Origin of the sequence: Pseudomonas sp. NFACC04-2, assembly GCF_900119265.1 — a bacterium.
Taxonomy (GTDB): Bacteria; Pseudomonadota; Gammaproteobacteria; order Pseudomonadales; family Pseudomonadaceae; genus Aquipseudomonas; species Aquipseudomonas fluorescens_AA.
Map to the genome: position 1 here is coordinate 113710 of NZ_FPJC01000010.1, position 56249 is coordinate 169958.

Annotated in this window: 53 protein-coding genes (1 of these 53 running past the window's edge); 28 read left to right on the forward strand and 25 right to left on the reverse strand. The window is 62.6% G+C overall.

Annotation, left to right across the window (positions count from 1 at the left end; translation table 11 throughout):
- The 7 genes from BT125_RS15365 to BT125_RS15395 form a co-directional block, all read right to left on the reverse strand.
- Positions 1–918 carry the 5' portion of a gamma-aminobutyraldehyde dehydrogenase gene (locus BT125_RS15365; protein WP_072408182.1) on the reverse strand. Its footprint begins 507 nt before the window's first position, so 918 of the gene's 1425 nt are visible here — the first part of the coding sequence; its start codon is at positions 916–918; its stop codon lies off the left edge, out of view.
- 147 nt (positions 919–1065) lie between these two features.
- Positions 1066–1884: an ABC transporter permease gene (locus BT125_RS15370; protein WP_072408184.1), complete on the reverse strand. Its 819-nt coding sequence runs from the start codon at positions 1882–1884 to the stop codon at positions 1066–1068.
- The gene (locus BT125_RS15375) at positions 1874–2821 is read right to left on the reverse strand and encodes an ABC transporter permease (protein ID WP_072408186.1); all 948 of its coding nucleotides are present in this window, start codon (positions 2819–2821) and stop codon (positions 1874–1876) included. Before BT125_RS15375 ends, BT125_RS15370 begins: the two co-directional genes overlap by 11 nt.
- Before the next feature lies 1 nt (position 2822).
- Complete coding sequence (locus BT125_RS15380) at positions 2823–3860, reverse strand: ABC transporter ATP-binding protein (RefSeq protein ID WP_072408188.1); 1038 nt, start codon at positions 3858–3860, stop codon at positions 2823–2825.
- Positions 3861–4086: 226 nt separating this feature from the next.
- On the reverse strand, positions 4087–5238 hold the full coding sequence (gene ydcS / locus BT125_RS15385) for a putative ABC transporter substrate-binding protein YdcS (protein ID WP_072408190.1): 1152 nt from the start codon (positions 5236–5238) through the stop codon (positions 4087–4089).
- 90 nt (positions 5239–5328) lie between these two features.
- On the reverse strand, positions 5329–6786 hold the full coding sequence (locus BT125_RS15390; protein ID WP_072408192.1) for a gamma-aminobutyraldehyde dehydrogenase: 1458 nt from the start codon (positions 6784–6786) through the stop codon (positions 5329–5331).
- A gap of 205 nt (positions 6787–6991) precedes the next feature.
- Positions 6992–7906: a LysR family transcriptional regulator gene (locus BT125_RS15395; RefSeq protein WP_072408194.1), complete on the reverse strand. Its 915-nt coding sequence runs from the start codon at positions 7904–7906 to the stop codon at positions 6992–6994.
- A gap of 183 nt (positions 7907–8089) precedes the next feature.
- On the opposite strand from BT125_RS15395, the gene BT125_RS15400 reads away from it, so the two are divergent.
- From BT125_RS15400 to BT125_RS15470, 15 genes are all read left to right on the forward strand, one after another.
- Positions 8090–8800, forward strand: a complete 711-nt coding sequence (locus BT125_RS15400; protein ID WP_072408196.1) for a tellurite resistance TerB family protein — start codon at positions 8090–8092, stop codon at positions 8798–8800.
- 223 nt (positions 8801–9023) lie between these two features.
- Positions 9024–10646 carry a methyl-accepting chemotaxis protein gene (locus BT125_RS15405; protein ID WP_072408198.1) on the forward strand — a complete coding sequence of 541 codons (1623 nt, stop codon included), beginning with the start codon at positions 9024–9026 and terminating at the stop codon, positions 10644–10646.
- Positions 10646–11182 (forward strand): chemotaxis protein CheW, encoded by a 537-nt coding sequence (locus tag BT125_RS15410; protein ID WP_072408200.1) that lies wholly within the window; start codon positions 10646–10648, stop codon positions 11180–11182. Before BT125_RS15405 ends, BT125_RS15410 begins: the two co-directional genes overlap by 1 nt.
- Entirely contained in the window at positions 11179–12444 is a 1266-nt protein-coding gene (locus BT125_RS15415; protein WP_072408202.1) for a CheR family methyltransferase, read from the forward strand. Before BT125_RS15410 ends, BT125_RS15415 begins: the two co-directional genes overlap by 4 nt.
- Complete coding sequence (locus tag BT125_RS15420; protein ID WP_072408204.1) at positions 12441–13109, forward strand: chemotaxis protein CheW; 669 nt, start codon at positions 12441–12443, stop codon at positions 13107–13109. Before BT125_RS15415 ends, BT125_RS15420 begins: the two co-directional genes overlap by 4 nt.
- Entirely contained in the window at positions 13106–15370 is a 2265-nt protein-coding gene (locus BT125_RS15425; RefSeq protein WP_072408206.1) for a hybrid sensor histidine kinase/response regulator, read from the forward strand. Before BT125_RS15420 ends, BT125_RS15425 begins: the two co-directional genes overlap by 4 nt.
- Positions 15367–16377 (forward strand): chemotaxis response regulator protein-glutamate methylesterase, encoded by a 1011-nt coding sequence (locus tag BT125_RS15430; RefSeq protein WP_072408208.1) that lies wholly within the window; start codon positions 15367–15369, stop codon positions 16375–16377. The genes BT125_RS15425 and BT125_RS15430 overlap by 4 nt, the downstream gene beginning before the upstream one ends.
- A 45-nt stretch (positions 16378–16422) precedes the next feature.
- Positions 16423–17424, forward strand: coding sequence for a response regulator (locus BT125_RS15435; protein WP_072408210.1), 1002 nt, complete (start codon positions 16423–16425; stop codon positions 17422–17424).
- A 275-nt stretch (positions 17425–17699) separates the two neighbouring features.
- Positions 17700–18795, forward strand: a protein-coding gene (prfB, locus tag BT125_RS15440; protein ID WP_106273574.1) for a peptide chain release factor 2 whose coding sequence is annotated in 2 segments (ribosomal slippage) — positions 17700–17771 and positions 17773–18795 — 1095 coding nt in all. Because the reading frame shifts where the segments join, the coding sequence is not laid out codon by codon here.
- Between the two features lie 108 nt (positions 18796–18903).
- Positions 18904–20406 (forward strand): lysine--tRNA ligase, encoded by a 1503-nt coding sequence (gene lysS, locus BT125_RS15445; protein WP_072408212.1) that lies wholly within the window; start codon positions 18904–18906, stop codon positions 20404–20406.
- 101 nt (positions 20407–20507) lie between these two features.
- Positions 20508–21224 carry a TetR/AcrR family transcriptional regulator gene (locus BT125_RS15450; protein WP_072408214.1) on the forward strand — a complete coding sequence of 239 codons (717 nt, stop codon included), beginning with the start codon at positions 20508–20510 and terminating at the stop codon, positions 21222–21224.
- Positions 21225–21298: 74 nt separating this feature from the next.
- Complete coding sequence (locus tag BT125_RS15455; protein ID WP_072408216.1) at positions 21299–21853, forward strand: hypothetical protein; 555 nt, start codon at positions 21299–21301, stop codon at positions 21851–21853.
- Between the two features lie 36 nt (positions 21854–21889).
- Positions 21890–23167 carry a flavohemoglobin expression-modulating QEGLA motif protein gene (locus tag BT125_RS15460; protein WP_072408218.1) on the forward strand — a complete coding sequence of 426 codons (1278 nt, stop codon included), beginning with the start codon at positions 21890–21892 and terminating at the stop codon, positions 23165–23167.
- A gap of 149 nt (positions 23168–23316) precedes the next feature.
- Positions 23317–24222 carry an alpha/beta hydrolase gene (locus BT125_RS15465; protein ID WP_072408220.1) on the forward strand — a complete coding sequence of 302 codons (906 nt, stop codon included), beginning with the start codon at positions 23317–23319 and terminating at the stop codon, positions 24220–24222.
- Positions 24219–24548: a PA3694 family proteiin gene (locus tag BT125_RS15470; protein WP_003184997.1), complete on the forward strand. Its 330-nt coding sequence runs from the start codon at positions 24219–24221 to the stop codon at positions 24546–24548. The genes BT125_RS15465 and BT125_RS15470 overlap by 4 nt, the downstream gene beginning before the upstream one ends.
- A gap of 182 nt (positions 24549–24730) precedes the next feature.
- On the opposite strand, the gene BT125_RS15475 is transcribed toward BT125_RS15470, so the two are convergent.
- The 3 genes from BT125_RS15475 to BT125_RS15485 form a co-directional block, all read right to left on the reverse strand.
- Entirely contained in the window at positions 24731–25519 is a 789-nt protein-coding gene (locus BT125_RS15475; protein ID WP_072408327.1) for a lipotoxin F family OmpA-related lipoprotein LptF, read from the reverse strand.
- A gap of 51 nt (positions 25520–25570) precedes the next feature.
- A complete protein-coding gene (locus tag BT125_RS15480; RefSeq protein ID WP_003198164.1) occupies positions 25571–25984 on the reverse strand; it encodes a DUF4398 domain-containing protein in 414 nt (137 codons plus the stop codon).
- Positions 25985–26371: 387 nt separating this feature from the next.
- Positions 26372–26716 (reverse strand): pilin assembly protein, encoded by a 345-nt coding sequence (locus BT125_RS15485; RefSeq protein ID WP_072408222.1) that lies wholly within the window; start codon positions 26714–26716, stop codon positions 26372–26374.
- Between the two features lie 180 nt (positions 26717–26896).
- On the opposite strand from BT125_RS15485, the gene ppc reads away from it, so the two are divergent.
- The 7 genes from ppc to BT125_RS15525 all read left to right on the forward strand — a co-directional run bounded on the left by ppc (position 26897) and on the right by BT125_RS15525 (position 34324).
- Complete coding sequence (gene ppc, locus BT125_RS15490; protein ID WP_072408224.1) at positions 26897–29527, forward strand: phosphoenolpyruvate carboxylase; 2631 nt, start codon at positions 26897–26899, stop codon at positions 29525–29527.
- A 291-nt stretch (positions 29528–29818) separates the two neighbouring features.
- Positions 29819–30466, forward strand: a complete 648-nt coding sequence (gene adk / locus BT125_RS15495; protein WP_072408226.1) for an adenylate kinase — start codon at positions 29819–29821, stop codon at positions 30464–30466.
- A 95-nt stretch (positions 30467–30561) separates the two neighbouring features.
- The gene (gene tsaB, locus BT125_RS15500) at positions 30562–31239 is read left to right on the forward strand and encodes a tRNA (adenosine(37)-N6)-threonylcarbamoyltransferase complex dimerization subunit type 1 TsaB (protein ID WP_072408228.1); all 678 of its coding nucleotides are present in this window, start codon (positions 30562–30564) and stop codon (positions 31237–31239) included.
- A 346-nt stretch (positions 31240–31585) separates the two neighbouring features.
- Positions 31586–31894, forward strand: a complete 309-nt coding sequence (locus BT125_RS15510) for a hypothetical protein (protein ID WP_072343505.1) — start codon at positions 31586–31588, stop codon at positions 31892–31894.
- Positions 31894–32754: a DUF72 domain-containing protein gene (locus BT125_RS15515; protein ID WP_072408232.1), complete on the forward strand. Its 861-nt coding sequence runs from the start codon at positions 31894–31896 to the stop codon at positions 32752–32754. Before BT125_RS15510 ends, BT125_RS15515 begins: the two co-directional genes overlap by 1 nt.
- A 33-nt stretch (positions 32755–32787) precedes the next feature.
- Entirely contained in the window at positions 32788–33609 is an 822-nt protein-coding gene (locus BT125_RS15520; RefSeq protein WP_072408234.1) for an isocitrate lyase/PEP mutase family protein, read from the forward strand.
- 16 nt (positions 33610–33625) lie between these two features.
- Entirely contained in the window at positions 33626–34324 is a 699-nt protein-coding gene (locus BT125_RS15525) for an extensin-like domain-containing protein (protein WP_072408236.1), read from the forward strand.
- A 1-nt stretch (position 34325) separates the two neighbouring features.
- Here the strand turns inward: BT125_RS15525 and BT125_RS15530 are convergent, their stop codons facing one another.
- The gene (locus BT125_RS15530) at positions 34326–34946 is read right to left on the reverse strand and encodes an energy transducer TonB (RefSeq protein ID WP_072408238.1); all 621 of its coding nucleotides are present in this window, start codon (positions 34944–34946) and stop codon (positions 34326–34328) included.
- Positions 34947–35037: 91 nt separating this feature from the next.
- Between BT125_RS15530 and BT125_RS15535 the strand changes: the two genes are divergently transcribed.
- Positions 35038–35820 carry a class I SAM-dependent methyltransferase gene (locus tag BT125_RS15535; RefSeq protein WP_072408240.1) on the forward strand — a complete coding sequence of 261 codons (783 nt, stop codon included), beginning with the start codon at positions 35038–35040 and terminating at the stop codon, positions 35818–35820.
- A 125-nt stretch (positions 35821–35945) separates the two neighbouring features.
- Here BT125_RS15535 and BT125_RS15540 read toward each other — a convergent pair whose 3' ends face one another.
- On the reverse strand, positions 35946–36581 hold the full coding sequence (locus tag BT125_RS15540; protein WP_072408242.1) for a TetR/AcrR family transcriptional regulator: 636 nt from the start codon (positions 36579–36581) through the stop codon (positions 35946–35948).
- A 94-nt stretch (positions 36582–36675) separates the two neighbouring features.
- On the opposite strand from BT125_RS15540, the gene BT125_RS15545 reads away from it, so the two are divergent.
- Positions 36676–37776 (forward strand): efflux RND transporter periplasmic adaptor subunit, encoded by a 1101-nt coding sequence (locus tag BT125_RS15545; protein ID WP_072408244.1) that lies wholly within the window; start codon positions 36676–36678, stop codon positions 37774–37776.
- Positions 37777–37782: 6 nt separating this feature from the next.
- A complete protein-coding gene (locus BT125_RS15550; RefSeq protein WP_072408246.1) occupies positions 37783–40848 on the forward strand; it encodes an efflux RND transporter permease subunit in 3066 nt (1021 codons plus the stop codon).
- A gap of 189 nt (positions 40849–41037) precedes the next feature.
- On the opposite strand, the gene BT125_RS15555 is transcribed toward BT125_RS15550, so the two are convergent.
- The 4 genes from BT125_RS15555 to plsB all read right to left on the reverse strand — a co-directional run bounded on the left by BT125_RS15555 (position 41038) and on the right by plsB (position 45309).
- Complete coding sequence (locus BT125_RS15555; RefSeq protein ID WP_072408248.1) at positions 41038–41727, reverse strand: DUF4197 domain-containing protein; 690 nt, start codon at positions 41725–41727, stop codon at positions 41038–41040.
- 33 nt (positions 41728–41760) lie between these two features.
- Positions 41761–42156: a YbaY family lipoprotein gene (locus BT125_RS15560; protein ID WP_060739014.1), complete on the reverse strand. Its 396-nt coding sequence runs from the start codon at positions 42154–42156 to the stop codon at positions 41761–41763.
- 95 nt (positions 42157–42251) lie between these two features.
- Positions 42252–42623, reverse strand: coding sequence for a hypothetical protein (locus BT125_RS15565; RefSeq protein WP_072408250.1), 372 nt, complete (start codon positions 42621–42623; stop codon positions 42252–42254).
- A 187-nt stretch (positions 42624–42810) separates the two neighbouring features.
- Positions 42811–45309, reverse strand: a complete 2499-nt coding sequence (gene plsB / locus BT125_RS15570) for a glycerol-3-phosphate 1-O-acyltransferase PlsB (protein WP_072408252.1) — start codon at positions 45307–45309, stop codon at positions 42811–42813.
- 234 nt (positions 45310–45543) lie between these two features.
- Between plsB and BT125_RS15575 the strand changes: the two genes are divergently transcribed.
- Positions 45544–45753 (forward strand): cold-shock protein, encoded by a 210-nt coding sequence (locus BT125_RS15575; RefSeq protein WP_072408254.1) that lies wholly within the window; start codon positions 45544–45546, stop codon positions 45751–45753.
- Positions 45754–45933: 180 nt separating this feature from the next.
- Here the strand turns inward: BT125_RS15575 and BT125_RS15580 are convergent, their stop codons facing one another.
- The 3 genes from BT125_RS15580 to dapE form a co-directional block, all read right to left on the reverse strand.
- Positions 45934–46311, reverse strand: coding sequence for a hypothetical protein (locus BT125_RS15580; RefSeq protein WP_053182357.1), 378 nt, complete (start codon positions 46309–46311; stop codon positions 45934–45936).
- 84 nt (positions 46312–46395) lie between these two features.
- Positions 46396–47205, reverse strand: coding sequence for a putative RNA methyltransferase (locus BT125_RS15585; RefSeq protein ID WP_072408256.1), 810 nt, complete (start codon positions 47203–47205; stop codon positions 46396–46398).
- Positions 47205–48356 (reverse strand): succinyl-diaminopimelate desuccinylase, encoded by a 1152-nt coding sequence (dapE, locus tag BT125_RS15590; RefSeq protein ID WP_072408258.1) that lies wholly within the window; start codon positions 48354–48356, stop codon positions 47205–47207. The genes BT125_RS15585 and dapE overlap by 1 nt, the downstream gene beginning before the upstream one ends.
- A gap of 378 nt (positions 48357–48734) precedes the next feature.
- On the opposite strand from dapE, the gene tcdA reads away from it, so the two are divergent.
- On the forward strand, positions 48735–49547 hold the full coding sequence (gene tcdA / locus BT125_RS15595; protein WP_003198205.1) for a tRNA cyclic N6-threonylcarbamoyladenosine(37) synthase TcdA: 813 nt from the start codon (positions 48735–48737) through the stop codon (positions 49545–49547).
- A 111-nt stretch (positions 49548–49658) separates the two neighbouring features.
- On the opposite strand, the gene BT125_RS15600 is transcribed toward tcdA, so the two are convergent.
- The 4 genes from BT125_RS15600 to BT125_RS15615 form a co-directional block, all read right to left on the reverse strand.
- Complete coding sequence (locus BT125_RS15600) at positions 49659–50063, reverse strand: SufE family protein (RefSeq protein WP_072408260.1); 405 nt, start codon at positions 50061–50063, stop codon at positions 49659–49661.
- On the reverse strand, positions 50060–51265 hold the full coding sequence (locus BT125_RS15605) for an aminotransferase class V-fold PLP-dependent enzyme (protein ID WP_072408262.1): 1206 nt from the start codon (positions 51263–51265) through the stop codon (positions 50060–50062). The genes BT125_RS15600 and BT125_RS15605 overlap by 4 nt, the downstream gene beginning before the upstream one ends.
- A gap of 174 nt (positions 51266–51439) precedes the next feature.
- Positions 51440–52474: a 2,3,4,5-tetrahydropyridine-2,6-dicarboxylate N-succinyltransferase gene (dapD, locus tag BT125_RS15610; RefSeq protein WP_072408264.1), complete on the reverse strand. Its 1035-nt coding sequence runs from the start codon at positions 52472–52474 to the stop codon at positions 51440–51442.
- 32 nt (positions 52475–52506) lie between these two features.
- Entirely contained in the window at positions 52507–52869 is a 363-nt protein-coding gene (locus tag BT125_RS15615; protein ID WP_123342552.1) for an ArsC family reductase, read from the reverse strand.
- A gap of 299 nt (positions 52870–53168) precedes the next feature.
- Between BT125_RS15615 and BT125_RS15620 the strand changes: the two genes are divergently transcribed.
- Positions 53169–54815 carry a Na+/H+ antiporter gene (locus tag BT125_RS15620; protein ID WP_072408266.1) on the forward strand — a complete coding sequence of 549 codons (1647 nt, stop codon included), beginning with the start codon at positions 53169–53171 and terminating at the stop codon, positions 54813–54815.
- A 250-nt stretch (positions 54816–55065) separates the two neighbouring features.
- Here BT125_RS15620 and BT125_RS15625 read toward each other — a convergent pair whose 3' ends face one another.
- Both BT125_RS15625 and BT125_RS29685 read right to left on the reverse strand, forming a co-directional pair.
- Positions 55066–55437, reverse strand: coding sequence for a helix-turn-helix domain-containing protein (locus BT125_RS15625; RefSeq protein ID WP_072408268.1), 372 nt, complete (start codon positions 55435–55437; stop codon positions 55066–55068).
- A gap of 5 nt (positions 55438–55442) precedes the next feature.
- Positions 55443–55781 (reverse strand): type II toxin-antitoxin system HigB family toxin, encoded by a 339-nt coding sequence (locus BT125_RS29685; RefSeq protein ID WP_256573778.1) that lies wholly within the window; start codon positions 55779–55781, stop codon positions 55443–55445.
- Positions 55782–56249 lie beyond the last annotated feature (468 nt).

Sequence of the window (56249 nt, forward strand, 5' to 3'; positions counted from 1 at the left end):
GCTGCCCACCGCGGCGCCGAGTTTCTCGACGAACTGCTCGTAGATGCCTTGCTGGGCATAGATGCGGCAGGCGGCGGTGCAGTCCTGGCCGGCGTTGTAGAAACCGAAGGTGCGGATGCCCTCCACGGCCGCGTCGATGTCGGCATCGTCGAAGATGATCACCGGAGCTTTGCCGCCCAGTTCCATGTGCATGCGCTTGACGCTGTCGGACGTGCTGGAAATGATGTTCGAACCGGTGGCGATGGAGCCGGTCAGCGACACCATGCGCACTTTCGGGTGGGTGACCAGCGGGTTGCCGACGGTCTGCCCACGGCCGAAGATCACGTTGAGCACGCCGGCCGGGAAAATCTCCGACGCCAGTTCCGCCAGGCGCAGCGCCGTCAGCGGGGTTTGCTCCGATGGCTTGAGCACCACGGTATTGCCGGCGGCCAGGGCCGGGGCGATTTTCCAGGCGACCATCATCAGCGGGTAGTTCCATGGCGCGATGGAGGCGATGACGCCCACCGGGTCGCGACGGATCATCGAAGTGTGCCCCGGCAGGTACTCGCCGCCCGCCGAACCGCTCATGCAGCGGCTGGCACCGGCAAAGAAGCGGAACACGTCGGCAATCGCCGGGATCTCGTCGTTCAGCGCGGCGCTCAAGGGTTTGCCGCAGTTGTCCGACTCCAGCTTCGCCAGTTCTTCGCCGTGGGCTTCGATGGCGTCGGCCAGCTTGAGCAGCAACAGGGAACGGTCCTTGGGCGCAACCTGCGACCAGCTGTCGAAGGCGCTGTCGGCCGCACGCACGGCGGCATCGACCTGGGCTTCGCTGGCCTCGTTGATTTCCACCAGCACTCGCCCCAGCGAGGGGTTAAACACGGCCTGGCCGGGGCCTTCGCCGTCTACCAGGTGGCCGTTGATCAGCAGTTTGGTTTGCATGTCCAAGTCCTCTTGAGTTTTGTTTGTTGTCTGGGTGGGAGCGGGCTTGCTCGCGAATGCGGTATGTCATCCAATATTTGCACCGCCTGACACGCCGCTTTCGCGAGCAAGCCCGCTCCCACAGGAGATCCGGTTCCACCGTGACATTTATTTCCCGCCGCTACCGGCCACGCTCTCACCCCCGCGGGTCAGGTAATACGCGCCCAATATCGGCAACATCGTGACCATCATCACCAGCATCGCCACCACGTTGGTCACCGGCACGTCACGCGGGCGGCTGAGCTGGTTGAGCAGCCACAGTGGCAGGGTGCGTTCGTGGCCAGCGGTGAAGGTAGTGACGATGATTTCGTCGAACGACAGCGCGAAGGCCAGCATCCCACCGGCCAGCAGTGCCGACCCCAGGTTGGGCAGGATGATGTAGCGAAAGGTCTGCCAGCCGTCGGCGCCCAGGTCCATCGACGCTTCGATCAGGTTGTGGGAGGTGCGGCGCAGGCGGGCGATCACGTTGTTGTAGACAATCACCACGCAGAAGGTGGCGTGACCGACGACGATGGTGAACATCCCCGGTTCGATGCCCAGGGTCTTGAAGGTCGCCAGCAGGGCAATGCCGGTGATGATCCCCGGCAAGGCAATCGGCAGGATCAGCATCAGCGAAATGCCCTGTTTGCCGAAGAAGTCGCGGCGGTACAGTGCCGCCGAAGCCAGGGTGCCGAGCACCATGGCGATCAGCGTGGCGATGGCCGCGACCTGCAACGACAGCTTGATCGCCTCCAGCACATCCGGGCGCGAGAAGGCGACGCTGAACCACTTCAGGGTCAGGCCCTTGGGGGGGAAGCTGAAGGCGGCGTCCTCGGTGTTGAAGGCGTAGAGGAAGATGATCAGGATCGGGAAATGCAGGAACACCAGCCCGCCCCACGCCGCGATCCGCAAGCCCCACGAGGCTCGGTCTTGAGAGTCAGAGCGCATCGAAAGCTCCCAGTCGCTTGACGATGGATAGATAGACCGCGATCAGCACGATAGGCACCAGCGTGAACGCCGCGGCCATGGGCATGTTGCCGATGGCGCCTTGCTGGGCGTAGACCATGCTGCCGACGAAGTAACCCGGCGGGCCCACCAACTGGGGCACGATGAAATCCCCCAGGGTCAGCGAGAAGGTGAAGATCGAGCCGGCGGCAATGCCCGGGATCGACAGCGGCAGGATCACCTGCGTGAACGTCTGGCGTGGCCTGGCGCCCAGGTCCGCCGAGGCTTGCAGCAGCGATGGCGGCAGGCGCTCCAGGGACGCCTGGATCGGCAGGATCATGAACGGCAGCCAGATGTAGACGAACACCAGGAAACGCCCCAGATGTGAGGTGGACAAGGTGCTGCCACCCACGCCCGGGATCCCCAGCACGAACTGCAACACCGGCCCCAGGCCCAGGTGCTGGACGAACCACTGCGCCACGCCGCCCTTGGCCAGCAGCAGCGTCCAGGCATAGGCCTTGACGATGTAGCTGGCCCACATCGGCAGCATCACCGCGATGTAGAAAAACGCCTTGGTCTTGCCGCGGGTGTAGCGCGCCATGTAGTAGGCGATCGGGAAGGCGACGATGGCGCTGGCGATGGACACCGCAATCGCCATGCTCAGGGTGCGCAAAATGATGTCGAAGTTCGAGGGCTGGAACAGCGCCGCGAAGTTCGCCAGCGTCAGGTCCGGCGTGACCGCCATGGTGAAGTCATCGAACGTGTAGAAACCTTGCCACAGCAACGTCAACAGCGAGCCGAGGTAGATCGCGCCGAACCAGAGCAGCGGCGGCACCAGCAACATCGACAGGTACAGGTTGGGCCGTCGGTACAGCAGGTTGGCAAAGCGCCGCAGCGGCGAACCGGGCGCAGGCGCTTGGGTGATGGCCAGGGTGTTCATCTCACACCTCGCCACTGACGGTGTCGTGCAGCGCGACCATCGCCTCACGGGCCCAGCGAACGCTGAGGGGCTGGCCGGTCTGGTGCTGGGCTGCGTTGTCGAGCCATTGGGTGTTGGCCTGGCTGAGGTTCAGGGTCTGGCCGTTGGCAAGTTTCAACTCGTAGCGTGTGGCGTTGCCCTGGTACTGGATGTCGTGCAGCAGGCCGTGGACCTCGATCTCACCGCTGGCCAACGGGCCCTCGGCGAAACGCACGTGTTCCGGGCGGATCGAGAACGGCTGTGGATAACCGCTGAGTTCCCGGGCCAGTTCGCCACGAATCACGTTGGAGGTGCCGACGAATTCGGCGACGAAGGTGGTCGCCGGTTTCATGTACAGGTTGCGTGGGGTGTCGACCTGTTCGATGCGCCCTTTGTTGAACACCGCCACGCGGTCGGACATCGACAGCGCTTCGGTCTGGTCGTGGGTGACGAAAATGAAGGTGATGCCCAACTGGCGTTGCAGCTTCTTCAACTCGCCCTGCATCTGTTCACGCAGCTTCAGGTCCAGGGCGCCCAAGGGTTCATCGAGCAACAACACCCGCGGACGGTTGACCAGCGCCCGGGCCAGGGCCACGCGTTGGCGCTGGCCGCCGGAGAGCTGCACCGGCTTGCGTTCGCCATAGCCACCCAAGGCCACCATCTCCAGGGCTTCGTTGGCGCGCTGGATGCGCTCGGCCTTGGCGACGCCTTTTACTTTCAAGCCGTAGGCCACGTTGTCGCGCACGTTCATGTGGGGGAAGAGGGCGTAATCCTGGAAAACGGTGTTCACGTCCCGCTGGTACGGCGCGAGCCCGGTGGCTTCTTCGCCGTGGATACGAATCGAGCCGGCACTGGGTTGCTCGAACCCGGCGATCAGCCGCAGGCAGGTGGTCTTGCCTGAGCCGGACGGGCCTAGCATGGAAAAGAACTCGCCGTCCTGGATATCAATGGAGACCCGGTCAACGGCTTTCACATCGCCGAACTGACGGGATACCTGGGTGAATTGGACTGCAAGCGTCATGGTGCGGGGCTCCAAAAAGCGGGGCGGGTATGAAATATCAACCTTGGAACGCGGTCCCGTGGCGAGGGAGCTTGCTCCCGCTGGGTGGCGCAGCCACCCCAAGACCAGCCGATGCGGTGGGTCAGGTAACATCGCGTCGATCTGTTTGGGCGTGCTTCGCACGCCAGCGGGAGCAAGCTCCCTCGCCACAGGGTTAACCATGTTCCCCCAAACAGGTTAATGCGATTTAGCGCCCACCCATGATCGCAATGTAGTCCTGGGTCCAGCGGCTGTATGGCACGAACTTGCCGCCCTCGGCCTGTGGGGTTTTCCAGAAGGCGATCTTGTCGAACTGATCGAAGCCGTTGGTCTTGCAGCCTTCGGCGCCCAGCAGTTCGCTGCCCTTGCACGCGGCCGGCACCGCAGGCAGGGAACCGAACCACGCGGCCACGTCCCCTTGGACTTTCGGTTGCAGCGACCAGTCCATCCATTTGTACGCGCAGTTGGGATGCTTGGCCTCGGCGTGGAGCATCGTCGTATCGGCCCAGCCGGTGGCGCCTTCTTTCGGAATGGTCGAGGCGATCGGTTGCTTCTCGTTCATCAGGCCGTTGACCTGATACGGCCAGGCACCGGACGCCACCACGCCTTCGTTCTTGAAGTCGCTCATCTGCACGGTAGTGTCGTGCCAGTAGCGGTGGATCAACGGCTGCTGAGCCCTCAGCAATTCCAGCACGGCCTTGTATTGCGCTTCGTCGAGCTGGTACGGGTCCTTGATGCCCAGCTCAGGCTTGGCGGTCTTGAGGTACAGGGCCGCGTCGGCGATGTAGATCGGGCCGTCGTAGGCTTGCACGCGCCCCTTGTTCGGCTTGCCGTCGGGCAGGTCCTGGGCGTTGAACAGCACGCTCCAACTGGTGGGCGCCTGCTTGAACACGTCGGTGTTGTACATCAGCACATTCGGGCCCCATTGGTACGGGGTGCCATAGGTCTGCTGGTTGACCACGTACCACGGCGCATCCTTCAGGCGCGGGTCGAGATTCTTCCAGTTGGCGATCAGCGCGGTGTTGATCGGCTGCACGCGCTTGCCGGCAATCAGCCGCAACGAGGCGTCGCCGGAGGCGGTGACCAGGTCATAGCCGCCCTTGGTCATCAGGCTGACCATTTCGTCGGACATGGCGGCGGTTTTCACATTGACCTTGCAGCCGGTTTCCTTCTCGAAACCGCTGACCCAGTCGTAGGCCTTGTCGCTTTCGCCGCGTTCGATGTAACCCGGCCAGGCAACGATATCCAGTTGGCCTTCGCCGGCACCGACGGCCTTGAGCGGTTCGGCGGCCTGGAGGCTGACGCTGGTCAGCAGCGCCGTGGTGAGTGCACTGAGCAATACGGTCTTGTGCGCGTACATGGAAATCCCTCTTGCTTTAATTATGGTCGGGGCAGTGTTCGAAGCGGGTGAAACGCCATGGCTGGCCTGTTATTAGAGTAGTGCTATTGGCTACAGATGCTGGCCGTGGCGGGCCATGATGTGGCGCACCACGCTGTAGTCCTGGAGCGAATCGCTGGACAGGTCCTTCCCGTAACCCGAACGTTTCAGGCCGCCGTGGGGCATTTCGCTGACCAGCATGAAATGGCTGTTGATCCAGGTGCAGCCGTATTGCAGCCGCGCCGCCACCTGCATGGCCTTGTCCAGGTTCTGCGTCCACACCGAGGAGGCCAGGCCGTATTCGGAGTCGTTGGCCCAGTCCACCGCCTGGCTGAGTTCGTCGAAACGGGTCACGGTGACGACCGGGCCGAACACCTCGCGCTGGACGATTTCATCGCTTTGCTTGCAGCCGGCCAGCAGCGTGGGTTGGTAATAGAAACCGGCGCCGGAATGCACCGCCGCGCCAGTGATGCGTTCGATGTGCGGCTGGCCGAGGGCGCGCTCGACGAAACTGGCCACGCGGTCGCGCTGGCGGGTGCTGATCAGCGGGCCGATCTCATTGTCGGCGTCGCGCCTGCCGGCAAAGCGCAGGCTGCTGACCGCTGCGCCGAGCTCGGCCACCAGGCGGTCGTGAATCCCGTCCTGGGCGTAGATCCGGCAGGCTGCGGTGCAATCCTGCCCGGCGTTGTAATAGCCGTAGGTGCGCACGCCTTCGACCACGGCCTGGATGTCGGCGTCGTTGCACACGATCACTGGCGCCTTGCCGCCCAATTCCAGGTGCGTGCGCTTGAGGGTTTTCGCCGCCGCCTGGAGGATCTTCTGCCCGGTGACGATGTCGCCGGTCAGCGAGACCATGCGCACTTTCGGGTGGCTGACCAGATGGCTGCCCACACCTTCGCCGCCCCCGCAAATGATATTGATGACGCCTCGCGGCAGGATCTTGGCCAGTGCCGGCGCCAGGGCCAGGATCGACAGCGGCGTGTGTTCCGAGGGCTTGAACACCAGGGTATTGCCGGCGGCCAGGGCTGGGGCGATTTTCCAGGCGGCCATCATGATCGGGTAATTCCACGGCGCAATGGACGCCACTACGCCGATCGGGTCGCGGCGCACCATGCTGGTGTAGCCGGGCAGGTATTCGCCACTGAGCTGGCCGGTCTGGCAGCGCACGGCGCCGGCGAAGAAACGAAAGACATCCACCGTAGTGCTCAGGTCATCCTGGCGCGCCAGATGCAGCGGCTTGCCGCAGTTCAGGGATTCGAGGCGGGCCAGCTCATCGGCGTTCTTTTCGATGGCGCTGGCGATGTCCAGCAACAGGTTCGAGCGTTGTTGCGGCGTGGTGCGCGCCCAGCCGTCGAAGGCGCGATGGGCGGCGAGGATCGCGGCTTCCACCTGTTCGGTGCTGGCCTCGGCGATGTGAGCCATCACCTCACCGGTGGCCGGGTTGAGGATCGGCTCGACAAGGCCTTCACCGGCAACGAGCTCTCCGTCGATCAGCAACGCGGTGCACAACGGGGTTTGCGTGCCAGTCATGTCCGATTTCTCTTTTTATATCGGTTGAAACACAGAACCTGTGGGAGCGAGCTTGCTCGCGATGACGGTCTATCCGTCGACAAATGCTTTGCTGACACTCCGCCATCGCGAGCAAGCTCGCTCCCACAAGGGGTCGTGGTGATGCAGCAAGACTAGTGCTCAGCCTCAAGGCCGACAAATTCGAAATACTCAAGGCTGCATTCGATTAAGTAGATGGCTTGCGCCCGCCATGGGGTTGTTCCCGGGCGACGGCCAGGAACGGGTCGACCGACGCCGGTCGCGCCGTGCCCCGGCGCCAGGCCAGGCCTACGTCGAGGGTCTGGTTGAGGTCTGCGATCGGTCGGGCTTCGATGATGTCGCCTTCCAGCGACCAGGGCCGGTAAGTCATGTCCGGCTGGATCGACACGCCCAATCCCGCCGCCACCAGGCTGCGCACCGCTTCGGTCGAGGCGGTGCGCAGGGTGATCCTCGGTTGCAGGCCGGCGCCGCGCCACAGGCGTTGGGCGTTGCGGTCCATTTCATCGACGTTCAGCTGGATCAGCGGTTCGCGGGCCACGTCGGCCAGGTTGATGCTGTCGTGTTCCAGCAACGGGTGCTGTGCCGGCAACCACAAGCGGTGTGGCGAATGGGTCAGGACTTCGGTCTGCAAGGCGTGGCGGTCTTCCAGGTTGGACAGGATCAGCACCCCGACATCGATTTCGCCGCTGACCAGCAAATGCTCGATGTACGGCCGTTCGTCCTCCATCACGCGGATCTCCACGTTGGGATAGGCACGCTGGAAACGGGTGAGCAGGTCGGCCAAGTAATAGCCGGCGACCAGGCTGGTGACGCCAATGGTGACTTGGCCGGCCACCTGATCGGTGCTTTGTTGCAGGCTGCGCTTGGCGTTTTCGACGGTGGCCAGGATCAAATGGGCCTGGCGCAGGAATTGATGGCCCTGATGGGTCAGGGTCATGCCCTTGGCATGGCGGCTGAACAGGCTGACGCCGATGTCCTGCTCCAGTTGCTGGATTGCCAAGGTCAGGGTGGACTGGGAAATGAAGGCGGTTTGCGCGGCGGCGGAGATAGAGCCGGTTTCGGCCACGGCGATGAAGTGGCGGATCTGGCGCAGGGTCATCATGGGCGTGTATCCGGTGGGTGATTTTATCGATGTGCTGGAGTGTATATCGTTTTTTTTGAAAGGTAGTTGAGTGTGTCTTCGGATGAGCTAGGCAACATCTGGAAGCAATCTTGCCTGCGGCGTCAGGGCACTTTCGATCTAGGCTGGGGGCCTTACGTTGACCCGACAATGTGGAGGCAACAAATGAACACCCGTGGATTGCTCGATCAGCTTCTCAAGTCCGGCCAGGAAATGTTGCAGAACAAGGCTGGCGGCTCACAGGGCAAGCCGTCCGGCGGCCTGGGCGGGTTGCTCGGCGGCTCCGGCAACCTGGGCGGGATGCTTTCCGGTGCGGGCGGCGGGGCCCTGGCCGCTGGGGCCATGGGCCTGTTGCTGGGCAACAAGAAAGCTCGCAGCTTCGGTGGCAAGGCCCTGGCCTACGGTGGCCTGGCTGCCTTGGGCGTGATCGCCTACAAAGCCTATGGCAATTGGCAGGCCCAACAGGGCACCGCGCCGAAAACCGAACCGCAGACCCTCGACCGCGTGCCCCCGGCTCAGGTTGAACAGCATAGCCAGGCGATCCTCAAGGCCCTGGTGGCGGCGGCCAAGGCCGACGGTCATGTGGACGAGCGGGAGCGGCAGTTGATCGAAGGTGAATTCACCAAGCTCGACAACGACCAGGAGCTGCAACACTGGCTGCACGCCGAACTCAACAAACCCCTGGACCCCACCGACGTCGCCCGCGCCGCCAGCACCCCGGAAATAGCCGCGGAAATGTACATCGCCAGTGTGATGCTGGTGGACGAGGAAAACTTCATGGAGAAGTCCTACCTCGACGAACTGGCGCGCCAACTCAAGCTGGAGCCGGGGTTGAAGGTTGAACTGGAAAAACAGGTGCGCCAGGCGACTGCCTAAAACAGTCCCAATGCTATTCCCTGTGGGAGCGAGCTTGCTCGCGATGCGCCCGGTCAGTCACAGCGTTTTTGACTGATACATCGCTATCGCGAGCAAGCTCGCTCCCACAGGGACGCACTCCATTGCGAGCCTCGGCCTGGTCAAAATCCTCCCACGCCGCCATACAGACGCCACGCCGCCCTCGGCTATACTCCCCAGCATTTCAAGTGCCCGAGGTTTTACTGTGAAGAATTGGACATTGCGCCAACGCATCCTGGCGAGTTTTGCGGTGATCATCGCCATTATGCTGCTGATGGTGGTTGTCTCTTATTCACGGTTGTTGAAGATCCAGGACAGTGGCGAAAAGGTCCGGACCGATGCGGTGCCAGGGGTGTACTTCAGTTCGATGATCCGCGGTGGCTGGGTCGACAGCTACGTCCTGACCCAGCAAATCGTCGGCCTCTCGGGGAACCGGGAAATCACCGCCGAGGACAAGGCCCGCTACCAGGGTTTCGAGCAGCACCTGCGCGAAGAGATACAGAACTACCAGAAGTTGATCCAGAACCCGGCCGACCAAGCCTCGTTCGACGAGTTCGAGGCCTTCCACCTGGCGTTCAATCAGGCGGTGGCAAAGGTCCTGGACTTGTACCAACGCAAGGACTACGAGGGGGCACGGCTGGCGCTGGAGAAAGACCTGACGCCCGCATGGATCGGTGGTCGCGGGCATTTGAATCAAATCATCGAACGTAATCGCGAGCTGGCGGAAAGCGCCACCCAGACCATTGGCGACGCGGTGACGGCGGCCAAGGTCGCCATGGGCCTGTCGTTCCTGGTTGCGCTGACCGTCGCCGTACTGTGCGGGCTGTTGTTGATGCGAGCGATCATGGCGCCGATGAACCGCATCGTCGAGATCCTTGCGATCATGCGCAGCGGCGACCTGAGCGGGCGCCTGAACCTGGCGCGCAAAGATGAATTCGGCGCCGTGGAAACCGGCTTCAACGACATGATGGCCGAACTGACCTCGCTGGTGTCCCAAGCGCAGCGCTCTTCCGTGCAGGTCACCACTTCGGTCACCGAGATCGCCGCCACCTCGCGCCAGCAGCAGGCCACGGCCACCGAAACCGCCGCCACCACCACCGAGATCGGCGCGACGTCCCGGGAAATCGCCGCCACCTCCCGGGACCTGGTGCGCACCATGACCGAAGTTTCCACCGCCGCCGACCAGGCTTCGGTGGCCGCCGGCTCCGGCCAGCAAGGCCTGGCGCGCATGGAGGAAACCATGCATTCGGTGATGGGCGCCGCCGACCTGGTGAACGCCAAGCTGGCGATCCTCAACGAGAAGGCCGGCAACATCAACCAGGTGGTGGTGACCATCGTCAAAGTGGCCGACCAGACCAACCTGCTATCCCTCAACGCGGCCATCGAGGCCGAGAAGGCCGGTGAGTACGGGCGCGGTTTCGCCGTGGTGGCCACGGAAGTGCGACGCCTGGCCGACCAGACCGCCGTGGCGACCTATGACATCGAGCAGATGGTGCGCGAGATCCAGTCCGCGGTGTCGGCCGGTGTGATGGGCATGGACAAGTTCTCCGAAGAAGTGCGCCGGGGCATGGCCGAAGTGCAGCAGATCGGCGAGCAACTGTCGCAGATCATCCATCAGGTCCAGGCCCTGGCCCCGCGGGTGTTGATGGTCAACGAAGGCATGCAGGCCCAGGCCACCGGCGCGGAGCAGATCAATCACGCCTTGGTGCAACTGGGCGATGCCAGTAGCCAGACCGTGGAGTCCCTGCGCCAGGCCAGTTCCGCCATCGACGAGCTGAGCCAGGTCGCCGTGGGGCTGCGCAGCGGCGTCTCGCGTTTCAAAGTCTGATGGGTGAGATCGATACCCGGCGTGGCGCCGCACCGACGGCCCGCCAGTCGTTGTTCCTGGTGTTCAGCATCGGCAACGAACGGTACGCTCTGCAGGCCAACGATGTGGTGGAGGTGCTGCCGCGCTTGCCCCTCAAGCCGATTGCCCGGGCACCGTCCTGGGTGGCGGGGGTGTTTGCCTGGCGCGGCACGATGGTGCCGGTGATCGACCTGTGCGCCCTGACGTTCGGCCAGAATGCCGAGGCCCGGACCAGTACGCGGTTGGTGCTGGTGCGTTATCAAAGCGACGGGCAACAAGCCGGGCAAGTGCTGGGATTGATCCTGGAACAGGCGACCGACACCGTGCGTTGTGATCCGGCCGATTTCAAACCCTATGGCCTGGACAATCGGCAGGCCCCGTACCTCGGCCCCGTACGCGAGGATGCCCACGGATTGCTGCAATGGGTGCGGGTCAATGACCTGCTCGACGAATCCGTTCGGGCGCTGCTGTTTCCTGCGCCGCCGCTGGGCCTCGACGACCTCGGGGCAACGCCATGAACAGCGATCAACGTTTTTTCGATTTTCTCAAGGAACGCATCGGCCTCGATGTGACCTCCGTCGGCACCGCGATCATCGAGCGGGCCGTGCGCCAACGGATCAGTGCCGTGCCCGGGCGAACCGCCGATGAGTATTGGCAGGCCCTGCAGCATTCGGCCACGGAGCAACAGGCGCTGATCGAAGCGGTGATCGTCCCGGAAACCTGGTTCTTCCGCTATCCGGAATCCTTCGCGACCCTCGCCAGGCTGGCCGTCAAGCGCCTGGCGGAGATCAAGTACCTGCGTGCGCTGCGCATCCTCAGCTTGCCGTGCTCCACGGGCGAAGAGCCTTATTCCATTGCCATGGCTCTGCTCGACGCGGGCCTGGGGCCGCATCAGTTCAAGGTCGACGGCCTGGACGTCAGCCCGCTGTCGGTGGCGCGGGCCAAGGACGCGCGCTACGGCAAAAACTCCTTCCGTGGCGCCGACCTGGGTTTTCGCGAACGGCATTTCGACGTCGCAGACGAGGGTTACCGCCTCAGTGAACGAGTACGTGAACAGGTGCGCTTGCAGGTGGGCAACCTGCTGGATCCGGCCTTGCTGGTGCACGAGGCACCTTACGATTTTGTGTTCTGTCGCAACTTGCTGATCTATTTCGACCAGCCGACCCAGCAGCAGGTGTTCCAAGTGCTCAAGCGCCTGACCCATCAGGACGGCGTGCTGTTTATCGGCCCCGCCGAGGGCAGCTTGCTGGGACGCCTGGGCATGCGCTCGATCGGGATAGCCCAATCGTTCGCCTTCAGCCGCCACGGGGCTGTGGAGCCTCAACCGGTGCCGGCGTTGATGCCGCCACCGTTGCCGATTCGTCAGCCGCCGCCCCGGGTCGTTGCGCCGGTGATTCGGCCGCGGCCGTTTACCGCGAACGTCACATCGATTGCTCCACCCAAGAGCAGCGACGCCGCGACCTTGCTGGCCAATATCGCCGCCCTGGCCAACGGTGGCAAAAGCGCCGAGGCCCGTGGGGCGTGCGAAGAGTATTTGCGCAGCCATGCGCCGAACGCCCAGGTGTTCTACTGGTTGGGCCTGCTCAGCGACATGGCCGGCAGCGCCCTTGAAGCCCAGGGTTTTTATCGCAAGGCGCTTTATCTTGAACCGCAACACGCCGAGGCCCTGGTGCATCTGGCGGCGCTGCTGGCTTCCCAGGGAGACGCGGCCGGAGCCCGTCGATTGCAGGAACGCGCCGCCCGTAGCGGGCGCACGGCGGACAGTGAGCACAAACGATGAGCGGTTCGGCTTCTTACAACGTCACCCATGACGATGCCCGGGCAATCGATGATTGCTGGAACCGCATCGGGGTGCATGGCGATAAATCCTGTCCATTGTTGGTCGAGCATATCCACTGCCGCAATTGCGCGGTGTATTCGGCGGCCGCCACCCGGCTGCTCGACCGTTACACCTTGCCGCAGGACCAACGGGACTTGTCCCTGGCCCCGGTGGACAACGAGGTGGTCACACGCTCGCTGCTGATGTTCCGCCTCGGCGAGGAATGGCTGGGCCTGACGACGCGCAGTCTGGTGGAAGTGGCACCGTTGCAGCCGATCCACTCGTTGCCCCACCAACGCTCACGGGCCTTGCTGGGCGTGGCGAATGTGCGCGGGGCACTGGTGGCCTGCCTGTCGCTGGTGGAACTGTTGGACCTGGAGCCCGGCGCGGCGGTTGCCGGTACACGGGTCATGCCGCGCATGTTGATTGTCGCGGCCAAGGGCGGGCCGGTGGTGGTGCCGGTGGATGAGGTGGACGGCATCCATGCCATCGATGAACGCATCCTGGCGAGCGCTTCGCCGTCGGCGGGCAAGTACACCCGTGGGGTGTTGCCCTACAAAGGCCGCAGCCTGCGTTGGCTGGATGAAGAACAGCTGCTGTCCGCCGTGGCCCGGAGCCTGTCATGACCCCTGACCAGATGCGCGACGCCTCATTGCTGGAACTGTTCAGCCTGGAAGCCGAAGCCCAGGTCCAGGTGCTGAGCACCGGCTTGCTGGCCTTGGAGCGCGATCCGACCCAGGCCGACTACCTCGAGTCGTGCATGCGCGCGGCGCATTCCCTCAAGGGCGCGGCACGGATCGTCGGGGTGGACGCCGGTGTCAGCGTGGCCCACGTCATGGAGGATTGCCTGGTCGGTGCCCAGGAGCGGCGCCTGGTGCTGGGGGCCGAGCACATCGATGCCTTGCTGCAAGGCACTGACCTGCTGACGCGCATCGCCACGCCGGGCAACAACGTCGGCGCCCCTGACATCGACGCCTATGTGGCGTTGATGGGGCGTTTGCTCGACCCCAACGCTGCTCCAATGCCGGCGCCGGTACCGACAGGCATCGAGGTGCCTGTCGACCCCGTCAGTGTCGAGCTGCTCGTTCCGGAACCGTTCGCGGCACCGGAGCCGGCTCCGAAGAATAAACGGGTCACTGAAGGCGGCGAGCGGGTCTTGCGGGTCACGGCCGAACGCCTCAACAGTTTGCTCGACCTGTCGAGCAAGTCCTTGGTCGAGACCCAGCGCCTCAAGCCCTGGCTGGCGACGCTGCAACGGCTCAAGCGCCAGCAAGGCACGGGCTTGCGCGCCCTTGAAGAGCTGAACGTGCATCTCAAGGACCATGCCCTGAGCCTCCAGGCCCAGGAAGCCCTTGGCGATGCCCGCCGCTTGCTCGCCGAAACCCAGCAGTTGCTGGCGCAGAAAACCGTCGAGCTGGATGAGTTCGCCTGGCAGGCCAGTCAACGGGCGCAGGTGCTGTACGACACGGCGCTGGCCTGTCGCATGCGGCCGTTCGCCGATGTGCTGTCGGGGCAGGTACGTATGGTCCGTGACCTGGGCCGCAGCCTGGGCAAGCAGGTGCGCCTGGAGATCGAAGGTGAGAAAACCCAGGTCGACCGCGATGTGCTGGAAAAACTCGAAGCGCCACTGACCCACTTGCTGCGCAACGCCGTGGACCACGGCATCGAAGCCCCGGAGCAACGGATACTGGCCGGCAAGCCCGCCGAAGGCCTGATCCGCCTGCGCGCCTCTCATCAGGCTGGTCTGCTGGTCTTGGAGTTGGCGGACGACGGTGCCGGGGTAGACCTGGAGCGGGTGCGCCGCAGCATTGTCGAGCGCGGTCTTTCTCCCGAGCAAACCGTCGCCAGCCTGAGCGAAGAGGAACTGCTGACCTTTCTGTTCCTGCCTGGTTTCAGCCTGCGCGACAAAGTCACCGAAGTGTCCGGGCGCGGCGTCGGCCTGGACGCGGTCCAGCATATGGTCCGGCAGTTGCGCGGGGCGGTGGTGCTGGAGCAGACGGCGGGCGAGGGCAGTCGTTTCCATCTCGAGGTGCCATTGACGCTGTCGGTGGTGCGCAGTCTGGTGGTGGAAGTCGGCAATGAGGCGTATGCCTTTCCCCTGGCCCACATCGAACGCATGTGCGACCTGGCGCCGGAAGATATCGTCCAGGTCGAAGGGCGTCAGCATTTCTGGCACGAAGGCCGGCATATCGGCTTGGTCGCCGCCAGCCAGTTGCTCAATCGCCCGCCGACGCAGAACGGCGGCCAGACCCTCAAGGTCGTGGTGATCCGCGAGCGCGAGACGATCTACGGTGTGGCGGTGGAGCGGTTCATCGGCGAGCGAACCCTGGTCGTCCTGCCCTTGGACGAACGCCTGGGCAAGGTCCAGGACATTTCCGCCGGGGCCCTGCTCGACGATGGCTCGGTGGTGTTGATTATCGATGTCGAAGACCTGTTGCGCTCGGTGGAAAAATTGCTCGATACCGGGCGCCTGGAGCGCATCGCCCGGCAGGACCAGGCCCAGGCCCCGCGCAAGCGGATCCTGGTGGTGGACGATTCCCTGACCGTGCGCGAGCTGCAACGCAAGTTGCTGCTCAATCGCGGCTACGACGTGGCGGTGGCGGTGGATGGCATGGATGGTTGGAATGCGTTGCGCTCAGAGGATTTTGACTTGCTGATCACCGATATCGACATGCCGCGCATGGACGGTATCGAGCTGGTATCGCTATTGCGGCGCGACAACCGTTTGCAGTCGTTGCCGGTGATGGTGGTGTCCTACAAGGACCGCGAAGAAGATCGTCGCCGTGGCCTCGACGCCGGCGCCGACTATTATTTGGCCAAGGCGAGTTTCCACGACGACGCCTTGCTCGACGCCGTGGTTGAATTGATCGGAGGGGCCCGCGCTTGAAGATCGCCATCGTCAATGACATGCCCCTGGCGGTCGAGGCCCTGCGTCGCGCCCTGGCGTTCGAGCCGGCGCATCAACTGGTCTGGGTGGCCGCCAACGGAGCCGAGGCGGTGCAGCGTTGCGCCGAATACACCCCGGACCTGATCCTGATGGACTTGCTCATGCCCATCATGGACGGGGTGGAGGCCACTCGGCGGATCATGGCCGACAGCCCCTGCGCTATCGTGATAGTCACCGGGGACAGCCAGCAGAACGTCCACCGGGTGTTCGAGGCCATGGGCCATGGCGCGCTGGATGTAGTCGATACCCCGGCCCTGGGCGTCGGTAATCCGGCAGACGCGGCTGCACCGCTGCTGCGCAAGATCGCCAACATCGGCTGGCTGATCGGTGAGCGCAACAAGCATGAGCGCCCCGCACCGGCGGCGCTGCGAACGGCGGTGTCGCGCAAGAGCCTGGTGGTCATCGGGTCGTCGGCGGGCGGGCCGGCGGCGCTGGAGGTGCTGCTCAAGGCGTTGCCGCGGGACTTTGCCCCAGCGATCGTGCTGGTCCAGCATGTGGATGAGGTGTTCGCCGCAGGCATGGCCGAGTGGCTGGGCAGTGTTTCGGGTCATACGGTGCGCCTGGCCCGGCACGGCGAGACGCCGCAAAGTGGCACGGTGTTGCTGGCCGGGACCAACCATCATCTGCGTTTGTTGAAGAACGGCACCCTGGCCTATACCGCCGAGCCGGTGAACGAGATCTACCGGCCCTCCATCGACGTGTTTTTTGAAAGTGTCGCCCAGTACTGGAGCGGTGACGCGGTGGGCGTACTGCTCACCGGCATGGGCCGCGACGGTGCGCAAGGGCTTAAACTCATGCGCCAGCAGGGCTATGTGACCATCGCTCAGGACCAGCGCAGCAGCGCGGTGTATGGCATGCCCAAAGCAGCGGCCGCCATCGATGCCGCTGTCCATATTCTAGCCTTGGACGCCATCGCGCCACGGCTGTTGGAGATTGTGACCCCATGAAGAACCCCGCGAGCCTTGCCCCAGGCCGTACCCAGGTAGGCCATCATGAATGATCTGCAGCTCGACGATTTCAAGCGCGATGAGAACGCCGCCATGGTCTTGCTCGTCGACGATCAGGCGATGATCGGCGAAGCGGTGCGGCGCGGGCTGTCGAATGAAGAAAACATCGACTTCCACTTCTGCTCCGATCCCCACCAGGCCATCGCCCAAGCGATTCGCATCAAGCCGACGGTGATTCTCCAGGACCTGGTGATGCCCGGCCTGGATGGCCTGAGCCTGGTGCGCGAGTACCGTAACCATCCCGCCACCCGCGATATCCCGATCATTGTCCTGTCCACCAAGGAGGACCCGCTGGTCAAGAGCGCGGCGTTCGCCGCCGGGGCCAACGACTACCTGGTCAAGCTGCCGGACAACATCGAACTGGTGGCGCGCATCCGCTATCACTCGCGTTCCTACATGATGCTGTTGCAGCGCGACGCGGCCTATCGCGCACTGCGAGTCAGCCAGCAGCAACTGCTCGACACCAACCTGGTGCTGCAACGATTGATGAACTCCGACGGCCTGACCGGGCTGTCCAATCGCCGGCATTTCGATGAGTACCTGGAGTTGGAATGGCGCCGGGCGATGCGCGACCAGAGCCAACTGTCGCTGCTGATGATCGACGTGGACTATTTCAAGGCCTACAACGACAACTTCGGTCACCTGGAAGGCGACGAGGCCCTGCGCAAGGTCGCCACGGCGATCCGCGAGGCGTGCAGCCGTCCGTCCGACTTGCCGGCCCGCTACGGCGGCGAGGAGTTCGCCCTGGTGCTGCCTGGCACCTCGCCGGGCGGCGCCCGGTTGATGGCCGAAAAGCTGCGCCAGAGCGTAGTCGCCCTGAAAATCCCCCACACCACACCCGATGGCGGCGAGAACCTGACCGTCAGCATCGGCGTCTCGACCGTCACGCCGCAGCAAGGTGGCGATTGCCGGCAACTGATCTCGGCGGCGGACAAGGGGCTGTACCTGGCCAAGCACAATGGGCGTAATCGGGTGGGGGTCGAATAATACAGCTGGGCGAGGTGGCTTTCGTGGCGAGGGAGCTTGCTCCCGCTGGGCTGCGCAGCAGGCCTGAAACCAGACGGCTCGGAGTATCAGATGAGTTGAGTCGCTCCTTTTGGGGCTGCTGCGCAACCCAGCGGGAGCAAGCTCCCTCGCCACGGGGCCGGTGTTCAGCCATATCCCTGAGTTTCATGCCTAAAGCCGCCAGGCGGGCTGCCGCTGGCGTTTGATTACGTTATACTCGCCGGCTTTCAAAAGTTCGCCAACGAGTGCTGCCCGCCATGGAAATCAACCCGATCCTTAACACCATCAAGGACCTGTCCGAGCGCTCCGAAACTATTCGGGGGTATCTTTGACTACGATCAAAAGCATGAGCGCCTGACCGAAGTCAATCGCGAGCTTGAAGATCCGAGTGTCTGGAACAACCCATCGTACGCCCAGGAACTGGGCCGCGAGCGTTCTGCGCTGGCGCAGATCGTCGAGACCCTGGACGAGTTGTCCAGCGGTCTGGCCGATTGCCGCGACCTGCTGGACATGGCTGTCGAAGAGAACGATGAAGGCGCGGTCGGCGATGTCGTCGCCGAGCTGACACGCCTCGACGAGAACCTCGCCAAGCTGGAATTCCGTCGCATGTTCAGCGGCGAGATGGACATGAACAACGCCTACCTGGACATCCAGGCCGGTTCCGGCGGCACCGAGGCCCAGGACTGGGCCAACATCCTGCTGCGCATGTACCTGCGCTGGGCTGACAAGCGTGGTTTCGACGCCACCATCATGGAACTGTCGGCCGGTGAAGTCGCCGGGATCAAGGGCGCCACCGTGCACATCAAGGGCGAATACGCCTTTGGCTGGCTGCGGACCGAGATCGGCGTGCACCGCCTGGTGCGCAAGAGCCCGTTCGACTCCGGCAACCGTCGCCACACCTCGTTCTCGGCCGTGTTCGTTTCGCCGGAAATCGACGACAACATCGAGATCGAGATCAACCCGGCGGACCTGCGCATCGACACCTACCGTTCCTCCGGGGCCGGTGGCCAGCACGTCAACACCACCGACTCGGCGGTACGGATTACCCACGTACCGACCAACACCGTGGTCAGCTGCCAGAACGAGCGTTCCCAGCACGCCAACAAAGACACCGCGATGAAGATGCTGCGGGCCCGCCTGTACGAGCAGGAAGTGCAGAAGCGCAACGCGGCGTCCCAGGCGCTGGAAGACACCAAGTCGGACATCGGCTGGGGTCACCAGATCCGTTCGTACGTGCTCGACGCCTCGCGGATCAAGGACCTGCGTACCAGCATCGAACGCAGCGATTGCGACAAGGTGCTCGACGGCGATATCGATGAATACCTGATCGCCAGCCTCAAACAAGGGCTGTAACGCGACACCCATGCGGCGGGCGGGCACGCTTCCATCAAGAAGCGCGGCTCGCCCGCAAACTCCGGCCCGGGCCGGGGGCAACGAACCTGTGATGGAATCCTTAAAGACATGAGCGACCTAGAACTCGACCCGCAAGCCCTGCAACAGGAAGAAAACTCCCTGATCGCCCTGCGCAAGGAAAAGCTTGCTGCCGAGCGCGCCAAGGGCCAGGCCTTCCCCAACGACTTCCGCCGCGACGCCTACTGCGACGTTTTGCAGAAGCAGTATGCGGACAAGACCAAGGAAGAGCTGGCCGAGGCGGCGATTCCAGTCAAGGTGGCCGGTCGTATCATGCTCAATCGTGGTTCGTTCATGGTGATCCAGGACATGACCGGGCGCATCCAGGTCTACGTCAACCGCAAGACCCTGTCGGAAGAAACCCTGGCGGCCGTCAAGACTTGGGACCTGGGCGACATCATTGCCGCCGAAGGCACCCTGGCCCGTTCCGGCAAGGGCGACCTGTACGTCGAGATGACCAGCGTGCGCCTGCTGACCAAATCCCTGCGCCCGCTCCCGGACAAGCACCACGGCCTGACCGACACCGAGCAGCGCTATCGCCAGCGCTACGTCGACCTGATCGTCAACGAAGAGGTGCGCCAGACCTTCCGTGTACGTTCGCAAGTCATCGCTCACATCCGCAGCTTCCTGATGAAGCGTGACTTCCTGGAAGTCGAGACGCCGATGCTGCAGACCATCCCTGGCGGTGCGGCGGCCAAGCCGTTCGAAACCCACCACAATGCCCTGGACATGGAAATGTTCCTGCGCATCGCGCCGGAGCTGTACCTCAAGCGGCTGGTGGTCGGTGGGTTCGAGAAAGTCTTCGAGATCAACCGCAACTTCCGTAACGAAGGCGTTTCGACCCGGCACAACCCCGAGTTCACCATGCTCGAGTTCTACCAGGCCTACGCCGACTACGAAGACAACATGGACCTGACCGAGGAGCTGTTCCGCGAGCTGGCGCAGCTTGTTCTCGGGACTACCGACGTGCCGTACGGCGACAAGGTGTTCCACTTCGGCGAGCCGTTCGTGCGCCTGTCGGTGTTCGACTCGATCCTCAAGTACAACCCTGAGATCACCGCCGCCGACCTGCAGGACATCGACAAGGCCCGCGCCATCGCCAAGAAGGCCGGCGCCAAGGTGCTGGGCTTCGAAGGCCTGGGCAAGCTGCAAGTGATGATTTTCGAAGAACTGGTCGAGCACAAGCTGGAACAGCCGCACTTCATCACCCAGTATCCGTTCGAAGTCTCGCCGCTGGCCCGTCGCAACGACGAGAACCCAAGCGTGACCGACCGTTTCGAGCTGTTCATCGGTGGGCGTGAAATCGCCAACGCCTATTCCGAGCTCAACGATGCCGAAGACCAGGCCGAGCGTTTCATGGCCCAGGTGGCCGACAAGGACGCCGGCGACGACGAAGCCATGCACTACGATGCCGACTTTGTGCGCGCCTTGGAGTACGGCATGCCGCCGACCGCCGGCGAAGGCATCGGCATCGATCGCCTGGTGATGTTGTTGACCAACTCACCGTCGATCCGGGATGTGATTCTCTTCCCGCACATGCGGCCTCAAGCGTAAGTGCTTCAACTAAAAAGCCGCCTGGAAGGGCGGCTTTTTATTGCCTGTCTGGTACAAACGTATCAATTGGTTAGTTTTTCAAAGAGCGAGGAAGACCTGTCGTGAATCGTGCAATGGCTTCAGAAGGTGCAGCGGGCGTCGCCACGGCTGTCGCTGAAAGTGTTCAGTACCAGGGCCGCAAGGCCAGCCGACAGGGCAGTGAGCAGCGTCGCCAGGAGATTCTCGATGCGGCCATGCGCATTGTCGTGCGCGATGGCGTGCGCGCGGTGCGTCATCGCGCGGTGGCCGCCGAAGCGGGCGTGCCGCTGTCGGCCACCACGTATTATTTCAAAGATATCGATGACCTGCTCACCGACACTTTCGCCCAATACGTGGAACGCAGCGCAGCGTTCATGGCCAAGTTGTGGGCCAACAACGAGGGCCTGCTGCGGGAAATGGTGGCCTATGGTGACGGCAGCGCTCAGTCGCGTTCGCAACTGGCGGATGACATTGCCCGGATGACCGCCGATTACGTACGCCATCAACTGGACAGTCGTCGTGAGTACCTGATGGCCGAGCAGGCCTTTCGCCAGGAAGCCCTGCTCAACCCGCGCCTGGCGGAGTTGGTGCGCTCCCACCAGCAGATTTTGCTGCACGGCACGTGTCAGTTTTTCCAGGTATTAGGCTCCCGCGAGCCGCAACAGGATGCCAAAGTGTTGACGGCGATTATCGGACGGATGGAATATCAGGGCTTGCTCAATGGCGCCGAGCCGGTAGCCGATGAAGATATGCTCGGCATCCTGACCCGCTACATGCACCTGGTACTGGCGTCGGTGTGACCCTTTTTGGGTTACAGCAGCCCCTTGTGGCGAGGGGATAAATCCCCTCGCCACAGATGCCATAGGGAGTTCAAATGAAAGCCTGGCGTGCCGTTGTACTGGCCGTGTCGTTGCTGCTGCTCAGTGGCTGCCTGGTGTCGTTCAAGGCGCCGTTGCCTGACAGCGAAGCCGCGCCCGCGGGCCTGCTCGGCCACTGGACCAGCACCAATGCCTGGGGCGAACCGTTGAACCTGGAACTGACGCAGGTCGGCAAGCACCGCTACCAGGCCATCAGCTACTTCAGGGCCAGGCCCCATGAGCGCGAAGCCATTCCCCTGACCGTGTCCCGTCACGGCAGCCGCTGGTACCTGTCGGCCAAGGTACCGGCCCGCTATGGCGGACATTTCCTGATCGCCGGTTTCGAATTGACCGATAAACAGGAGTTGGTGATCTACAACCTGGACCTGGAGCAGATCAACCAGGCCATCGGTCAGAAACTCCTCAGCGGCCAACCGAACCAGAGCGAGGAGGGAGAAGGTGTGTTGGTGGACAGCGACATGAACAAGGTTTTCAGCTACCTCGACGATCCGGCCAATTCCGATGTGTTCTCGGAAGCCGTGCGTTACCAGCGACTGGCCAAATCCCAATAATTGCTACAAGCGGACGTTTTTTCACAGGAGTTCCGGGTGGACGATTACCAGCAGACGATACGCACCTTGTCCGATCGCATTGTGCTGGCGCAAACGCCGATTCGCATCCTCGATGCGGTGAAGTGGGACGAGAATATCCGCAAGGGGTTTCTCAAGGCCAAAGGCAAGGAAATGCCCGCGGTGGATCGCGACTATTACCTCAACCGGCCACTGTCCTTCGATTCCAGCAAAGTGAAGCTGGAGTTCCAGAACATCGAGCGTGACATCACCCGTCAACTGGGGCAGTTCAACCCGGTTGGCCAGATCATGCGCCGCATGTGCAAGGAATACCGCATGGTGGTGCGCATGCTCGAAGCCCGTGGCACCGAGGATTTTGGGCTGATCTCCCAGGAACTCTATGGCGCCGCCTCCGATGCCTTCCACGCCGGCGATCCGACCCTGGCCGACCTGGGCCTGATGCTTTCCGATTACCTGAATAACATCGATGGCCGTGGCGACCTCAAGGACGAGCCGAAAGTCCTCAGCGCCAAGGAAGCCGTCAACCTGTTGCAGCACCGCCTCAACCGGGTGTTCGGCGAAGCCGAGGAAACCATCCGGGTGTTCGAGTCCGATGGCATCGTGGCCGACGCGGCGGCGGGCGCGGACTACATCAAGATCCGCACCGATGCGATGTTCAACGAGCGCGATGTGCGGGCGCTGGAGGTCCATGAAGGGCTGGTGCACGTCGGCACCACCCTCAACGGCCTGAACCAGCCGATCTGCACCTTCCTGTCCAAGGGCCCGCCCTCGTCCACGGTGACCCAGGAAGGTCTGGCGATCCTGATGGAAATCATCACCTTTGCCTCTTACCCGAGTCGCCTGCGCAAACTGACCAACCGCACCCGGGCCATTCACATGGTGGAGGAGGGCGCCGATTTCCTGCAGATCTTCGAATTCTTCCGCGAGCAGGGTTTTGAAATGGCCGAAAGCTATGGCAACGCCAGCCGGGTGTTCCGTGGCTCGGTGCCGACCGGCCTGCCATTCACCAAAGACTTGTCCTACCTCAAGGGCTTCATCATGGTTTACAACTACATTCAGCTGGCCGTGCGCAAAGGCAAGCTGGAGCAGGTGCCGCTGCTGTTCTGCGGCAAGACCACCCTTGAGGACATGCGCACGTTGCGCCAGTTGGTGGACGAAGGCCTGGTGGTGCCGCCCAAATACCTGCCCGAGCAGTTCCGCGACATGAACGCCCTGTCGGCCTGGATGTGTTTCTCCAACTTCCTGAACCACTTGAGCCTGGACCGGATCGAAGCGGATTATTCCAATATCCTTTAAGCATCACACTGCCCAATTGTGGGAGCGGGCTTGCTCGTGAAAGCGGTGGGTCAGATAACGATGATGTCGACTGACCCACCGCTTTCGCGAGCAAGCCCGCTCCCACAGGGGACTGTGTTCCAATTCTGTTTTTTGCGAGGTTTCACCGGATGCGAATCCTCGGCATCTTTTGCCTGCTGCTGGCCCTGAGCGGTTGCAGCTCACTGCTGTTCTACCCCGAGCGCGGCCTGCCGTTTACCCCCGAGCGGGCCAAGCTCGAGTACCGCGACGTCACCCTGACCACCGCTGATGGCCTCAAGCTGCGGGGCTGGTGGCTGCCCGTCAAACCTGGCGTGGAGGTCAAGGGCACGGTGCTGCATTTGCACGGCAACGGCGGCAACCTGGCCTGGCACCTGGGCGGGAGCTGGTGGTTGCCGGAGCAGGGGTATCAGGTGTTGATGGTCGATTACCGGGGGTACGGCGTGTCCGAAGGCGAGCCGAGCCTGCCGGCGATTTACCAGGACATCGACGCCGCGTTCCAATGGCTCGATCAGTCGCCCGATGTCCAGGGCAAGCCGCTGGTGCTGCTCGGCCAGAGCCTGGGCGGTTCGCTGGCGGTGCATTATCTGGTGGAACATCCCCAGCGGCAACGGCAGCTCAAGGCCTTGGTGCTCGATGGCGTGCCGGCCAGTTACCGCGACGTCGGGCGCTTTGCCTTGAGCACATCATGGATGACCTGGCCGTTCCAGGTGCCGTTGTCCTGGCTGGTGCCGGACGGTGACAGCGCGATCAGTTCCGTGGCGCAATTGAATGGCGTACCGAAATTGATCTATCACAGCTTGGATGACCCTATCGTGCCTCTTTCCAATGGCATTCGTCTGTATCAAGCTGCGCCGCCACCGCGGGTTCTGCAACTGACTCGCGGCGGCCATGTGCAGACATTCGCCGACCCGACCTGGCGCACCGTGATGCTGCGCTACCTCGACGACCCCCAGCACTTCGACGGCCTGCGTCGCTTGGGCGAGGTCCCGAACTACCCGAAATCACCCGTTGAATCTGCTGAGAGTGCGCAATGAGCGAAGAACGTAACGCCATCCCCCTGATCATCACCGGTATCTGCAGCATCATCGGCACCGTCGCGGTGCTGTGGTACTACGGTTACCTGCACTTCGCCAAGCCCGAGGACGCGTTGCTGCTCAACCAATTCACCATGCTCAAGACCGTGCCGGGGGAGGACTACAAGGTGTCCCTGGAACCGGCTCCCCAGGTCGCCCAGTGCATCGATGGTGTGCTGGTGTTGTTCGACACCGAGCAGAAAGGCCTGACCGGTGTGCTGATCAACGAGAAGAAACGCGCGGTGCGCTGCATGGGCCAGGAGACGCCGCAGAAGCTTCAGCCGTAACCCCAAGGACGCTACAAACCCCCTGTGGGAGCGGGCTTGCTCGCGAAGGCGTCGGGTCAGCTACCTACTACAGTGACTGACACACCGCCTTCGCGAGCAAGCCCGCTCCCACAGGGGAATAAGCCATTAAAAAGCCCCGCCTGATTGAAGTCAGGCGGGGCTTTTTTGTTGCACTCAGCCGATCAGTTGGCGCTCATGGTCGAGCGCGGAGCCACTGGCTGGTTGTCGTTGGAGATGGTCACTTCCACGCGACGGTTCATGGCGCGGCCCGAGACGCTGGTGTTGTCGGCCACCGGGAATTCCTTGCCGTAGCCCTGAGTCACGATACGGGCTGGGTCTACGCCCATCTTCACCAGCTCGGTGCGCACGGAGCTCGCGCGGCGTTCCGACAGCGACTGGTTGTAGGAATCCGAACCGGTGCTGTCGGTATAGCCTTCGATGATCACCTTGCGGTCCGGGTTTTCTTGGAGGAACTGCGCCAGTTTGTTTACGTTCGTTATGCCGCTGGCGCGCAGGTCGGACTTGTTGGTGGCGAACAGCACGTCGCCGAAGGTCACCAGGGTGCCGCGTTCGGTCTGTTTGGCGTTCAGGCTGTCCTGCAGTTGCTTGATCTGCGCGTTGCGAGCGTCGAGCAGCGCACGGGCGCGTTCGTCGCCGGCGTTTTTCAGCTCGGCTTCGGCGTTGCGCAGGGCGATGGTCTGCTTGGCCACTTCGACGCGCTGATTGGTCAGGTAGGCCAACTGGTCGACCTTGGCTTCGTCTTCCTTGTCCAGGTAGGCCTTGTCGGCCTTGGCCAGGAAGTCGGCGGCGTCTTTGGTTTCCAGCGCAGCTACCTTCGTCGCGGCCGGGTCGGCCTGCAGGCCGTTGTAGTTGGTCCGCGCCTGTTCCAGGTTCGCGTTCGGGTCATGGGAGCAAGCGGCCAGGGCTACGCAGGCTGCGAGCAGGGCGGGCATCATCAAGTGTTTGTGCATCATAGTCTGTCGTCCTTTTATCAATGAGAAGTACGTCTTGGCGTGAACGGCTTACTGAACCTTGTTCATGCCTTCCTGACGCAGTTCCTGAACCCCTTTCTGAGAATCCTTGAGTGCTTGTTCGGCCTTGGCGGCCTGGGCCTTGCGCTCGGCGACGCGGGCATCCCACTCGGCCTGTTCGGCCAGTCGCTTGGCTTCGTCGTATTTCTTGTCATGCATGGCGATTTCGGCTTGCTTCAGTTTGTCCTGGGCCGATTTCATTTCCACAGCGGCGAATTCGGTGCCGCCGGCGCTGACCGCGCTGTTGACCGCCGATTGGGTCACTGCGTACTGCTCAGACGGTGGATTGCCGGCGCAACCGGCGAGAATGAAGCTGCTGCCGATCGCCAGGGCAGCCAGCTTCAAGCCGCGAAGGCCAGTGGATGAGGGTTTGGCAGTGCAGGTATTCATAGGCTTCAACTCCATTGGAAAACTCCTGAAAAAACGACAAATCCATGCTGGGACCGAAACCGTGACGTCTGGTTAGGCGTTGGCGCCAAGGCGCGTTTATTTAAACAACCGTTCCAGTATGGTTACTCGGTGTGACCCGATGCGTTTTTCAAAAGTTCAGCGAGGATGGCCATTCGCCAAAAGGAATTACTGACTGATCGGTCAGCGGCAGAAAAGCTGAACTTTCAGGGCGCGCAGCGGTATTCCCGGCGTAGGGAACGTGCGTTTTTTTGGAGGGCGCGTGCGTAGGCGCTGCCGAGCGAAGCGAGGCTGCGATCTTTCCCCTGCCGCTTGAGTCTCAAACGAAAAGATCAAAAGATCGCAGCCTTCGGCAGCTCCTACAAGATTTGCGCTGTAGGGAAATCAGTGTTTGGATTTGTCGTTCTGCAAGGAAAGTTCGTGCAGATGCCGACGGGACAACGCGAGAAATCGCGGGGTCGGGCCCACGTCTTCGTACAGCGGGTCACCTTCTTCGTCGGTGGCCACGACTTGTGAACCCTTGATGTAGGGGAAGCTCGCTTCCAGCTCTTCCAGCGCGGCCCCGATCAGTTCGCCCAGTAGCTCCTCGGGGTGGCGCTTGGGGTACATGTCGCAAATCGCCGCCAGGCGCGCGGCGGCTTCCACGTCCAGATGGATCGTGTAGCCGGTCTGGGTCAGGCGACCCTTGGCGTTTTCTTCCCAATGCTGGGCAAGCTCACGAATTTTCATGATGACCTCAATCAGCCTGCTCGTGGCAGTCGCGGTGAGTGACAAGCCGTTGTGTGGCTTACTCATGAGACTAGCTTTGTTGGACAAGGTTTAAAGTCCCTTCGTCGCTTGTCATAAGCGGCGGGCATCGGCACTCTCTAAGCCAAGAGCTGTCCGGATTTTTTTGCTGGAGAAATGCTGATGACCGATATCGATGCCCGCTTGCGCGAGGATGTCCACCTGCTCGGCGAACTGCTGGGCAATACCATCCGCGAACAGTACGGAGACACGTTTCTCGACAAGATCGAGCAGATCCGCAAGGGGGCCAAGGCGGACCGACGCGGCTCCGTGGACGCCGAACTCAGCGCCAGCCTCAACCAACTGAGCGAGGACGAATTGCTGCCGGTGGCGCGGGCGTTCAACCAGTTTCTCAACCTCGCCAACATTGCCGAACAGTACCAACTGATCCACCGTCGCGACGAGTCGCAACCGGCGCCTTTCGAAGCACGGGTCCTGCCCGAGCTGCTCGCCCGGTTGCGGGCCGAGGGCCATGGTGCCGAGGCGCTGGCCCGGCAGTTGGGTCGCCTGGAGATCGAACTGGTCCTCACGGCCCACCCCACGGAAGTGGCTCGCCGTACGCTGATCCAGAAATACGACGCCATCGCCGCGCAATTGGCCGCCCAGGATCACCGCGACCTGACCAGCGCCGAGCGCGCGCAGATTCACGAACGGCTGCAGCGCTTGATCGCCGAAGCCTGGCACACCGAAGAGATCCGCCGCACCCGACCGACCCCGGTGGACGAAGCCAAGTGGGGGTTCGCGGTGATCGAGCATTCGCTGTGGCAGGCCATCCCCAATTACCTGCGCAAGGCCGATCAGGCCCTGCATGCCGCCACCGGCTTGCGTCTGCCGCTGGAGGCCGCGCCGATCCGCTTTGCCTCATGGATGGGCGGCGACCGTGACGGCAACCCGAATGTCACTGCCGCCGTGACCCGCGAGGTGCTGTTGCTGGCACGGTGGATGGCGGCGGACCTGTACCTGCGTGACGTTGACCAACTGGCGGCCGAGCTGTCCATGCAAAACGCCAGTGAGGCCTTGCGTGCCCAGGCCGGCGACAGCGCCGAACCGTATCGCGCCGTGCTCAAGCAACTGCGTGAACGCCTGCGCGCCACCCGCAACTGGGCCCACGCCTCCTTGAGTGCCGCCACGCCACCCGGCGCCGAGGTGTTGCAGCACAACCGCGAACTGTTGGACCCCTTGGAGCTGTGCTACCACTCCCTGCACGAGTGCGGCATGGGCGTGATTGCCGACGGGCCGTTGCTCGATTGCCTGCGCCGGGCGGTGACCTTCGGCTTGTTCCTGGTGCGCCTCGATGTGCGTCAGGACTCGACGCGTCATAGCGCCGCCATGACGGAAATCACCGACTACCTGGGCCTGGGCCGCTATGAGGATTGGAACGAGGAGCAGCGCATCAGCTTCCTGCTCGAGGAGCTGAACAACCGGCGCCCGCTGCTGCCGGCCCATTTCAAGCCGTCGGCCGACACCGCGGAAGTGTTGGCGACATGCCGGGAAGTGGCGGCGGCGCCAGCGGCGTCCCTGGGTTCCTATGTGATCTCCATGGCCGGCGCGGCTTCCGATGTCCTCGCCGTGCAGCTGTTGTTGAAGGACGCCGGCGTGTTGCGGCCGATGCGGGTGGTGCCGCTGTTCGAAACCCTGGCCGACCTGGACAACGCCGGGCCGGTGATCGAGCGGCTGTTGCTGCTGCCCGGCTATCGCTCACGGCTGCAAGGCCCCCAGGAAGTGATGATCGGCTATTCCGACTCGGCCAAGGATGCCGGAACCACGGCGGCGGCCTGGGCACAGTATCGGGCCCAAGAGCGGCTGGTGGACATCTGCCGCGAGCAGCAAGTCGAACTGCTGTTGTTCCACGGTCGTGGCGGCACCGTGGGCCGTGGCGGCGGTCCGGCGCATGCGGCGATCCTGTCCCAGCCACCCGGTTCGGTGGCCGGGCGTTTCCGCACCACCGAACAAGGCGAAATGATTCGTTTCAAATTCGGCCTGCCGGACATCGCCGAACAGAACCTCAACCTTTACCTCGCCGCGGTGCTTGAAGCGACGTTGCTGCCGCCGCCGCCACCCACGCCGCAGTGGCGGGACTTGATGGACGAACTGGCGGCTGACGGCGTCAGTGCCTACCGCGCCGTGGTGCGGGAGAACCCACAATTCGTCGAGTACTTCCGCCAGTCCACCCCTGAGCAGGAACTCGGGCGCCTGCCCCTGGGCAGCCGTCCGGCCAAGCGTCGGGCCGGCGGCATCGAAAGCCTGCGGGCGATCCCGTGGATCTTCGGCTGGACCCAGACGCGCCTGATGCTGCCGGCCTGGCTCGGCTGGGAAACCGCACTGAGCAAGGCCCTGGAGCGCGGCGAAGGTGAGTTGCTGGGGCAGATGCGCGAGCAATGGCCGTTCTTCCGGACCCGCATCGATATGCTGGAGATGGTGCTGGCCAAGGCCGACGCCGATATCGCGCGCTCTTACGACGAGCGTTTGGTGGAACCTGGGCTGCTGCCTTTGGGTGCGCATTTACGCGACCTATTGTCGCAGGCCTGCTCGGTGGTCCTTGGCTTGACCGGTCAGTCGCAGCTACTGGCACATAGCCCAGCCACGCTGGAATTCATTCGCCTGCGCAACACCTACCTCGACCCGTTGCACCTGTTGCAGGCCGAACTGTTGGCGCGCTCGCGGCAGCAGGATGTCGCCCAGGGCAGCCCCGTGGAACAGGCGTTGCTGGTGTCTGTGGCGGGGATTGCCGCCGGTTTGCGCAATACCGGCTAACATCAGTCAGCGCACCGAAACGGCTCGTCCGGCATTCCCGGGCGTTGTCCGCTGGGGGAGGGAGCAGGTCGAGCAGGCGACAGTTTGTTGTTCGGTTGCGACGCTCGCCACCCCCTCCGAAGGTCGTATCGGGCGCGGGTTACTCCGACTTTCGGCGGCTTGTGTGGGTCGGGCCTGCTGTGTATCTTGATCAGCCTTTGGCCGTTTGGGCGGTCACGATCCTGTTTTTCGAAGATTGGCCCCACGAGGCGAATCCGAGCGTTTTACATAAAAAAATTGAGGAGCACATCGATGCGCGTCATTCTGCTGGGAGCTCCCGGGGCCGGTAAAGGTACTCAGGCAAAGTTCATCACCGAAAAATTCGGTATCCCGCAAATCTCCACTGGCGACATGCTGCGTGCCGCGGTCAAGGCGGGCACTCCACTGGGCGTTCAAGCCAAGAGCATCATGGATGCCGGCGGCCTGGTGTCGGATGACCTGATCATCGCCCTGGTCAAGGATCGCATCGCTCAACCCGACTGCGCCAATGGCTTCCTGTTCGATGGCTTCCCGCGCACCATTCCCCAGGCTGAAGCCCTGGTGACTGCTGGTGTCGAGCTGGATGCGGTGGTTGAAATTGCCGTCGAAGACGAGGAAATCGTCCAGCGCATTGCCGGTCGACGCGTTCACGAACCTTCCGGTCGCGTTTATCACACTGTCTACAATCCGCCGAAAACCGAAGGCAAGGACGACGTGACAGGTGAAGAGCTGGTGCAACGCAAGGACGACACCGAAGAAACCGTGCGTCATCGCCTGTCGGTCTACCATTCCCAGACCAAGCCGCTGGTGGATTTCTACCAGAAGCTGTCGGCTGCCAATGGCAAGCCGAAGTACAGCCACATCGAAGGCGTCGGTTCGGTTGAAGCGATCACGGCCAAGGTGCTTGCAGCCTTGAGCTGAAAAGTCTGATCAGTTGCATCAACTACGGCCCGCTTGCGGGCCGTAGTTGTTTATACTGGCGCACTTTTTTTCCCACCTGATTTACGGACACATCGATGAGCACCTTGCTGGCCCTGGACACCGCGACCGAAGCTTGCTCCGTTGCCTTGCTGCACGACGGCAAGGTCACGAGCCATTACGAGGTGATCCCGCGCCTGCATGCGCAGAAACTGTTGCCGATGATCCAGCGACTGTTGAACGACGCCGGGACAACCTTGCAGGCGGTGGACGCGATTGCCTTCGGTCGTGGGCCCGGGGCTTTTACTGGCGTGCGCATCGCCATCGGTGTGGTGCAGGGGCTGGCCTTTGCCCTGGAGCGGCCGGTGTTGCCGGTGTCGAACCTGGCGGTACTGGCCCAGCGGGCGATGCGTGAGCACGGCGCCCGCCAGGTGGCGGCAGCCATCGATGCACGCATGGACGAAGTGTACTGGGGCTGCTACGGCGAAACCGACGGCGAGATGCGCCTGGTCGGTTCCGAGGCGGTATTGCCACCCGAGGCCGCGGCGTTGCCAAGCGGGGCCGACGGTGACTGGTTTGGCGCTGGCACAGGTTGGGGTTATGGCGAGCGCATCGCTGTCCGGCTGACCGGCCAGGATGCCACCCTGCTGCCTCACGCCGAAGACCTGCTGGCCCTGGCCCGCTTCGCCTGGGCACGGGGCGAAGCCATTGCAGCCGATGATGCGCAACCGGTGTACCTGAGGGACAAGGTGGCAACACCCAAGTCCGAGCGGTAACTCGACAGCGACGGGTATTCAAGCGAGCACCGTTGTGGCGAGGGAGCTTGCTCCCGCTGGGGCGCGAAGCGGCCCTAACGTCTCATTCGCACCGTTCTGGTCCAGGTATTGGGGCTGCTTCGCAGCCCAGCGGGAGCAAGCTCCCTCGCCACAACGGTCTTCCCCAAGCGTTGTGCTCGCAAAAGTCATTTTCGGCTCCAAAAGTCACACTCAAATATTGCCAGTCGTCACTTTTTCGCCCCGTTTTTAAACCTTTTTGACTTTATGTGTTCTAGTTATCACTTGCGCATTTGCGCGGCTGCGAAAGTGCCGCTAAATTGCCATCATTGATACCGAGCATTCTGTTATGCGTATAGACGGCTTTTCATCCCAGTCCTACCCCATCAAGCGTCGGCCTCGTGCGGGTAAAGCCACTGAGCCGGAAAACTTCGATGACATCGACGGCGACCTGGAATTTCCGTCCGAGGAGCAACTGGCCGCCCGCGCCGCCAAAGCCTCCGCGCAGCGCCTGAGCAATCTTCCTGCCCGTCAGCAAGACATGATTTATCACCGTGCGATGAGCCGCAGTGTCGCCACGGCCCTGGCGAGCTACTTGAGCACCGCCGGTTTCGTCGATTGGGATATGGAAGTGCTGGGACTCGATCTCTACATCTGATGGTCTTGCCTTACTACCTGGGCTGTCCGTCCTGGAGCGAAAACGCCTGGCGCGATTACCTTTATCCCCAGGACGCCAAAAGCACCGATTTCCTCAATCTCTATTCCCAAGTGTTCAATGCCGTGGAAGGCAATACGACCTTCTATGCCAGCCCGTCTGCGGCTACGGTCCAGCGCTGGGCCGACATCATGCCCGAGCACTTTCGTTTCACCGCCAAGTTTCCCGGTGACATCAGCCACAATGGCGACTTGCGCGAGCGCCTGACGGCCACCGAAACTTTCCTGCAACTGCTCAGCCCCTTGGGCGAGCGCGTCGCGCCGTACTGGCTGCAACTGTCCAAGGCCTTCACTCCGAATCGGTTAGCGGAATTGGCAGGGTTCATCGACGCCTTGCAGCGCCCCTTGGCCGTGGAAGTCCGTCACGATGAGTTCTTCGCCAAGGGCGACGCCGAGCGACGCCTCAATCGGCTGTTGCTCGATCGCGGCGTCGAACGCATCTGCCTCGATCCCCGGGCCTTGTTCAGCTGTACCTCCCTTGATCCCGCCGTGCTTCACGCGCAATCGAAAAAGCCCCGCGTGCCGCCCCGGCCCGCAGCGTTCACGCAACGTCCGCAAGTGCGCTTCATCGGCCATCCGGTGCTGGAAGCCAACGAGCCGTTCCTGACGCCCTGGGTGGAGAAAATCGCCGGTTGGATCGAAGAGGGACGCACGCCTTATATCTTCCTGCACACTGCCGACAACCTGCTGGCGGCCCGGCTCGCGCAACGCTTTCACGAGCGTTTGATGAGTCGATTACCTGGCTTGCCGGCCCTGCCTGCGCTATATAGAGAACCCGCCGCCGAGCAACTGGGTTTGCTCTGAGGCCCACTCCTTCTCTGCTCAGGAGCGAACTACATGGATGCGCAAACTCGTCGAGCCCAGGCGTTCAAGGCCTTGCACGAACGTGAAGGGGCCTTTGTCATTCCCAACCCGTGGGATGCCGGTTCGGCCAAGATGCTGGCCAGCCTCGGCTTTGAAGCCTTGGCCACCACCAGTGCCGGTCACGCCTTTTCCTTGGGCCGACCCGATGGCGCGCTGGGCCTGGAGGACACGTTGGCTAACGTACGGGCGATTGTGGCGGCCACTGACCTGCCGGTGGCCGTCGACCTGGAGAACGGTTTTGCCGATGCCCCCGAGGACTGCGCGCGTAACTTGCTCCGTGCGGCGCAGGCCGGTGCGGTGGGTGGTTCGATCGAGGATGCCACGGGGCGCGAAGACAGCCCGATCTATTGCTTCGACCACGCCGTGGCGCGGGTCAAGGCCGCCGCCGAGGCCGTGCGCAGCTTGCCGTATCCCTTCCTGCTGACGGCCCGGGCGGAAAACTTCCTGCACGGCAATCTGGATCTGGATGACACCATTCGCCGCCTGGCAGCTTTCGCGGACGCGGGGGCCGACGTGCTGTACGCCCCGGGGCTGAGCAGCGCCGGACAAGTGCTCGCGGTGGTGCAGGCCGTGGCGCCGAAACCGGTGAACGTGCTGATGTCCGGGGCGCTGGACCTGACCGTCGCGCAGTTGAGCGAGTTGGGCGTCAAGCGCATCAGCGTCGGGTCAGCTCTGGCCCTGGCCGCGTATGGCGAGTTCTTCCGCGCCGCCGAGGAAATCCAGGAGCAGGGCACGTTCACCTTCACGCGCCGCTCGATGCCGTTCAAGCAGGCCAACCAATTATTCAAGGGTTGATGCCCGAGGCATTGTCGTGCGGTTTTTGAAAACTCTTGCGATCGTGGCACTGCTCGTTGGCGTTGCCGTGCTGGCGGTATGGCGCGGCTGGGTGGCACTGCCGCCCCAATGGAATCCCTGGGCGCCCTTGGACGTCAATCTCGCGCCCAACCTGCTGACCCGCTTCAAACTCATGGCCTTGCGCAACGACCCGCAGCTGTGTGACCAGGCCCTCGCCACCTCGGGGCTGCGCACCGCGCGCCAGGCCGACAGTGGCGCCAATACGTCGTGCCCGTTGACCAACGTGTTGAGGGTGCAGGGCGGTGAGGTGGCGCTGAGCAGCAGTTTCCTCGCCAGTTGTCCCCTGGCGGTGGCGTTCGCGCTGTTCGAGCGCCATGGGTTGCAGCCGGCGGCGATGGCCGCCTACGGGCAAAGAGTGACGCGGGTCGATCACCTCGGCAGTTTCGCCTGCCGCAATATGTACGGTCGTGAGAGCGGTGCGCGTAGCCAGCACGCCACCGCCAGTGCGTTGGACATCGCCGGGTTTCGCCTGGCCGATGGGCGCACGATCAGCGTGCTCAGGGACTGGCCCAAGGACAATGCCGATGCGCGCTTTCTGCGTCAGGCTCGGGACGGCGCCTGCGATATGTTCAGTGTGGTCTTGAGCCCGGATTACAACGCGGCGCACCGCAACCATTTTCATCTGGACGTCGGGCCATGGTGGATCTGTCGCTGATTCAGGCGGCGATGCGCAGGTTCTGCAGCACGATCGGACGTGCCCAGCGGGTGTCGAAGTCAAGTTGCTTCTGCTGTGCCACGAGCTCTTCTTCCGGGAACGGCGGAAAGGGTTTGTCCAGCAGGTCCAGTTCGAACTCGGCGATCGGCAGGTGCAATGGGCGCGGTTGTGGCGCCGGGCCCGGCTCTGGCAGCGGTTGGCCTGCGGCGAGGACGAGTGGGCGAACCCAGTTGCTTTCGAAGGTCTGCTGTTTTTGCTGGGCGGCGATTTCTTCCGGCGGGAAGGGTGGGAAGGGCTTGTCCAGCAGGTCGAGTTCGAATTCGGCGATGGGCAGGAACAGCGGTTCAGGCGGCTTGACCGGCGTTTCCGTCACTTCACAGGTACGCTGGCTGACGATGTGCGCCAGCAGCTCGGCGCCGAGGGTCGGTTCAACGGCCTCATCGAGGGGCTCTGGCTGGTAGCTGCCAGGCGCCGGTGCGTTATCACCCAGTTGATCGGCCAGGGCCCGGGCAAAAAAATCCTGCCAGAGGTGACTGACGCCGCTCAGCGCTTGGGTGTTACGCAGGCTGTAATCGCCGTAAGGGGAGATAACGCCTATCGATGTGGATTGAATGTCTGACATTTTTCTCGGTCGACGCTCAGCTCTGGCAAAATGCCGTTCACCGTTGTTATCGGCCGTTTTTGCCGATCCTTAATTTTTTGAGCATGTTTCCATGAATGAACAACCCGCGGCCTGTCGCATCCATGTCGAGGCCCTGGCCCCGGCCTTCCAACCGCAGGCCGAGCACTGGGCCGAGCGGCTTGGCCTGCCTTTGCAAGGGGACGATGGCGAGTTTGCCTTGCAGGTCGGTGAGCAGGGGTTGCAATTGCAGCAGTTGGGCCCGGATGCACCCGGGCCGGTGCGCGTGGACTTCGTCGAAGGCGGTGCGGCCCATCGGCGCTTGTACGGCGGCGGCAGCGGCCAGATGATCGCCAAGGCGGTCGGCATCGCCCAGGGTGTGCGTCCGCGGGTGCTGGATGCCACGGCCGGGTTGGGCAAGGATGCGTTTGTGCTGGCCAGCCTGGGCTGCGATATGAGCCTGATCGAGCGCCAGCCGCTGATTGGCGCCTTGCTGGAGGATGGCCTGGCCCGTGGGGCCGAGGACTTCGAGGTGGCGCCGATCGTGGCGCGCATGCGTTTGCTCAAGGGCAATTCCATCGAGGTGATGCGCAACTGGGAAGGCGAACCGCCCCAGGTGATCTACCTCGACCCGATGTTCCCTCATCGTGAGAAAACCGCCCTGGTGAAGAAGGAAATGCGCCTGTTCCGCCCCCTGGTGGGCGATGATCCGGACGCCCCGGCACTGCTCGCCGCGGCCCTGGCCCTGGCGACGCACCGGGTGGTGGTCAAGCGCCCGCGCAAAGCCCCGAGCATCGAAGGGCCGAAGCCGAGCCATGGGCTCGATGGCAAATCCAGTCGCTACGACATCTACCCGAAGAAAGCGCTCAAGCCCTGAGACCGGGTCGCCTGCATCGCGAGCAAGCTCGCTTCCACATTGGATCTGTGGTGCTCATCAAACCCTGTGGGAGCGAGCTTGCTCGCGATGACGCCCTTCCTGCCTGCGAAAGGCTACCGGTCGAGCTAAGGCCGATAAGCCCGCATGAACAGCCCCACCACTTCCTGCACATGAGCCTCGGCCGCTTCCGGTTTCTGGGGTTCGCCGCAGCCAGACAACAACCGGAAATTCGCCGCGCCCTTGATCAGGCAGAAAAAATGCTCGGCGGCATTGCGCGGTTTATCGATGCTCAGGGCTCCGCTCTGGTTAACCTTGGCCAGCAGCCGCTCCATGCCTGAGAGCATCCGCTGTGGGCCTGCTTCGTAGAAAATCGTCGACAGCTTCGGGTCCTGGCTGCCCAGGGCCATGATCAGCCGATGCAGGTTCAGGGATTCGTCGCTGTTGATCAGTTGGTTGAACCCGCGGGCGATGTTCAACAACACCTGTTCGATCGGAACGCCGTCGGGCCATTCATAAAACAGCGACGGCACCTGCTCTTCGCATTTGGCGATCACGGCAGCGGAGAACAGTGTCTCCTTGTCGTTGAAATGGCTATAGACCGTCAGTTTGGAAACCCCGGCCTCGGTGGCGACGGCGTCCATGCTGGTATTGGCGTAACCCATGCCCAGGAACAAGCGTTTCGCCGCATCGAGAATGGCTTGGCGCTTGGCCAGGTCCTTGGGGCGACCAGGGCCGCTGGGGGGTGAAGGATTGTTCGACATTTCTTCGCTTTAATACTGGACTGGTGAGTTTGCTATTAATAACATACTCATCAGTATAATTATTCCAAGCACCATTAGCGAAAGGTCACTCGCCATGTTCCGCTATGCCCTGCCCCTCGCCGTGCCAGTCACCCTGGTTTTTTTATTGTCTGCGTGCGGTCATGACGAACCGGTGCCCGTCGCCGTGCGCCCGGCCATGGTGGTCAAGCCCGAGCCGTCGGCCCAGGCGATGGACAGTTACCCTGGCGAAGTGCGGGCCCGTTTCGAGCCCGACCTGGCCTTTCGCATTGGCGGCAAGGTGAGCCGACGACTGGTGGAAGAGGGGCAGCGGGTCAAGGCCAATCAACCGTTGGCCGAGCTCGATCCCGAAGATGTGCGCCTGCAACTGGAAGCGACCCGTGCCCAGGTCGCCGCCGCCGAGGCCAACCTGAACCTGGTCCGCGCCGAGCGTGACCGCTACAAAACCTTGATGGAACGGCAGATGGTCAGCCGCTCCCAGTACGACAACGCCGAAAACCTTTATCGCTCAGGCACCGCGCGGCTCAAGCAGATCAAGGCCGAGTTCGATGTCGCCAACAACCAGGCCAGCTATTCGGTGTTGCGTGCGCCCCAGGATGGCGTAGTGGCCCGGCGCTCGGTGGAAGTCGGGCAGGTGGTTTCGGCCGGGCAAACTGTCTTCACCCTGGCCACCGACGGTGAGCGCGAGGTGTTGATCAGTCTGCCGGAACAAGGGTTTGGCCGGTTCAAGATCGGCCAGCCGGTCTCGGTCGAGCTGTGGAGCCAGCCCGACCAGCGTTTCAGCGGGCGTATTCGCGAACTGTCACCCGCGGCCGATCCCAAGTCCCGTACCTTCGCCGCCCGCGTGGCCTTCACCGCCGGCAGTGTTCCGGCCGAGTTGGGCCAGAGCGCGCGGGTGTTTATCCAGACCGCCGACAAGGTGCCGCTGTCGGTGCCCTTGTCGGCCCTGACGGCTGAAAACGGCGCGACGTATGTCTGGGTGGTCAACGCCAACAACACCTTGAAAAAAGTCCCGGTGCGGGTCGGCGCCTTCGGCGAAAAGACGGTGCCGGTGCTGGAAGGCCTGAGCCCCGACGACTGGGTGGTGGCTGCCGGCGTGCATGTGCTCCTCGACGGCCAGCAGGTGCGGCCAGTGGATCGCTCCAACCGCGTGGTCAACCTGACGGCCAAGGAGTAATCCGCGATGGGTTTCAATCTTTCCGAATGGGCGCTGCGTAACCGCCAGATCGTACTGTTCCTGATGCTGTTGCTGGCCATCGTCGGCGCGCTTTCCTACACCAAGCTCGGCCAGAGCGAAGACCCGCCGTTCACCTTCAAGGCCATGGTGATCCGCACCAACTGGCCAGGCGCCACGGCCGAGGAAGTTTCGCGACAAGTCACTGAGCGCATCGAAAAGAAACTGATGGAAACCGGTGACTACGAGAAAATCGTCTCGTTCTCCCGACCCGGGGAATCCCAGGTGACCTTCATGGCCCGCGACTCCCTGCATTCGGCGCAGATTCCCGAGCTGTGGTACCAGTTGCGCAAAAAAATCGGCGATATTCGCCACACCTTGCCGCCGGGTATCCAGGGGCCGTTCTTCAACGACGAATTCGGGACCACCTTCGGCAATATCTACGCACTGACCGGCGACGGCTTCGACTATGCCGTGCTCAAGGACTACGCCGATCGCATCCAGCTCCAACTGCAGCGGGTCAAGGACGTGGGCAAGGTCGAGCTGCTCGGGTTGCAGGACGAGAAGATCTGGATCGAGTTGTCGAACGTCAAGCTGGCGACCCTCGGCCTGCCCTTGGCGGCGGTCCAGCAGGCCCTTGAAGAGCAGAACACGGTTTCCACTGCGGGCTTCTTCGAGACTGGCAGCGAGCGCTTGCAGCTACGGGTTTCGGGGAATTTCCAGACGGTGGAAGAGATCCGCAACTTCCCGATCCGGGTCGGCGATCGTACGTTCCGCATCAGCGACCTGGCGGACGTGCGCCGTGGTTTCAACGATCCGCCAGCGCCACGCATGCGCTTCATGGGCGAGGACGCCATCGGCCTGGCCGTGGCGATGAAGGAAGGCGGGGATATCCTGATTCTGGGCAAGGCCCTTGAAGCCGACTTTGCCCGTATCCAGAACACCCTGCCGGCCGGCATGCAATTGCGCAAGGTTTCGGACCAGCCGGCGGCGGTGAAGACCGGGGTCGGTGAGTTCGTCCAGGTGCTGGTGGAAGCGCTGACGATTGTGTTGCTGGTGAGCTTCTTCTCCCTGGGGTTGCGCACTGGGATGGTGGTTGCCCTGGCGATCCCGCTGGTGCTGGCGATGACGTTCGCCGCCATGTACTACCTGGGGATCGGCCTGCACAAGATTTCCCTCGGCGCGTTGGTATTGGCCCTGGGGCTGCTGGTGGACGACGCGATCATCGCGGTGGAGATGATGGCCATCAAGATGGAGCAGGGCTTCGACCGGATCAAGGCCGCCAGCTTCGCCTGGACCAGCACTGCATTCCCGATGCTCACCGGTACGTTGATCACGGCGGCGGGCTTCCTGCCGATCGCCACCGCGCAATCGGGCACCGGTGAGTACACCCGTTCGATTTTCCAGGTGGTGACCCTGGCGTTGCTGGCGTCCTGGGTGGCCGCCGTGGTGTTCGTGCCGTACCTGGGGGAAAAGCTCCTGCCAGACCTGGCGAAAATTCATGCGGCCAAACATGGCACGACTGACGGCCAGACCGACCCTTATGGCACGCCGTTCTATCAGCGTGTCCGGCGGATGGTGGAATGGTGCGTGCGTCGGCGCAAAACCGTCATCCTGCTGACCGTGCTGTTGTTCGTCGGCTCGGTGGTGTTGTTCCGGTTCGTGCCGCAACAGTTCTTCCCGGCATCGGGGCGGCTGGAGCTGATGGTTGACTTGAAGCTGCAGGAAGGCGCCTCCCTGAGCAATACCGCCGAGCAGGTCAAGCGCCTGGAAGCGCTGCTCAAGGATCATGCCGGCATCGACAATTACGTGGCCTACGTCGGCACCGGTTCACCGCGTTTCTATCTACCCCTGGATCAACAACTGCCGGCTTCCAGCTTTGCCCAGTTCGTGGTGCTGGCCAAGACCATCGAAGACCGCGAGCCTTTGCGCAGTTGGTTGATCGCGACCCTGAACGAGCAATTCCCGACCCTGCGCTCGCGGGTCACGCGCCTGGAAAACGGCCCGCCGGTCGGCTATCCGGTGCAGTTCCGTGTCACAGGCGAGCACATAGAAGAAGTCCGCGCCCTGGCACGGAAAGTGGCCACGAAAGTTCGCGAAAACCCCTACGTGGTCAATGTGCACCTGGACTGGGAAGAGCCGAGCAAGGTGGTGTACCTGAACGTCGACCAGGACCGTGCCCGGGCCTTGGGTGTCAGCACGACCGACCTGGCGAGTTTCCTGCGCAGCTCCCTCACCGGCTCCAGTGTCAGTCAGTACCGGGAAGACAACGAACTGATCGAAATCCTGCTTCGAGGTACGGTGCATGAACGCACCGAGCTGTCGCTGCTGCCGAGCCTGGCGGTGCCAACCGACAACGGCCAGAGCGTGGCCCTGTCGCAGATCGCCACTCTGGAATACGGCTTCGAAGAGGGCGTGATCTGGCACCGCAATCGCCTGCCGAGCGTGACCGTGCGGGCCGATATCTACGGCAAGGAGCAACCGGCGACCCTGGTCCAGCAGATCTTCCCGACCCTGGAGCCGATTCGTGCCGAGCTGCCGGACGGTTACCTGTTGGAGGTGGGCGGTACGGTGGAGGATTCGGCCCGCGGCCAGAAATCGGTGAATGCCGGTGTGCCGTTGTTCATCGTGGTGGTGCTGACGTTGCTGATGCTGCAACTGCGCAGTTTCTCCCGCACGGCCATGGTGTTTCTCACCGCGCCCCTGGGGTTGATCGGCGTCACGCTGTTTTTGCTGGTGTTCCGCCAGCCGTTCGGCTTCGTCGCCATGCTCGGCACCATCGCGCTGTCGGGGATGATCATGCGCAACTCGGTGATCCTGGTGGATCAGATCGAACAGGACATCAAGGCTGGCCTGGCGCCTTGGCAGGCGATCATCGAAGCCACGGTGCGCCGCTTCCGCCCGATTGTGCTCACCGCACTGGCCGCGGTGCTGGCGATGATCCCGCTGTCACGCAGCCTGTTCTTCGGGCCGATGGCGGTGGCGATCATGGGCGGCTTGATCGTGGCCACGGCGTTGACGCTGTTGTTCCTGCCGGCGTTGTATGCGGCGTGGTTCAGGGTCAAGAAAACCTGATTAAGAGGTGCACACCGAACCTGTGGCGAGGGAGCTTGCTCCCGCTGGGCTGCGCAGCGGCCCCAAGCTTTTGCGGTTGCTGCGCAACCGAGCGGGAGCAAGCTCCCTCGCCACAGGATCGTGGTTTGTCAGCTAGGCAGTGTGCTCATCGCGAGCAAGCTCGCTCCCACAGTTGTTTTGGGCTGGGGCTCAGAGGGTGCCGAAGACTTTCTTCGCCAAACTGGTCGCCGCAGCCGCCGGGTTCTGGCGAATGGTGGCTTCCTGCTTACCGATCATTTCGAACAATCCATCCAGCGCCTGTTCGGTCACGTAGTTCTCGATGTTGGCGCTCTTGGCATCCAGCACGCCGAGCGTCGCGGCCTGGCCGGCGAAGGCATTGTATTTCTGGGCCAGGCCGACCTTGTCGGTGGCTTGCTTGACGATGGGCAGGAACTTGGCGCGGATCTGCTCGCGGCTGCTCTTGTTAAGGTACTGCGTTGCCGAATCGCTGCCGCCGCTCAAGATGCCCTTGGCATCGCTCACGCTCATGTTCTTCACGGCATTGACCAGGATCGGCTGGGCCTGGACCACGGCGGCCTCGGCAGCCTGGTTCATGCTGGTTTCCAGTTGATCGACCTGCTCACCCATGCCGAAGGCCTTCATCTTGCTGGCGACTTTGCCCAGCTTGCCTGGCAGTTCGATTTTCACATCCGGGTTGTTGCTGAAGCCGCCGGGTGTGCCCAGTTGCTTGACCGCCACCTGTGCGCCTTGGGTCAAGGCGTCCTTGAGGCCGCCCGTGGCATCTTGTTGCGACAGGTCGCCCAGGGACAGGGCCATGGCATTGGCGCAGATCAACAGGCCCGCGCACAGGCCGGTGAAACGGAGGGTAGAGCGGAGCATGATGGCGTCCTTGAAAAAAGTTGGAAAAAGCAATCAGCGTGCGGCGTTGACGCGGATCTTCAACGGCTGCGGATCCTTGCCATCGAGTTGCACGGCGTGTTGTTCGGTGGTGATGAACATCAACTGGCCATCCACTTCGATGCGGGCGCTCACGGCATAACGATGGCCGGGCTTGACCTGGGCGGGATCATAACTGAGGTGGAACGGCAGCGGGACCTGGCCTTTGATCGGGCCGCTCTGTTCATCGAGCACCACCGCAGGAGCGTCGGCCAGGGAAACGTCCTGCAGGCTAACGCTCAAGGTCGCGTTGGGCGGCAGGGCGATGCGTTGCAGATAGAAGACTTCGCCGTCGAGGGACGCGGCGGGTGGTGTTGTCGATTGGCAAGCGGCCAGCAAGGCCATGGATGCAAGCAGAGCGAGTTTTTTCATGGGGCAAGCACCTGGCTCGTTGACGCCAGCCACACACCGGCGTCAACGAGCATTTAGCGGATTTGCGTCCAAGCATCCCTGCGTAACGGCGCGGCTCAGGAGCCGAACACGGGCGCTTGAACAGTTTCAGCCAGCGATGCTGGCGCCAGGCTCAGGGGGATGTCAACGTGTTGATCGCCGCCATCCCAGGTGAAGGCCTGTTCGGTATCAAGGAAAAGAGCGGTACCACCTTGGTACATTTGCACCTTTACCGAGAGTTTCTCGCCTACGGACGCCCTCTCGGAATTGATCTGGAAGCGATATTGCCAAGGCTGCTGGAGAGGCTCCCTTGGCGCCATGTTCGAGCCCTGGCCGCCGCTGGTGCTGATCTGCACACCGTCGGCATTTCGAACGCTGATTTCGGCACGGCCGGCTTCCGGAAGTTTGTAGCCTGCGGGCAGTTGCAGGTTGAGGGTGATGATGTTCATGTTGAATTCCTTTTCAATACGTCGACATTGACGTGACCTCATCCTAGAGGCCTGCTCCAAAGTTCTCTGTAAGTCTTTTCTTCGTTTGACGTCGCCTTGGCCGCTGCGTGGCGTCGGAGTACGCCTGCCAATTGACCGATGCACTCACCGGAACCGTTCCATGTTCGGTGTGAGTGATCGGTCAATGTCAAAGGTCGGGGCTGACGGCGATTTCCGCCGCATCTTCAGTGCGATGCAACGCCACCTGGCGAATCGACAGGCGAATCTCCGCCGGCAGTACCCGCTTGGCCGCGCCTTCGGCCAGTTCGCCCAGCAATGGGTGGTAGCTGAGTTTGCCGGCCTCGTCGCGGCGTAGCACATCGAGGTCCAGCATCGTCTGGATGAAGTGGCGGAACAGGCTCTTGTCGAAGAATTCCGGTGCGTTCAGGCCATGCAGGATCGACAGGCGCTGGGCCATGACGGTACAGAGGTCTTCCAGCTCTTCGGCGCTGATGGTGTTCTGACCGCTGTTGAGCAGCAGCGAGACGGTCATGTAGAAGCGCTGCAAGGTCTGGGCAATGCTTTTGGACAGCAGGGTCAGCAGCACGAAGTGCCGTGAACTCGGCGCCGGACGCAGGTACAGGTCGTTTTCGAAACGCAGCAGGCCCTGTTCGACAAACGCGTCGAGCCATTGGTCGACCACGCCGTCCAGCTCTTCCTGCGACCAGCGAATGAACAACTCCGATTGCAGGTACGGGTACAACGCATGGGTGTAGCGCAGGATCTGTTCGCGGCTCATGCGCGAGCTGCTCTGGAAGAAGCTCGCCAGCAACGCCGGCAGGGCGAAGATGTGCAGCACGTTGTTGCGGTAGTAGGTCATCAGCACCGCGTTCTGCTCGTCCAGGTACAGAATCTTGCCCAGGGCATCGTTCTGTTCCGACAGCAGGTCCATGCCCTTCACGTGTTCGATCAGCGCTTGGCCATCGCCTTCGGGCAGGGTGGTGTGGGGCGAGTACGGGACTTTGCGCAGCAACGCCAGGTACAGGTCGAGCACCCGCGCCATGGCGCGGTCGTCCAGGGCCAGGCGGCTGGTGGACAGCAGCGCCAGGGCGACCAGGTTGACCGGGTTGATGGCCGCGGCTTCGTTCAGGTGACGGGCCACGCGCTCGCCGAGGCGATGGGTGGTTGCGTTGAGCCAGGCCGGTTTGAATTGCGGGCCCAGTTCCTGTTGGCGCCAACCGGGTTGTTCGCCGTCGAGGAATTCCGCCAGCTTGATCGGTTCGCCGAAGTTCACCGCCACCTGGCCGAAGCGCTGCTTGAGGGCGCCGATGACTTTGAAGATGTCGAAGATCGATTCTTTCTTCTTGCTGGCCCCGCGCAGTTCGCCCAGGTAGGTGCGGCCTTCCAGCACCCGCTCATAACCGATGTAGACCGGCACGAACACGATGGGCATGCGCGACGAGCGCAGGAAGCTGCGCAGGGTGATGGCGAGCATACCGGTCTTGGGTTGCAGCATGCGCCCGGTGCGTGAGCGACCGCCCTCGACGAAATACTCCACCGGAAAGCCTTTGGTGAATAGCGTGTGCAGGTATTCGTTGAACACCGCGGTGTAGAGCGGGTTGCCCTTGAAAGTGCGGCGCATGAAGAACGCCCCGCCTCGGCGCAACAGGCCGCCGATCACTGGCATGTTGAGGTTGATGCCGGCAGCGATGTGCGGTGGCGTCAGGCCGTTGCGAAACAGCAGGTACGACAGCAGCAGGTAGTCGATGTGGCTGCGGTGGCACGGCACATAGATGACTTCGTGGCCCTGGGCGACGTTCTGCACGCCTTCGATGTGGTTGACCTTGATGCCGTCGTAGATCTTGTTCCAGAACCAGCTCAGTACAACCTCCAGGAAACGGATCGCGGTGTAGGTGTAGTCCGAAGCGATCTCGTTGCCGTAGCGCAGGGCCTGGGCCTTGGCTTTTTCCGGGGCGATCTTTTCCCGCTCGGCTTCCTCGGCGATCGCCTGCTTGACCAGTGGCTGGTTCAACAGACCCTTGACCAGGTTGCGTCGGTGGGAGATGTCGGGACCGATGACTGCCGCTTTCAAGTTGCGGAAGTGCACCCGCAGGATCCGCTGGGCCATGCGCACGGTGCGTTCGTGGCCCTTGTCGTGTTCGATCAGTTCGCGCAGGTGGATCGGTGCGGAGAATTGCACGCGGGTCTTGCGCCCCAGGATCATGATGCTCAACAGACGGCGCAAGCGCCCGGTGACGGCCCAGCTGTCGGCGAACAACAGCTTCCAGGGGCTGGATTCGCTGTCGGGCGACTGGCCCCAGAACACGCTGACGGGGATGATCTGGGCGTCTTCGGCGGCATTGTGGGTCAGGGCGTCGACCAGCCGCGTCAGGGTGGGTGGCGCGCCACGTTTGTCCTGGCGGCCGAGCCAGTCCGGCGCGGGAGTCAGGTAGAAAAACGCCGCCGGCTCCAGCAGGTTGCCCACCGAGACCGGCAGCACCGGACGGGGCAGGCCGGCCTTGGTGCATTCGGTGTCGAGCACCGCCAGGTCGGTGAGCGAAGGGTCTTGCAGGACGTAGAACACCGGACGACTGCGGTCGAGGTTGAGGGTAAAGGACGACTGGTTGATGGTCTCGGAGCGAACCCAGAGGTACAACAGTCGGCGCAGGGTGCCAAACACAAGACGGCGGAACGGGGAGCGGGTCATACGGCTTCTGCATGAGTGGATAAAACCGAGCGGTTGCTCGGGCCCGCTAGTGTGCCGGATTCATCGAAAATCGGCAAAAAAGCGCCGAAGTAAAGTCAGTTGAGAGTTTTCCCGTGTGTCATATACTCGGCAGGTTACCGCCCCGGCCTCCCATGGACGGCCAGACGGTGGTGAAAGTTCGTACGGCTTTCCATCGAAAAGTCGACTTATAAGATAAAAATGGGAGTGAGCATCATGGCAGCACGGGAAACCGGCAGTGTGAAGTGGTTCAACGACGCCAAGGGTTACGGCTTCATCCAACGCGAAGGCGGGGCGGATGTATTCGTGCATTACCGCGCGATCCGCGGCGAAGGCCACCGTTCCCTGACCGAAGGCCAGCAGGTCGAGTACGCGGTCGTGGAAGGGCATAAGGGCTTGCAGGCTGAGGATGTGGTGGGGTTGTAAACCGCGCTTGCCGTCACAGTAATCCCTGTGGGAGCGGGCTTGCTCGCGAATACGGTGTATCAGTCACAAGGATATTGCCTGACACACCGTATTCGCGAGCAAGCCCGCTCCCACATTGGGATCTGTTTTAGCATTGCAAGTGGCGTCGAGCCTGGCAATCGCAACAGGCCTACCCAGCTGTCACGCCGTCTTCCAGGTAATCTCTTCTTCCCCGTCGGCGCTGATGCGAATCCAGCGGTCCGCCGATTCTTCTCCTTCTTCCTCCACCCATGACCCAGGCGCGCAACGCACTTCGACGTTCAGTGCGGCGAAGGCGGCGCGGGCGCAGGCGATGTCGTCTTCCCACGGGGTCTGGTCGCTTTCCAGGTACAGGCTGTTCCATTTGCCCACGGCCTTGGGCAGCCAGGTCACGGGGATGCTGCCGGCCTTGCACTTGTAGGTCTGGCCTTTCTGTACCCAGTCGCTGCACGGGCCCAGGGCCTGGCCGAGCCAGGCGGCGATGGCCTTGTGGTCGACGTCGGCGTCCTTGAGGTAAATCTCGATATCGGGTTGGCGCATGGATGTCCTCGCTGCGGTCTTGAAAAATCCATTCGCGGATTTAACTGGCCCTGAACGGTTGCCCGGGGCCCGGAATCAAAAAGGTTATTGAAGAACGAAATAATCGTAGCGCATCGACACCGTGACCTCGAATGGCTCGGCCTGCTCGATCACGCTGGCGCGGCGTTCGGCGCTGGCGCGCCAACCGTGGGGCGTCATGGCCAGCAGGTTGGCGCGATCCTGGCCGTTGTCGAGGGTCAGCTTGAATTCGAGGGTTTCGCTGTGATCCAGCGCCATGCCCGACGGCACCAGGGCCAGGTGCTTGTCGTCGGTGTAGGCGCGCACTTCGTCGTACAGGCGCTCGCGCAACTCCATCAGGTGGCCGGCGGTGGGGCCGACCTTCATCAGGCCGCCGCCGGGGCTGAGCAGGCGCTTGGCCTCTTGCCAGTCCAACGGGCTGAACACGCTGGCCAGGAACTGGCAGCAACCGTCCGCCAACGGCACCCGGGCCATGCTGGCGATCAACCAGGTCAGTTGCGGGTTGCGTTTGCAGGCACGCTTGACCGCCTCTCGGGAAATGTCCAGGGCATAGCCATCGGCCTGGGGCAACGCCTCGGCGATTTGCGCGGTGTAGTAACCCTCGCCGCAGCCGATGTCCAACCAGCGCCCGGGCGCGCGCTCGGCGGCCAGTTCCGCCAGGAGCCGGGCGACCGGGGCGTAGTGCCCGGCGTTGAGAAAGTCGCGGCGGGCTTCGACCATCGCCTGGTTGTCGCCGGGATCGCGGCTGTTCTTGTGCTGCACCGGCAACAGGTTCAGGTAACCCTGCCGCGCGCGGTCGAAGCGGTGACCGGCGGGGCACACCACGCCGTTGTCCACCGCGTTCAGCGGTTCACTGCAGATCGGGCAGGCGAGCATCAGGCGAGCAACTTGATCAGCGTCTTGTAGTAGATCTCGGTCAGCACGTCGAGATCGGCGGCCAGCACGCGCTCGTTGACCTGGTGGATGGTCGCGTTGACCGGCCCCAGCTCGACCACTTGCGTGCCCATGGTGGCGATAAAACGACCGTCGGACGTGCCGCCGCTGGTGGACGCTTTCGTCTCGCGCCCGGTGACGTCCTTGATGCTCGACGACACCGCGTCCAGCAGCGCCCCCGGCTCGGTGAGAAACGGCAGGCCGGACAGCGCCCAGTCGATGTGCCAGTCCAACTGATGCTTGTCGAGGATATCGGCGACGCGCTGTTGCAGGCCTTCGACGGTGGATTCGGTGGAGAAGCGGAAGTTGAACACCGCCTCCAGGTCACCGGGGATCACGTTGGTCGCGCCGGTGCCGGAATTGAGGTTGGAGATCTGAAAACTGGTGGGCGGGAAGAAGTCGTTGCCATGGTCCCAATGCTCGGCGGCCAACTCTGCCAGAGCGGGGGCGGCCAGGTGAATCGGGTTTTTCGCCAAGTGTGGATAAGCCACGTGGCCTTGCTTGCCGCGCACGGTCAGCTTCGCGCCAAGGGAGCCGCGCCGGCCATTCTTGACCACATCGCCCACCAGGGTGGTGCTCGACGGCTCGCCGACGATGCACCAGTCCAGTCGTTCCTGACGGGCCTTGAGGCGTTCGACCACGGCTTTGGTGCCGTGGTGGGCCGGGCCTTCTTCATCGCTGGTGATCAGGAAGGTCAGCGAACCCTTGTGGTCCGGGTAGTCGGCGACGAACCGTTCGGCCGCCACCACCATCGCCGCCAGGCTGCCCTTCATGTCCGCCGCACCGCGCCCACAGAGCATGCCTTCTTCATCGATGACGGCGTCGAACGGGTCGAGCTGCCAGGCCTTCACCGGACCGGTCGGCACCACATCGGTGTGCCCGGCGAAACACAGCACCGGGCCGTCATGCTTGCCATGGCTGGCCCAGAAGTTATCCACATCCTCGATGCGCATCGGCTCGAGCGTGAAGCCCGCGTTGCCCAGGCGCTGCATCATCAGTTTCTGGCAATCGGCATCCACCGGCGTCACGGACGGGCGGCGGATCAGGTCGCAGGCGAGTTGCAGGGTCGGCGAGAGGTCGGCGTGGGCCGTCATGGAAAACTCCGGAAACATGGAAAGGAAACACGGGCTCTGTGGGAGCGGGCTTGCTCGCGAAGCTTTTAGCGGCAGTGATGACGCCTTCGCGAGCAAGCCCGCTCCCACAGGTCCTGAGTTCGGCCGTTGGATTGCATTTGGGCCAAGGTTCGCAAAATGGCGGTTATCTTATAGCAAAACGAACACCATTGGCCCCTGGTGCGGGACAGGTGGAACACAAAACCTGTGGGAGCGAGCTTGCTCGCGATGGCGGTGTATCAGTCGACATCGATGCTGGCTGATCCGACGCCATCGCGAGCAAGCTCGCTCCCACAGAGGTTTTGCTTAAATTGCCGAGACAAAGCCCTATAATGCGCGCCGGTTTTTGGGGTAATGGTCATGAGTACAGAAGATCCACGGTTTGCCGGCATCGCCCGTTTGTATGGCATTGAAGGCCTGGAGCGCTTGCGGGCGGCCCATGTGGCGATCGTCGGTGTCGGTGGTGTCGGTTCCTGGGCGGCGGAAGCCATCGCCCGTTGCGGCGTGGGCGAGATTTCGCTGTTCGATCTGGACGATGTCTGCGTCAGCAATGCCAACCGCCAGTTGCACGCCCTGGACAGCACCGTCGGCAAACCCAAGGTCGAAGTGATGGCCGAGCGGCTGCGGGGGATCAACCCCGACTGTACGGTGCACGCGGTGGCCGACTTCGTCACCCGCGACACCATGGCCGAGTACATCACGCCGAACATCGACTGCGTGATCGACTGCATCGACAGTGTCAACGCCAAGGCTGCTCTGATCGCCTGGTGCAAGCGCCGCAAGATCCAGATCATCACCACCGGCGGCGCGGGCGGGCAGATCGACCCGACGCTGATCCAGGTCTGCGACCTCAACCGTACGTTCAACGATCCACTGGCCTCCAAGGTGCGCTCCACCTTGCGCCGCGACTATGGTTTTTCCCGCACGGTGACCCGCCATTACAGCGTGCCCTGCGTGTTCTCCACCGAACAACTGCGCTATCCGAAGCCGGACGGCAGCATTTGCCTGCAGAAGAGTTTTGTCGGCGACGGCGTCAAGCTCGACTGCGCCGGCGGGTTTGGTGCGGTGATGATGGTCACGGCGACGTTTGGCATGGTCGCGGCGACCAAGGCGGTGGATAAGATCGTGGCGGGTGTGCGGCGACCGGCGGACAGGGTCAAGCCTCAGGTTTGAGGGGGCTGATGGCCTCATCGCGAGCAAGCTCGCTCCCACATGGGGTCGGGCTGAATGCAGTATTTGCGTACACCAAATCCCCTGTGGGAGCGAGCTTGCTCGCGATGGCGGTTACTGAGTCAACTCAAACATCCGCTTCAACACCGCATTCAAGCCATTGCTACGCGACGGCGACAGCTGCCGCGACAATCCCAGCTGGTTGAACCAATCCGGTAGGTCCACCTGTTGCAACTCATCAGCGGACAGCCCGTTGACCCGCGCCAGCAGCAACGCCACCAACCCGCGGATCAACCGTGCATCGCTGCTGGCGCAAAACTGCCAGTGCCCGTCGTGCAAGCGACCCACCAACCACACCTGGCTTTCACAGCCATGGACGAGGTTGGCCTCGCACTTGTCCTCGTCCCTCAGGGGCGGCAGACGTTCGCCCCATTGCATCAGCAATCGGGCCCGTTGCTCCCAGCCTGACGCGTCCCGGAAGATCTGCAGCGCCGTGGTGGCATCGGTCGGCAGGTTCATCGCAACATCTCCAAGGCTTGGTCGAGGGCTTCGAAGAACCGTTCGACGTCGGCGGAATCGTTGTACAACGCCAGCGACACCCGAATCGCACCGGACAGCTTCAAATGTTTGAACAGTGGCATCGCGCAGTGATGCCCGGCGCGCACGGCAATGCCTTGCTCGGTCAGCAGGTGGGCCAGGTCGGCGTTGTGGATGCCTTCGACCACGAAACTGACCAGAGCCAGGCGCGGGTTGCCCAGCAGGCGAATGCCGTTGCGGGCTTGCAGGCCATGGCGCAGGTAGTCATGCAGCGCCGCTTCATGGTCGATGACCGCTTGCGGATCGAGGGCGGACAGGTAGTCCAGGGTCGCGCCCAACCCGATCACACTGGCAATCGGCGGCGTGCCGGCTTCGAAGCCCAGCGGCGCCGGACGGAAGGTGGCGCTGTGGTAATCGGCTTGTTGCACCATTTCGCCGCCGAACTGCCAATGGCGCAGCTTGCCAAGGGCTTCGGTACGGCCGAACAGCACGCCCAGCCCGTCGGGGCCATAGAGTTTGTGGCTGGAAAACACGTAAAAGTCGCAGCCCAGCGCTTCCACGTCGTGGCGGCCATGGACCACGCCTTGGGCGCCGTCGATCACCGTCAGCGCGCCTTGGGCCTTGGCCAGCGCCAGCAGCGCCGGCACGGGTTGCCAGGCCCCCAGCACATTGGATAACTGGCTCACCGCCAGCAAGCGCGTGCGGGGGCCGATCAGTTCGGCGGCGGCGCCAGGGTCGATCACCCCGTCGGCATCCAGTGGCAACACCACCAGGGTCAACGAACGGCGCTCGGCCAGTTGCTGCCACGGCAGCAGGTTGGCGTGGTGCTCCAGGGCGCTGATGACGATCTCATCGCCCGGGTTGAATAAATGTTCCAGCCCGTAGGCCAGCAGATTCAGCGCCGAAGTGGCGCCGTGGGTGAAGACCACCTGCCCGCAGTTTCCGGCATTGAGCCATTGCGAAGCCTTGAGGCGGCTGTCCTCGAACGCCTGGGTGGCATGGGCGCCCGGCAAATGTTGCGCACGGTGCACGTTGGCCGCGCCGTTGGTGTAGTAATGCGTCAGGGCATCCAATAGTGCTTGGGGTTTTTGCGTGGTGGCGGCGTTGTCCAGGTAGGTCTGGCCTTGCCGTTGCAGGGCGGCGATGGCCGGGAAATCGGCACGCCAGGGGGATTGGATCAACATGCTTTCGGGCCCTGCTGGAGTTACGCCGGACCTTGTGGGAGCGGGCTTTTTTTGTGGGAGCCGAGCTTGCTCGCGATGGCTGCGACACGGTTTAACTGCAAGACCGCATCATCGTTCATCGCGAGCAAGCTCGGCTCCCACAAAGGCTCGTCACCACAGGTGCTGGTGTGAAGCTTAGTTGTGGGCGTGCAGTGCTTCGTTCAGCTCGATGGCCGACTTATGCGTCTTGCATTCCACCGCGCCGGTCTCGGAATTGCGGCGGAACAACAGGTCGGGCTGGCCGGCCAGGTCGCGGGCCTTGACCACTTTCACCAGTTGGTTGTTTTCGTCCAGCAGCGCGACTTTGGTGCCGGCGGTCACGTACAGGCCCGACTCCACGGTGTTGCGGTCGCCCAGCGGGATACCGATACCGGCGTTGGCGCCGATCAGGCAGCCTTCGCCGACCTTGATCACGATGTTGCCGCCGCCCGACAGGGTGCCCATGGTCGAGCAACCGCCGCCCAGGTCCGAACCCTTGCCGACGAACACGCCCGCCGAGACACGGCCTTCGATCATGCCCGGGCCTTCGGTGCCGGCGTTGAAGTTGACGAAACCTTCGTGCATGACCGTGGTGCCTTCGCCCACATAGGCGCCCAGGCGGATTCGCGCGGCGTCGGCGATGCGCACGCCGGCCGGGACCACGTAGTCGGTCATTTTCGGGAACTTGTCCACCGAGAACACTTCCAGCAGTTCGCCACGCAGGCGGGCTTCGAGCTGGTGCTCAGCCAGTTCGGCCAGGTCGATCGCGCCCTGGCTGGTCCAGGCCACGTTCGGCAGCAGAGGGAAAATCCCGGCCAGGTTCAGGCCGTGGGGCTTGACCAGGCGATGGGACAGCAGGTGCAGCTTGAGGTAGGCCTCAGGGGTGGAGCTCAGTTGGGCATCTTCGGCCAGCAGGGTGGCGACCAGTGGCTTGTGGCTTTCAGCCAGGCGGGTCAGCAGGGCAGCTTGTGCGGCATCGACGCCCTTGAGGGCTTCAGCCAGTTGCGAGGCCTGGGCGGTGGTGAAGGTGATGGCTTGGTTGCCTTCGCTGTAGCCGAGGATCGGCGCGATGGCTTTGACGATGTCGGTCGATGGGTTGAGCAGCGGCTGTGCGTAGAACACTTCCAGCCAGGCGCCTTGACGGTTTTGAGTGCCGACACCGAAGGCCAGGCTGAACAGGGTAGTGGACATGAAATTACCTCTACAAAATGGACTGGGCAGGCTTACTTGATTTCTGCCGCATAGATATCTGGCTTGAAGCCAATCAGGGTTCGGTCACCGAGATCGAGCACCGGGCGCTTGATCATCGAGGGTTGGGCGAGCATCAGTTCGATGGCTTTCGTCTGGTCGAGATCGGCTTTGCGTTCGTCGTCGAGTTTGCGAAAGGTCGTACCGGCACGGTTCAACACCACTTGCCAGCCATGCTCGTTGCACCATTGGGTCAGGTGTTCACGGTCGATGCCGGCGGTCTTGTAGTCGTGAAAGTCGTAGCGTACAGCGTGTTCATCGAGCCAGGTGCGCGCCTTTTTCATCGTGTCACAGGCTTTGATGCCGAAAAGGTGCAACGTTTTGCTTGAATCGGTCAAGGAACTGCCCCCTTTGCAGGTGCTGGAAATAAAAGGTGAAGGATTATGCCATGACCGGACGGTTTCGCGACGGCCCAGGTTGATGTACACCAAAACCTGTGGGAGCGAGCTTGCTCGCGATGGCGGTCTTACATCCAACATTGATGTCGACTGGCTACACCGCTATCGCGAGCAAGCTCGCTCCCACAAGAGGTGGGGCTGCGACGTAGGTGTAACGGCCAAGTTAATCCTAGGCGGTTAATATGGCACTTCAACGGCAAGCTGTTGCCGGATGTGTGTCGCTGTCATTGGAAACCGCTATGCAGAGCGCCTATACCGTCCTGATCCTGTTGATGCTGGTGGGTGTTTCGCGCCTGCTCGGACGGTTGATCCCGCTGCCGCTGCCCCTGGTACAGATCGGCGCCGGTGCCGTGCTGGCCTGGCCGTCCCTGGGGCTGCACGTGGCCCTCGATCCTGAGTTGTTCCTGTTTCTGTTCCTGCCACCGCTGCTGTTCTCCGACGGTTGGCGCATGCCCAAGCGCGAGTTGTGGCGCCTGCGCGGGCCGATCCTGACGCTGGCGGTGGGGCTGGTGTTGTTCACGGTGGTGGGCGCCGGTTATTTCATTCATTGGCTGCTGCCAAGTATCCCGTTGCCGGTGGCCTTCGCCCTGGCGGCGGTGCTGTCGCCGACCGACGCGGTGGCGGTGTCGGCGATTGCCCGCGACCGCTTGCCCGGCCCCCTGATGCACATGCTCCAGGGTGAGGCGCTGATGAACGATGCGTCGGGCCTGGTGACGTTCAAGTTCGCCCTGGCGGCGGCCATCACCGGGGTCTTTTCCCTGGCCAACGCGAGCCTGACGTTCGTATTGGTGGCGGTCGGCGGCCTGCTGGTCGGCGTGGCCCTGAGTTGGCTGCTGGGCCGGCTGCGGGCGTGGATGATTGCCCGGGGTTGGGACGACCCGGCCACCCATGTGGTGTTCATGTTGCTGCTGCCGTTTGCCGCCTATGTGCTGGCTGAGCGCTTGGGCGCCTCGGGCATTCTCTCGGCGGTGGCGGCGGGGATGATGCAGAGCTGGCTCGACCTGCTGCCGCGCCAGACTGGCACGCGGCTGCTCAATCGCAGTGTCTGGTCGCTGTTGGAATTCGCCTTCAACGGCTTGATCTTCCTGCTGCTGGGCTTGCAACTGCCGGACATCATCAAGGCGGTGACCCGCCTCGAAACCACGCTCTGGCCGACGTTGTTCTACCGTTACCTGGATGTGCTGGCGATTTTCCTGGTGTTGCTGGTGCTGCGGTTTGTCTGGGTGCAAAGCATCTGGCGTCTGTCGGGGCTGTTGCGCCGCTGGCGTGGCAAGGGTGAGCTGATCCTGGTGCCGAACGCACGTTCCTGCTGGCTGTTGACCTTCGGCGGGGTGCGCGGCGCGGTGACACTGGCGGGCGTGCTGTCGGTGCCATTGCTGTTGGGCGCGGGCGAGGCGTTTCCCGAGCGGGACCTGCTGATCTTCATCGCCGCCGGGGTGATTCTGCTGTCGTTGATCGCAGCTTGTATCGCCTTGCCGTTGTTGCTGCGGGGCATCGAGAAAAGCCCCGACGACAAACGTCGCAATGAAGTCCGCGAGGCCTGGCGCAAAACCGCTGAAGCGGCGATCCATGCGCTGGAGGTGGAAGAACCGACCGAGGCGGGCAGTACGCCGGATGCGGCCCAAGCGGCGCTGGCGACCGAGGTCAAGGCGCGGCTGATGTCCGAGTATCGTCATCAGCTCGACGTGTTCAACGACTCCGCCGAAGCCCAGGCGCTGGCATTCGAGATGGACCTGCTGGAGCGCCGGCTGCGCCTGAAGGCTTTTCGGGCGCAGCGGCTGGAGTTGTATCGCCTTAGTCGTCATCACCAGATTGGCGATGATGTGCTGCGTGAGGTGCTGGGGGAGTTGGATCTGGCGGAGGCGAATTTGGGGTTGGGGAAATAATATCGGCCTCATCGCCCGAAGAGTCAGGGGTCGATCACAAACTCTATGAACATACCTTGCGATGGGTAAAGTCAAATACGAATGGTGGGCGATCCTGTGCTGCTACAAGCTGTAACGCCCAGGAACCGATTTCTCAAGCCCGATGTGCTTTACGAACTCACCCAGGTCGACCTCTGGTATGTCTTTCTCTTCGGTTGAGGTCATTTCTTGTCCTTGCTGGTTTGAAAAAGCCCGGCGGGCCGGGCTAGTATCAGGCAGCTTTTACTGGCTTTATCAGGCTTTCTGCGGGGATGCCGAACATATCGTGAAGCTTCCAGATCATGGGCAGAGTTAACGAGCGTTTACGGTTGAGCACCTCGTATGCGCGGTTCGTTTTTCCGATAGCGGGAGCCAGATCGGCCGCGGTGAGTCCGGATTGCTCCATGCGAAATTTGATGGCTTCGATTGGGTCAGGCAAATCAACCGGGAAGTTCTTGGTTTCGTAGGCCTCGATCAGAGTGATCATGACTTCGAAAGCATCGCCTTCCGGGGTGCCAGGTTCAGGCTCATTCTCAAACAGGGGAGAGATATCTTTGAGAGCTACCCGGTATTCTTCATCGGTGCGGATTGGGCGAATGTTCATGATGATTACTCCATTTCCACGGTGTTTGCGTCGATCCCATCGTACCGACGATGAGTGCCGACAAACTTGATGTACACAGCGCCGAAGCGGTAGGCAATGGCGACCACCAGGCGGCAGTCGTTACCCTTGATGTTGAACACCACGCGGCGACTCCCCCGCTTTGAAGAAACCAGTCTGTTCCTAGCGCTCTTCAGTCGTTTGACTCTGTGCTCAACATTGATCACCTGTCTTAACAGAAAGCTTTGTAGACCTCGAACAGCAAATAGATCGCCAGGATGGTCTAGGATCTTTTGGAGTAACAGCGCGGCCAGTCCCAATCGCTCTGTCTCCTTGAGAAATTTCATGAATAGCTCCCTTCCGTTACTCGCTCCACTTAATGTGCCAATTTAGGCCATTAAGCCTAAAAATGATGGTTAGTGTGCCGTATTGGGGACATTAGCCTTGCTTGTCACACGGGACCAATCCTTACCCTTATAAAAAGCAAAGCCGCCCGAAGGCGGCTTCAATCGACACGCAGTTGAGCTTGATTTGCCCTTCTGCGCCGCTGGGTCAACCCCGAGAGGGACCCAGACTCCTGCCAGCTTCGCTGGTGACGGGGGCGATCATGGCTACTGGTATTAGCGAATTCAAGCCAGCTTGCACGCTCTAAACAGCGTTGCCTGGGATGTGTCGACGTACTAAGCCAACGAAATCAATGGTTTCGCTTATCGCAGTACGTTTTATTTCTTTTCTTGTCTGAGAAGGCGATCGTGGTCTGACAGACGCACCGAAGTTTCCGACAAGTTTTTAAGGTTGTCCGTCGGAAGCGAGGG

What these genes read in the sequence shown, in the direction of transcription:
- BT125_RS15370 (WP_072408184.1), bottom strand. Translation starts at nt 1,884, where the DNA reads ATGCGCTCTGACTCTCAAGACCGAGCCTCGTGGGGCTTGCGGATCGCG.
- BT125_RS15375 (WP_072408186.1), bottom strand. Translation starts at nt 2,821, where the DNA reads ATGAACACCCTGGCCATCACCCAAGCGCCTGCGCCCGGTTCGCCGCTG.
- BT125_RS15380 (WP_072408188.1), bottom strand. Translation starts at nt 3,860, where the DNA reads ATGACGCTTGCAGTCCAATTCACCCAGGTATCCCGTCAGTTCGGCGAT.
- ydcS (WP_072408190.1), bottom strand. Translation starts at nt 5,238, where the DNA reads ATGTACGCGCACAAGACCGTATTGCTCAGTGCACTCACCACGGCGCTG.
- BT125_RS15390 (WP_072408192.1), bottom strand. Translation starts at nt 6,786, where the DNA reads ATGACTGGCACGCAAACCCCGTTGTGCACCGCGTTGCTGATCGACGGA.
- BT125_RS15395 (WP_072408194.1), bottom strand. Translation starts at nt 7,906, where the DNA reads ATGATGACCCTGCGCCAGATCCGCCACTTCATCGCCGTGGCCGAAACC.
- BT125_RS15400 (WP_072408196.1), top strand. Translation starts at nt 8,090, where the DNA reads ATGAACACCCGTGGATTGCTCGATCAGCTTCTCAAGTCCGGCCAGGAA.
- BT125_RS15410 (WP_072408200.1), top strand. Translation starts at nt 10,646, where the DNA reads ATGGGTGAGATCGATACCCGGCGTGGCGCCGCACCGACGGCCCGCCAG.
- BT125_RS15415 (WP_072408202.1), top strand. Translation starts at nt 11,179, where the DNA reads ATGAACAGCGATCAACGTTTTTTCGATTTTCTCAAGGAACGCATCGGC.
- BT125_RS15420 (WP_072408204.1), top strand. Translation starts at nt 12,441, where the DNA reads ATGAGCGGTTCGGCTTCTTACAACGTCACCCATGACGATGCCCGGGCA.
- BT125_RS15425 (WP_072408206.1), top strand. Translation starts at nt 13,106, where the DNA reads ATGACCCCTGACCAGATGCGCGACGCCTCATTGCTGGAACTGTTCAGC.
- BT125_RS15435 (WP_072408210.1), top strand. Translation starts at nt 16,423, where the DNA reads ATGAATGATCTGCAGCTCGACGATTTCAAGCGCGATGAGAACGCCGCC.
- lysS (WP_072408212.1), top strand. Translation starts at nt 18,904, where the DNA reads ATGAGCGACCTAGAACTCGACCCGCAAGCCCTGCAACAGGAAGAAAAC.
- BT125_RS15455 (WP_072408216.1), top strand. Translation starts at nt 21,299, where the DNA reads ATGAAAGCCTGGCGTGCCGTTGTACTGGCCGTGTCGTTGCTGCTGCTC.
- BT125_RS15465 (WP_072408220.1), top strand. Translation starts at nt 23,317, where the DNA reads ATGCGAATCCTCGGCATCTTTTGCCTGCTGCTGGCCCTGAGCGGTTGC.
- BT125_RS15470 (WP_003184997.1), top strand. Translation starts at nt 24,219, where the DNA reads ATGAGCGAAGAACGTAACGCCATCCCCCTGATCATCACCGGTATCTGC.
- BT125_RS15475 (WP_072408327.1), bottom strand. Translation starts at nt 25,519, where the DNA reads ATGCACAAACACTTGATGATGCCCGCCCTGCTCGCAGCCTGCGTAGCC.
- BT125_RS15480 (WP_003198164.1), bottom strand. Translation starts at nt 25,984, where the DNA reads ATGGAGTTGAAGCCTATGAATACCTGCACTGCCAAACCCTCATCCACT.
- BT125_RS15485 (WP_072408222.1), bottom strand. Translation starts at nt 26,716, where the DNA reads ATGAAAATTCGTGAGCTTGCCCAGCATTGGGAAGAAAACGCCAAGGGT.
- ppc (WP_072408224.1), top strand. Translation starts at nt 26,897, where the DNA reads ATGACCGATATCGATGCCCGCTTGCGCGAGGATGTCCACCTGCTCGGC.
- adk (WP_072408226.1), top strand. Translation starts at nt 29,819, where the DNA reads ATGCGCGTCATTCTGCTGGGAGCTCCCGGGGCCGGTAAAGGTACTCAG.
- tsaB (WP_072408228.1), top strand. Translation starts at nt 30,562, where the DNA reads ATGAGCACCTTGCTGGCCCTGGACACCGCGACCGAAGCTTGCTCCGTT.
- BT125_RS15510 (WP_072343505.1), top strand. Translation starts at nt 31,586, where the DNA reads ATGCGTATAGACGGCTTTTCATCCCAGTCCTACCCCATCAAGCGTCGG.
- BT125_RS15515 (WP_072408232.1), top strand. Translation starts at nt 31,894, where the DNA reads ATGGTCTTGCCTTACTACCTGGGCTGTCCGTCCTGGAGCGAAAACGCC.
- BT125_RS15520 (WP_072408234.1), top strand. Translation starts at nt 32,788, where the DNA reads ATGGATGCGCAAACTCGTCGAGCCCAGGCGTTCAAGGCCTTGCACGAA.
- BT125_RS15530 (WP_072408238.1), bottom strand. Translation starts at nt 34,946, where the DNA reads ATGTCAGACATTCAATCCACATCGATAGGCGTTATCTCCCCTTACGGC.
- BT125_RS15535 (WP_072408240.1), top strand. Translation starts at nt 35,038, where the DNA reads ATGAATGAACAACCCGCGGCCTGTCGCATCCATGTCGAGGCCCTGGCC.
- BT125_RS15540 (WP_072408242.1), bottom strand. Translation starts at nt 36,581, where the DNA reads ATGTCGAACAATCCTTCACCCCCCAGCGGCCCTGGTCGCCCCAAGGAC.
- BT125_RS15545 (WP_072408244.1), top strand. Translation starts at nt 36,676, where the DNA reads ATGTTCCGCTATGCCCTGCCCCTCGCCGTGCCAGTCACCCTGGTTTTT.
- BT125_RS15550 (WP_072408246.1), top strand. Translation starts at nt 37,783, where the DNA reads ATGGGTTTCAATCTTTCCGAATGGGCGCTGCGTAACCGCCAGATCGTA.
- BT125_RS15555 (WP_072408248.1), bottom strand. Translation starts at nt 41,727, where the DNA reads ATGCTCCGCTCTACCCTCCGTTTCACCGGCCTGTGCGCGGGCCTGTTG.
- BT125_RS15560 (WP_060739014.1), bottom strand. Translation starts at nt 42,156, where the DNA reads ATGAAAAAACTCGCTCTGCTTGCATCCATGGCCTTGCTGGCCGCTTGC.
- BT125_RS15565 (WP_072408250.1), bottom strand. Translation starts at nt 42,623, where the DNA reads ATGAACATCATCACCCTCAACCTGCAACTGCCCGCAGGCTACAAACTT.
- plsB (WP_072408252.1), bottom strand. Translation starts at nt 45,309, where the DNA reads ATGACCCGCTCCCCGTTCCGCCGTCTTGTGTTTGGCACCCTGCGCCGA.
- BT125_RS15575 (WP_072408254.1), top strand. Translation starts at nt 45,544, where the DNA reads ATGGCAGCACGGGAAACCGGCAGTGTGAAGTGGTTCAACGACGCCAAG.
- BT125_RS15580 (WP_053182357.1), bottom strand. Translation starts at nt 46,311, where the DNA reads ATGCGCCAACCCGATATCGAGATTTACCTCAAGGACGCCGACGTCGAC.
- BT125_RS15585 (WP_072408256.1), bottom strand. Translation starts at nt 47,205, where the DNA reads ATGCTCGCCTGCCCGATCTGCAGTGAACCGCTGAACGCGGTGGACAAC.
- dapE (WP_072408258.1), bottom strand. Translation starts at nt 48,356, where the DNA reads ATGACGGCCCACGCCGACCTCTCGCCGACCCTGCAACTCGCCTGCGAC.
- tcdA (WP_003198205.1), top strand. Translation starts at nt 48,735, where the DNA reads ATGAGTACAGAAGATCCACGGTTTGCCGGCATCGCCCGTTTGTATGGC.
- BT125_RS15600 (WP_072408260.1), bottom strand. Translation starts at nt 50,063, where the DNA reads ATGAACCTGCCGACCGATGCCACCACGGCGCTGCAGATCTTCCGGGAC.
- BT125_RS15605 (WP_072408262.1), bottom strand. Translation starts at nt 51,265, where the DNA reads ATGTTGATCCAATCCCCCTGGCGTGCCGATTTCCCGGCCATCGCCGCC.
- dapD (WP_072408264.1), bottom strand. Translation starts at nt 52,474, where the DNA reads ATGTCCACTACCCTGTTCAGCCTGGCCTTCGGTGTCGGCACTCAAAAC.
- BT125_RS15620 (WP_072408266.1), top strand. Translation starts at nt 53,169, where the DNA reads ATGCAGAGCGCCTATACCGTCCTGATCCTGTTGATGCTGGTGGGTGTT.
- BT125_RS15625 (WP_072408268.1), bottom strand. Translation starts at nt 55,437, where the DNA reads ATGAACATTCGCCCAATCCGCACCGATGAAGAATACCGGGTAGCTCTC.
- BT125_RS29685 (WP_256573778.1), bottom strand. Translation starts at nt 55,781, where the DNA reads ATGAAATTTCTCAAGGAGACAGAGCGATTGGGACTGGCCGCGCTGTTA.